At 73.1% G+C, this 57097-nt stretch carries 56 protein-coding genes and 1 riboswitch (2 of these 57 cut by a window edge); of the genes, 14 read left to right on the top strand and 42 right to left on the bottom strand.

The genetic code is table 11. The features are described from left to right. The 4 genes from HHX40_RS00995 to mraZ all read right to left on the bottom strand — a co-directional run. Positions 1-1030, bottom strand: partial view of a penicillin-binding protein 2 gene (locus tag HHX40_RS00995; RefSeq protein ID WP_310737888.1) — the 5' portion only. The gene continues 701 nt to the left of window position 1, outside the view; only the first 1030 of its 1731 coding nucleotides appear in the window; the start codon lies at positions 1028-1030; its stop codon lies off the left edge, out of view. A 1094-nt stretch (positions 1031-2124) separates the two neighbouring features. Next, positions 2125-3063 (bottom strand): hypothetical protein, encoded by a 939-nt coding sequence (locus tag HHX40_RS01000; protein WP_182879072.1) that lies wholly within the window; start codon positions 3061-3063, stop codon positions 2125-2127. Beyond that, on the bottom strand, positions 3060-3983 hold the full coding sequence (gene rsmH, locus HHX40_RS01005) for a 16S rRNA (cytosine(1402)-N(4))-methyltransferase RsmH (protein ID WP_182879073.1): 924 nt from the start codon (positions 3981-3983) through the stop codon (positions 3060-3062). Before rsmH ends, HHX40_RS01000 begins: the two co-directional genes overlap by 4 nt. Before the next feature lie 289 nt (positions 3984-4272). After that, on the bottom strand, positions 4273-4704 hold the full coding sequence (mraZ, locus tag HHX40_RS01010; protein ID WP_117409747.1) for a division/cell wall cluster transcriptional repressor MraZ: 432 nt from the start codon (positions 4702-4704) through the stop codon (positions 4273-4275). Between the two features lie 484 nt (positions 4705-5188). Here mraZ and HHX40_RS01015 point away from each other — a divergent pair, with 484 nt between their 5' ends. The 3 genes from HHX40_RS01015 to HHX40_RS01025 are packed head-to-tail and all read left to right on the top strand — an operon-like array spanning position 5189 to position 9941. Next, entirely contained in the window at positions 5189-6169 is a 981-nt protein-coding gene (locus HHX40_RS01015; protein WP_182879074.1) for an AAA family ATPase, read from the top strand. A 21-nt stretch (positions 6170-6190) separates the two neighbouring features. Then, positions 6191-7417 (top strand): DUF58 domain-containing protein, encoded by a 1227-nt coding sequence (locus tag HHX40_RS01020; protein ID WP_182879075.1) that lies wholly within the window; start codon positions 6191-6193, stop codon positions 7415-7417. A 34-nt stretch (positions 7418-7451) separates the two neighbouring features. Next, positions 7452-9941: a DUF3488 and transglutaminase-like domain-containing protein gene (locus HHX40_RS01025; RefSeq protein WP_182879076.1), complete on the top strand. Its 2490-nt coding sequence runs from the start codon at positions 7452-7454 to the stop codon at positions 9939-9941. Between the two features lie 133 nt (positions 9942-10074). On the opposite strand, the gene HHX40_RS01030 is transcribed toward HHX40_RS01025, so the two are convergent. From HHX40_RS01030 to HHX40_RS01085, 12 genes are all read right to left on the bottom strand, one after another. After that, positions 10075-10452 carry a DUF3040 domain-containing protein gene (locus tag HHX40_RS01030; protein ID WP_117409750.1) on the bottom strand — a complete coding sequence of 126 codons (378 nt, stop codon included), beginning with the start codon at positions 10450-10452 and terminating at the stop codon, positions 10075-10077. A 147-nt stretch (positions 10453-10599) separates the two neighbouring features. Next, complete coding sequence (locus HHX40_RS01035; RefSeq protein WP_117409751.1) at positions 10600-11844, bottom strand: DNA polymerase IV; 1245 nt, start codon at positions 11842-11844, stop codon at positions 10600-10602. A 111-nt stretch (positions 11845-11955) separates the two neighbouring features. After that, on the bottom strand, positions 11956-12678 hold the full coding sequence (locus tag HHX40_RS01040; protein ID WP_182875714.1) for a methyltransferase domain-containing protein: 723 nt from the start codon (positions 12676-12678) through the stop codon (positions 11956-11958). Positions 12679-12696: 18 nt separating this feature from the next. Next, positions 12697-13107, bottom strand: a complete 411-nt coding sequence (nusB, locus tag HHX40_RS01045; RefSeq protein WP_117409753.1) for a transcription antitermination factor NusB — start codon at positions 13105-13107, stop codon at positions 12697-12699. A gap of 1 nt (position 13108) precedes the next feature. Further along, the gene (gene efp / locus HHX40_RS01050) at positions 13109-13669 is read right to left on the bottom strand and encodes an elongation factor P (protein ID WP_117409754.1); all 561 of its coding nucleotides are present in this window, start codon (positions 13667-13669) and stop codon (positions 13109-13111) included. Between the two features lie 24 nt (positions 13670-13693). After that, complete coding sequence (locus tag HHX40_RS01055; protein ID WP_182879077.1) at positions 13694-14842, bottom strand: M24 family metallopeptidase; 1149 nt, start codon at positions 14840-14842, stop codon at positions 13694-13696. Between the two features lie 78 nt (positions 14843-14920). Beyond that, positions 14921-15955, bottom strand: coding sequence for an LLM class F420-dependent oxidoreductase (locus HHX40_RS01060; protein WP_182879078.1), 1035 nt, complete (start codon positions 15953-15955; stop codon positions 14921-14923). 162 nt (positions 15956-16117) lie between these two features. After that, positions 16118-16951, bottom strand: a complete 834-nt coding sequence (locus HHX40_RS01065) for an SAM-dependent methyltransferase (RefSeq protein WP_259402620.1) — start codon at positions 16949-16951, stop codon at positions 16118-16120. Positions 16952-17047: 96 nt separating this feature from the next. Further along, positions 17048-17692 carry a nucleotidyltransferase family protein gene (locus HHX40_RS01070; RefSeq protein WP_182879079.1) on the bottom strand — a complete coding sequence of 215 codons (645 nt, stop codon included), beginning with the start codon at positions 17690-17692 and terminating at the stop codon, positions 17048-17050. Between the two features lies 1 nt (position 17693). Further along, positions 17694-18791, bottom strand: a complete 1098-nt coding sequence (locus HHX40_RS01075) for an XdhC family protein (RefSeq protein WP_182879080.1) — start codon at positions 18789-18791, stop codon at positions 17694-17696. Then, complete coding sequence (locus HHX40_RS01080; protein WP_310737889.1) at positions 18784-20028, bottom strand: vWA domain-containing protein; 1245 nt, start codon at positions 20026-20028, stop codon at positions 18784-18786. The genes HHX40_RS01075 and HHX40_RS01080 overlap by 8 nt, the downstream gene beginning before the upstream one ends. Continuing rightward, positions 20021-20923: an AAA family ATPase gene (locus tag HHX40_RS01085; RefSeq protein ID WP_117409759.1), complete on the bottom strand. Its 903-nt coding sequence runs from the start codon at positions 20921-20923 to the stop codon at positions 20021-20023. The genes HHX40_RS01080 and HHX40_RS01085 overlap by 8 nt, the downstream gene beginning before the upstream one ends. Positions 20924-21161: 238 nt before the next feature. Between HHX40_RS01085 and HHX40_RS01090 the strand changes: the two genes are divergently transcribed. Further along, complete coding sequence (locus HHX40_RS01090; protein WP_182879081.1) at positions 21162-21797, top strand: metal-dependent phosphohydrolase; 636 nt, start codon at positions 21162-21164, stop codon at positions 21795-21797. Here HHX40_RS01090 and HHX40_RS01095 read toward each other — a convergent pair. Together HHX40_RS01095 and HHX40_RS01100 are read right to left on the bottom strand one after the other, a co-directional pair. Continuing rightward, a complete protein-coding gene (locus HHX40_RS01095; protein WP_182879082.1) occupies positions 21787-22065 on the bottom strand; it encodes a DUF4031 domain-containing protein in 279 nt (92 codons plus the stop codon). The two genes, HHX40_RS01090 and HHX40_RS01095, sit on opposite strands and share 11 nt — an antisense overlap. Positions 22066-22288: 223 nt before the next feature. Next, entirely contained in the window at positions 22289-22528 is a 240-nt protein-coding gene (locus tag HHX40_RS01100; RefSeq protein ID WP_182875723.1) for a hypothetical protein, read from the bottom strand. 397 nt (positions 22529-22925) lie between these two features. Between HHX40_RS01100 and HHX40_RS01105 the strand changes: the two genes are divergently transcribed. The 5 genes from HHX40_RS01105 (at position 22926) to HHX40_RS01125 (ending at position 27348) form a co-directional block, all read left to right on the top strand. Continuing rightward, positions 22926-23516: a hypothetical protein gene (locus HHX40_RS01105; protein WP_182879083.1), complete on the top strand. Its 591-nt coding sequence runs from the start codon at positions 22926-22928 to the stop codon at positions 23514-23516. A 112-nt stretch (positions 23517-23628) separates the two neighbouring features. Next, a complete protein-coding gene (locus HHX40_RS01110; RefSeq protein ID WP_138462807.1) occupies positions 23629-24480 on the top strand; it encodes an ABC transporter permease in 852 nt (283 codons plus the stop codon). Then, a complete protein-coding gene (locus tag HHX40_RS01115) occupies positions 24453-25226 on the top strand; it encodes an ABC transporter ATP-binding protein (RefSeq protein WP_182879084.1) in 774 nt (257 codons plus the stop codon). The genes HHX40_RS01110 and HHX40_RS01115 overlap by 28 nt, the downstream gene beginning before the upstream one ends. Next, a complete protein-coding gene (locus HHX40_RS01120; protein ID WP_182879085.1) occupies positions 25223-26218 on the top strand; it encodes an ABC transporter substrate-binding protein in 996 nt (331 codons plus the stop codon). Before HHX40_RS01115 ends, HHX40_RS01120 begins: the two co-directional genes overlap by 4 nt. Further along, entirely contained in the window at positions 26215-27348 is a 1134-nt protein-coding gene (locus HHX40_RS01125; protein ID WP_182879086.1) for an LLM class flavin-dependent oxidoreductase, read from the top strand. Before HHX40_RS01120 ends, HHX40_RS01125 begins: the two co-directional genes overlap by 4 nt. A gap of 132 nt (positions 27349-27480) precedes the next feature. Here HHX40_RS01125 and HHX40_RS01130 read toward each other — a convergent pair whose 3' ends face one another. The 8 genes from HHX40_RS01130 to ribD form a co-directional block, all read right to left on the bottom strand. After that, entirely contained in the window at positions 27481-27981 is a 501-nt protein-coding gene (locus HHX40_RS01130) for a hypothetical protein (RefSeq protein WP_182879087.1), read from the bottom strand. A gap of 72 nt (positions 27982-28053) precedes the next feature. After that, the gene (locus HHX40_RS01135) at positions 28054-29316 is read right to left on the bottom strand and encodes a helix-turn-helix domain-containing protein (RefSeq protein WP_182879088.1); all 1263 of its coding nucleotides are present in this window, start codon (positions 29314-29316) and stop codon (positions 28054-28056) included. A gap of 113 nt (positions 29317-29429) precedes the next feature. Further along, positions 29430-29879, bottom strand: coding sequence for a PH domain-containing protein (locus HHX40_RS01140; protein ID WP_138462811.1), 450 nt, complete (start codon positions 29877-29879; stop codon positions 29430-29432). 108 nt (positions 29880-29987) lie between these two features. Continuing rightward, positions 29988-30458, bottom strand: coding sequence for a 6,7-dimethyl-8-ribityllumazine synthase (ribH, locus tag HHX40_RS01145; protein ID WP_182879089.1), 471 nt, complete (start codon positions 30456-30458; stop codon positions 29988-29990). Positions 30459-30534: 76 nt separating this feature from the next. Further along, positions 30535-31794, bottom strand: a complete 1260-nt coding sequence (locus HHX40_RS01150) for a bifunctional 3,4-dihydroxy-2-butanone-4-phosphate synthase/GTP cyclohydrolase II (RefSeq protein WP_138462813.1) — start codon at positions 31792-31794, stop codon at positions 30535-30537. After that, positions 31791-32423, bottom strand: coding sequence for a nicotinamide mononucleotide transporter family protein (locus tag HHX40_RS01155; protein WP_117409773.1), 633 nt, complete (start codon positions 32421-32423; stop codon positions 31791-31793). The genes HHX40_RS01150 and HHX40_RS01155 overlap by 4 nt, the downstream gene beginning before the upstream one ends. Continuing rightward, a complete protein-coding gene (locus tag HHX40_RS01160; protein ID WP_182879090.1) occupies positions 32420-33028 on the bottom strand; it encodes a riboflavin synthase in 609 nt (202 codons plus the stop codon). Before HHX40_RS01160 ends, HHX40_RS01155 begins: the two co-directional genes overlap by 4 nt. A 1-nt stretch (position 33029) precedes the next feature. Next, positions 33030-34214: a bifunctional diaminohydroxyphosphoribosylaminopyrimidine deaminase/5-amino-6-(5-phosphoribosylamino)uracil reductase RibD gene (ribD, locus tag HHX40_RS01165; RefSeq protein ID WP_310737890.1), complete on the bottom strand. Its 1185-nt coding sequence runs from the start codon at positions 34212-34214 to the stop codon at positions 33030-33032. A 132-nt stretch (positions 34215-34346) separates the two neighbouring features. Further along, positions 34347-34497, bottom strand: a riboswitch (FMN riboswitch). 350 nt (positions 34498-34847) lie between these two features. Between ribD and HHX40_RS01170 the strand changes: the two genes are divergently transcribed. From HHX40_RS01170 to HHX40_RS01190, 5 genes are all read left to right on the top strand, one after another. Beyond that, a complete protein-coding gene (locus tag HHX40_RS01170) occupies positions 34848-35867 on the top strand; it encodes an ABC transporter permease (RefSeq protein ID WP_182879091.1) in 1020 nt (339 codons plus the stop codon). Positions 35868-35901: 34 nt separating this feature from the next. Beyond that, positions 35902-37695 carry an ABC transporter substrate-binding protein gene (locus tag HHX40_RS01175; RefSeq protein WP_182879092.1) on the top strand — a complete coding sequence of 598 codons (1794 nt, stop codon included), beginning with the start codon at positions 35902-35904 and terminating at the stop codon, positions 37693-37695. Positions 37696-37778: 83 nt separating this feature from the next. Then, positions 37779-38759 carry an ABC transporter permease gene (locus HHX40_RS01180; protein WP_111700282.1) on the top strand — a complete coding sequence of 327 codons (981 nt, stop codon included), beginning with the start codon at positions 37779-37781 and terminating at the stop codon, positions 38757-38759. Positions 38760-38804: 45 nt separating this feature from the next. Further along, on the top strand, positions 38805-39905 hold the full coding sequence (locus HHX40_RS01185) for an ABC transporter ATP-binding protein (RefSeq protein ID WP_310737891.1): 1101 nt from the start codon (positions 38805-38807) through the stop codon (positions 39903-39905). Next, on the top strand, positions 39902-40933 hold the full coding sequence (locus HHX40_RS01190) for an ABC transporter ATP-binding protein (RefSeq protein ID WP_182879093.1): 1032 nt from the start codon (positions 39902-39904) through the stop codon (positions 40931-40933). The genes HHX40_RS01185 and HHX40_RS01190 overlap by 4 nt, the downstream gene beginning before the upstream one ends. A gap of 97 nt (positions 40934-41030) precedes the next feature. Here the strand turns inward: HHX40_RS01190 and rpe are convergent, their stop codons facing one another. The 16 genes from rpe to HHX40_RS01270 all read right to left on the bottom strand — a co-directional run. Next, on the bottom strand, positions 41031-41702 hold the full coding sequence (rpe, locus tag HHX40_RS01195; protein ID WP_111700279.1) for a ribulose-phosphate 3-epimerase: 672 nt from the start codon (positions 41700-41702) through the stop codon (positions 41031-41033). 115 nt (positions 41703-41817) lie between these two features. Beyond that, a complete protein-coding gene (locus HHX40_RS01200) occupies positions 41818-43377 on the bottom strand; it encodes an RsmB/NOP family class I SAM-dependent RNA methyltransferase (RefSeq protein WP_182879094.1) in 1560 nt (519 codons plus the stop codon). 183 nt (positions 43378-43560) lie between these two features. After that, a complete protein-coding gene (fmt, locus tag HHX40_RS01205; RefSeq protein ID WP_182875738.1) occupies positions 43561-44490 on the bottom strand; it encodes a methionyl-tRNA formyltransferase in 930 nt (309 codons plus the stop codon). Then, on the bottom strand, positions 44490-45038 hold the full coding sequence (gene def, locus HHX40_RS01210; protein WP_117408579.1) for a peptide deformylase: 549 nt from the start codon (positions 45036-45038) through the stop codon (positions 44490-44492). Before def ends, fmt begins: the two co-directional genes overlap by 1 nt. 46 nt (positions 45039-45084) lie before the next feature. Beyond that, on the bottom strand, positions 45085-46326 hold the full coding sequence (locus HHX40_RS01215; protein WP_182875739.1) for a hypothetical protein: 1242 nt from the start codon (positions 46324-46326) through the stop codon (positions 45085-45087). Positions 46327-46349: 23 nt separating this feature from the next. Then, on the bottom strand, positions 46350-48014 hold the full coding sequence (locus tag HHX40_RS01220; protein ID WP_182879095.1) for a hypothetical protein: 1665 nt from the start codon (positions 48012-48014) through the stop codon (positions 46350-46352). 40 nt (positions 48015-48054) lie between these two features. Next, complete coding sequence (locus tag HHX40_RS01225; RefSeq protein WP_182879096.1) at positions 48055-50247, bottom strand: primosomal protein N'; 2193 nt, start codon at positions 50245-50247, stop codon at positions 48055-48057. A gap of 133 nt (positions 50248-50380) precedes the next feature. Then, on the bottom strand, positions 50381-51568 hold the full coding sequence (gene metK, locus HHX40_RS01230) for a methionine adenosyltransferase (RefSeq protein ID WP_117408575.1): 1188 nt from the start codon (positions 51566-51568) through the stop codon (positions 50381-50383). Between the two features lie 193 nt (positions 51569-51761). Continuing rightward, positions 51762-52130: a hypothetical protein gene (locus tag HHX40_RS01235; RefSeq protein ID WP_117408574.1), complete on the bottom strand. Its 369-nt coding sequence runs from the start codon at positions 52128-52130 to the stop codon at positions 51762-51764. A gap of 93 nt (positions 52131-52223) precedes the next feature. Continuing rightward, positions 52224-53435 (bottom strand): bifunctional phosphopantothenoylcysteine decarboxylase/phosphopantothenate--cysteine ligase CoaBC, encoded by a 1212-nt coding sequence (gene coaBC / locus HHX40_RS01240; protein WP_182879097.1) that lies wholly within the window; start codon positions 53433-53435, stop codon positions 52224-52226. 243 nt (positions 53436-53678) lie between these two features. Beyond that, positions 53679-53942: a DNA-directed RNA polymerase subunit omega gene (rpoZ, locus tag HHX40_RS01245; RefSeq protein ID WP_117408572.1), complete on the bottom strand. Its 264-nt coding sequence runs from the start codon at positions 53940-53942 to the stop codon at positions 53679-53681. Between the two features lie 13 nt (positions 53943-53955). Continuing rightward, positions 53956-54501, bottom strand: a complete 546-nt coding sequence (gmk, locus tag HHX40_RS01250; protein WP_244361583.1) for a guanylate kinase — start codon at positions 54499-54501, stop codon at positions 53956-53958. A gap of 136 nt (positions 54502-54637) precedes the next feature. Beyond that, complete coding sequence (mihF, locus tag HHX40_RS01255; protein WP_030450375.1) at positions 54638-54961, bottom strand: integration host factor, actinobacterial type; 324 nt, start codon at positions 54959-54961, stop codon at positions 54638-54640. A 229-nt stretch (positions 54962-55190) separates the two neighbouring features. After that, on the bottom strand, positions 55191-55901 hold the full coding sequence (gene pyrF, locus HHX40_RS01260) for an orotidine-5'-phosphate decarboxylase (RefSeq protein ID WP_117408570.1): 711 nt from the start codon (positions 55899-55901) through the stop codon (positions 55191-55193). Beyond that, entirely contained in the window at positions 55898-56872 is a 975-nt protein-coding gene (locus HHX40_RS01265; RefSeq protein ID WP_117408569.1) for a dihydroorotate dehydrogenase, read from the bottom strand. The genes pyrF and HHX40_RS01265 overlap by 4 nt, the downstream gene beginning before the upstream one ends. Positions 56873-56893: 21 nt before the next feature. Then, a protein-coding gene (locus tag HHX40_RS01270; RefSeq protein WP_182879099.1) for a dihydroorotate dehydrogenase electron transfer subunit crosses the window boundary here: on the bottom strand, positions 56894-57097 show its end. Its footprint extends 654 nt past the window's final position; 204 of the gene's 858 nt are visible here — the last part of the coding sequence; the start codon falls outside the window, past its right edge — the gene reads right to left on this strand; the stop codon is at positions 56894-56896.

Below are 57097 nucleotides of genomic sequence, written 5' to 3' on the forward strand. Positions count from 1 at the left end.
GGACCCCGGTGAACGTCATCGACTCGGGCCCGTGCGGGTGGGCGTCCTTGAGCTGCTGGTCGGCGCACTGAATGTGGTCGGGCACCCGGAAGACGGTGTCGGGCGTGACCACCCCCGCCTCCATCGCCGCGGCGGCCGTGATGACCTTGTTGGTGCTGCCCGGCTCGAAGATCTCCGACACCGCGCGGTTGGCGCGGTCCTCCGCCGGGGCGGACTGCCAGTCGTTGAGGTCGGCCTGGGGCGCGTTGGCCATGGCGAGGATCCGGCCGGTGGCCACGTCCATCACGATCACGCTGCCGCTGCGCGCCCCGGTGTCGTGCACCCGCCGGGCCAGCGTCTGCTCGGCGGCCCACTGCAGGTCCCGGTCGATGGTCAGCCGGACGTCCCGTCCGGGCACCGGCGCCTCGCGCTGGCTGCGTGTCATCGGGATGCGCTGGCGGTTCGCGCCGAGCTCGATGCTCTGCTTGCCGTCCCGGCCCGCGAGGACGTCGTTGTACGCGCTCTCCAGGCCCTCCAGGCCCCGGCCGTCCACTCCGGTGAAGCCGAGCAGGCCGCCGGCGAGCGACTTGCCGGGGTAGAGACGGCGGTAGGTCTCCTTGGTGCCCACGCCCCTGAGCTTGAAGCCCATGATGCGCTTGGCCCGCAGCGGCTCGACGTCGCGCGCCAGCGGGATGTAACGCTGGGTGGTCTTGGCCAGCGCGGCGTCGATGTCCTGCCTGGGCTTGTTCAGCTCGCGCGCCAGCGTGGTGGCGACCAGGTCGCGCTTGGCCGGGTCGACGTCCTTGGGGTCGACGTAGACCTCTCTTGCCTCGACCGTCACCGCGAGCTCGTGGCCCTCCGCGTCGGTGATCGCGCCGCGCCGCGCCGGCAGGATCTCGGGCTGCACCCGCTGCTGCACGGCCTTCGCCTGGAGCACCTTGGAGTCGAGCCCCTGCAGCTGCACCAGCCGTCCGGCGAACAGCGACAGCACGATCGCCATCACCAGCATCGCCGCCCGCAGCCGCCGTACGGGGTTGCCCAGCCGCAGCACGGCCGGCGGGCGCGGGGGTGGCGGCGGCCCGCCCGGCGCCCGGAGCGGACGCGGCGGGGTGCGCCCTGATGTGCGCGGCGGTGCGCCTGCTGGTGTACGCGGTGGAGTGCCTGTCGGGGTGCGCGGCGGAGTGCCTGTTGGGTTGCGCGGCGGGGTCCGCGGTGGAGTGCCGGCCGTCCGGGCACGGCCCTGGCCCGCGCCGCCCGGCGCTCTTCCGCCCGGGGCTTCCGCGGCCGATCCGCCCCTGGGCGAGGGTCCGGCTCCCGGCGCGCCCTTGCCGGAGGCACCGGCGCCCGTGGCGCTCCTGGGCGAGGCCCCACCGCCCGGCGCGCCCCCGGAGGACGCTCCCCTGGCCGAGGCCGCTCCGGCGGGCGGGCGGGCCCCACCGGCGCCGCGGGACGGGACGTCGCCCCCGGCGCCCGCGCGGGACCGGGCCGGCGTCTGAGCGCCGCTCCCCGCGCCACGTGGCCGCCCCGCGGCTCCGCCTCGGCCCCGATCCGAGCCGCCGCTCCCGGCCCGGGACGCACCGTCGCCCGGCACGCTCTGATCGGCCGCGCGCTCGCCTCCCGCACGGTTGCCCGCACGGTTGCCGGGACGGCCACTCGCCGCGCGGCCGCCCGGCACACGCTGGTCCGCCGCGCGCTCGCCACCCGCGCGGCTACCCGCAGGGCCACTCGCCGCGCGGCTGCCCGAGACGCGGTCCGCTGCCACGCGCTCGCCTCCCGCGCGGTCACGCGCCGCGCGGCCGCCCGGCACGCGGTCGCCGTCCGTACGATCACGGGCCGCACGGGTGTCGCGGGCGGGGCGGTCGGGGGCTGCGGCGTCACGGTCCGCGGGGCCTCTCGTGCGGCCGGCGTCGCCGCCGCGCCCGGCTCCGCCGCCGGCGCCCGGGCGTGCCGGGCGTGCGGGGCGGCCGGACGCCTCGCCGGACCCGGGATCGGACGGGCGGCCGGGACGGCCGGGTTTCTGCGGTCCGTCCTGACGGGAGGGCCGCCCCGGGGACCCCGGGTCGCGCCTGCCGCCGCCCGGGCCCTGGCCGCCGCCACGCCCGGTGGGACCCCCGCGGCCGGGACCCGGGTTCCGGCCGCTGTCTCTCACCGGTCCGTGCCCTCCTCCGTGCCCTCCTCCTGGCCCTGCTGCCCGGCCGTGCCCTCGCCCGTCGTGATGAACCGAGGGGCGGAGCGGTCCTGCTCCAGGCCCTGCCCACGACCCGCCTCGTCCACCGCGCCGGGCTGGCTCCACGTGCGGAGCAGGTTCTCCTGCTCGGCGGCCTGCCGGTGCAGGTCGTCGATGCTCGACCGCAGGTCGGTCAGCTTGAACGAGTCCTGCGCGAGGACCGTGTTGAGCAGCAGGAGGGTCACCAGACCCCCGCACATGAGACCCACGACGAGCAGCACGAACGGCGCACGCGGAGGCCGCCGGAACGCTCGCCGCGCCATTCTGGCACGTGGGGACGTCGCCGGGGAGGCAGCGGCGCCCGCGCCACGCCGGGCGCGTCCCGGCGCGGGCGCGGCCTCGGCGGTGTCCCGGCGCTCCCGCTCCGGGCTCTCCCGGCGCGGCGTCTCACGCTCCGGCGTCTCCCGGAGCGGCCTCTCACGGAGCGGCCTCTCACTGGGCGGCGCGACACGGCCGGCTGCGGCCGCCCGTACGGCGTCGCGCTTGGGGGCCGCGGCGGATCCGGCGGCGGTCTTCGCCGGGGCCCTGCCCTTCCGGGGAGCCGCGGGGGCCTCCTGCCGGGCCCTCGCCTCGGCGCGGGCGGGCGTGGCGGCGGGGGCCGCCGCGCGGCCGCGTCCGGTCGCGCCGCCGCGGGGAGCCGGGACGGCCTCGCGCGGGAGTGCGTCGTTCACGGCGGCGGGCCGGGCCCGGCGCGGCTGGTCGTCCTCACGCCGGCGGCGCGCGCCGCCGAGGGGCCTGTCGGGAGTCGCGACGGTCTCGCCCGCCGATCCGGCGGCCTGGCCCGGCACCCGGCCGGGCACGCGGGACGGCGCGGCCACGCGTCCGGCCGCCCTCCTGCTCTCCTGCTCTGTCCTCATCCCTCGCGGATCCTCTCTGCCGCCCGCAAGCGGGCCGAGGCCGCCCGCGGGTTGCGGGCCACCTCTTCGTCGTCCGGGAGCTCCGCTCCCCTCGTCAGAAGGCGGAACCGAGGCTGGTGCGCCTCCAACGGGACCGGCAGCCCCGGAGGGCTGGTGTCCTTGGTTCGCGCCGCGAGGACCCGCTTGGTGAGCCGGTCCTCCAGGGAGTGGTAGGCGAGCACGACAACGCGCCCGCCCAGTGCGAGCGCGCCGAGCGCGGCCGGGAGCGCGCGCTCCAGCGCGGTCAGCTCTCCGTTCACCTCGATGCGCAGCGCCTGGAACGTTCTCTTGGCCGGGTTGCCCCCGGTCCGCCTCGTCGCGGCGGGTATCGCCGCGCGTACGAGGTCGGCGAGCCGTTTCGTGCTGGTGATGGGGTCCTTGGCACGCTCCTTGACGAGGAGGTTCGCCACGCGTGCCGCGAAGCGCTCCTCGCCGTAGTCGCGCAGGATGCGGATCAGGTCCGCGACCGGGTAGGTGTTCACCACGTGCTCGGCGGTGAGCTCCTGGTCGCGGTCCATCCGCATGTCGAGGGGGGCGTCGTAGGAGTAGGCGAAACCGCGCTCGGCCTCGTCGAGCTGAGGGGAGGACACGCCGAGGTCGAACAGCGCGGCGTCGATGCGGGGCCGTCCGGCGTCATGGAGCACGTCGGCCAGTTCGTCGGAGACGGCGCGCACCAGGGTGATCCGGTCCGCGTACGGCGCGAGCCGTGCGGTGGAGCGCGCGATGGCGGTGGGGTCGCGGTCGATTCCGACGAGGTGGAGGGAGGGGTGGGCGGCGAGAAGCGCCTCGGCATGCCCGCCGAGACCGAGGTTGGCGTCCACGGCCACCGGCTCCGGTCCGGTGAGCGCCGGAGCGAGCAACTCCAGCACGCGATCGAGCATGACCGGAACGTGACCACCCGGCTGACCGGGCTCGTACGACAACGCTTCCAACCCCCATTACGCCGCTGTACTCGCGGATTCGCGGCTGTGCCGCCGGTGACTACCCAACGGATCCCCACCCATGCCGGTTCCTTCAGGGGAACCGACCCGCCCGGCCAGGTCCCCATCCGCGTCGCCTGCCGTGGCGTCTGACACCGGGGAAGGTGCATCAGCTGCCATCTGGGAGCGGGTGGAGACCTCGCCGAACGTCACCGACGGGTCTTCTGATCGAACGAGAAAGGGAATCGAGCTACAGGATCCCGGGCAGCACCTCCTCCGACAGATCGGAGAATGCCTGCTCCTGGGCATCCAGGTAGGTGTCCCACGCCTGGGCGTCCCAGATCTCCAGACGCGTGTTGGCGCCGATGACGACGCAGTCGCGTTCCAGCCCGGCGTACCGCCTGAGCGTCTGGGGAATCGTGATGCGCCCCTGCTTGTCCGGCATCTCGTCGGACGCGCTGGCGAAGAAGACACGGCTGTAGTCGCGGACCGCCTTGGCCGTCACCGGTGCGGTGCGCAGGGCCTCGGTGATGCGCTGGAACTCCTCTACGGGGAAGACGTAGAGGCAGCGCTCCTGGCCTTTGGTGATCACCAGACCCTCCGCCAGCTCCTCGCGATACTTCGCCGGCAGGAACAGCCGTCCTTTGTCGTCGAGGCGCGGGTGGTGGGTGCCGAGAAACACCGGACCCACCTCCTGTGCCTTGCGGAGCGCTCAGCTCTGTAGCCTCTGCCCTCCACTGCGCACCACCATACTCCACTTCTCCCCACCGTCAACTGATTCCGGCCGTGTCCGCATTCGAAATCGGCGGCGTTTTCGCAGGTGAAATGGGGTGGGTCGGAGTGGGGCGCCGCGCCGCCCCCCGCCCGCGTGCGGGCGTGTCGGCCCACGGCGCGACCCTTGACGCGCAGGGGGTTCCGGCCGGGCGCCCGGCCCGGTGGGGGAAGGGGCGGGAAAGCGGGTGGGGGGAAGTGGAGCGGCCCGGGTCGCGTCCCGGGATTCGACCGGTCGCGGTACGTGACCGCGAAAGGTCAGGACTCTACGCGCACTTCACCCTGATTTCTGGACAAAGTCGCCCGCGAACCACAGGGGACATAAGGTCGGTACACAGAATGGAAAAGGAACGTTTAACGCCCCATTCTCGGGGACGCACCCTCATGGAGGCCTGGTGGCTGTAACACCCGACGTCACCGACGCGACAGCCCCGCTTGAGGATCTGGTGGACACCGCCCATCGGATCCGCAACGCGATCGAATCCGTGATCGAGGGCAAGAGCGACGTCGTCCGCCTGACTCTCACCGTGCTCCTGGCGGAGGGCCACCTGCTGATCGAGGACGTGCCCGGCGTCGGCAAGACCATGCTCGCCAAGGCTCTGGCCCGCTCCATCGACTGCCCGGTCAAGCGCGTGCAGTTCACGCCCGACCTGCTGCCGAGCGACATCACCGGGGTCAGCGCGTACAACCAGCAGACGCGGGAGTTCGAGTTCAAGCCGGGCCCGGTGTTCGCGAACATCGTCGTCGGCGACGAGATCAACCGCGCCTCCCCCAAGACGCAGTCGGCGCTGCTGGAGTGCATGGAGGAGCACCAGGTGACGGTCGACGGCGTCACCTACACGCTGGAGTCGCCGTTCATGGTCATCGCGACGCAGAACCCCATCGAGATGGAGGGCACCTATCCCCTCCCCGAGGCGCAGCGCGACCGGTTCACCGCCAAGATCGCCATGGGCTACCCCGAGCCGGCGGCCGAGCTGGAGATGCTCGACGTGCACGGCGCCTCCCAGCCGCTCGACAAGATGGAGCCGGTGGCGACCACGGCCGAGGTGGCCGCGCTGATCCGGGCCGTCCGCGCCGTCTACGTCTCCCAGCCGGTCAAGCGCTACGCCGTCGACATGGTCGCGGCCACCCGGAGCTCCGCCGACCTGCGGCTGGGCGCGTCCCCGCGCGCCACCCTCCATCTGGTGCGCAGCGCGCGGGCCCACGCGGCGCTGTCCGGCCGCGACTACGTGATTCCCGACGACCTTCAGGATCTGGCCGTTCCCGTGCTGGCGCACCGCCTCCTGCCCAGCCTCGAGGCGCAGGGGCAGCGCCGCCGGCCGGAGCAGTTCGTCGACGAGCTGCTGCGGCGCGTCCCCGTCCCGGACGCGCACTGACGAGAAAGTGACGGAGGGCTGATGCCCGGCCTGAAGGCTCTGACATCGCGGGGACGGTCGTTCCTCGCCTCCGGCGTGGCGGCCCTGGTGTGCGCCCTCGTCCTGGGCGAGCAGGACCTGCTGCGCGTGGCCGTACTGATCATCGCGATGCCGTTGATCGCGTCGCTGGTCGTGACACGCACCCGCTACCGCCTGTCCTGCACCCGCCGGCTCGGCCCGGCGCGGGTGCAGGCCGGCGAGGAGAGCACGGTCACCCTGCGGCTGGAGAACGTCACGCGGTTGCCCACCGGGCTGCTGCTGGTGGAGGACACCGTGCAGTACGCGCTGGGCACCCGGCCGAGGTTCGTCCTGGACCGGATGGAGCCGCGCGGCGTCCGGGAGATCGACTACAAGGTCGGCTCGGACCTGCGCGGGCGTTTCCCGATCGGGCCGCTGTCCGTGCGGATCGCCGACCCGTTCGGGCTGGTGGAGCTGACCCGCTCGTTCACCGTCACCGACACGCTCGTGGTCACCCCCGAGGTGGTGCCGCTGCCGCAGGTACGCCTGTCGGGCGACCACACCGGCGGGGGCGACAGCCGTACGCGGTCGGTCGCGGCGGCGGGCGACGACGACGTGGCGCCACGTGAGTATCGCCAGGGGGACGACCTGCGCCGGGTCCACTGGCGGTCGACGGCGCGGCGCGGCGAGCTGATGGTCAGGCGCGAGGAGCAGGAGTGGCAGAGCCGCGGCGCGCTGCTGCTCGACACCCGCAGGTACGCCCACCGGGGCGAGGGGCCGCGCTCGTCGTTCGAGGTGGCGGTCTCCGCCGCCGCGTCCATCGGGGTCCACCTGTCCGCCGAGGGACTCGCCCTGCGCCTGGTCACCGACCAGGGCGCGCGGCAGACGGTGGACACCGGCCAGTCGTGGTCGCTGCTCGACACGCTCGCGGTCGTCCGGCAGAGCTCGGCGCGGTCCCTGGAGCACGGCGTCGGCGCGCTGCGCCAGGGCGGCGGGGAAGGCCTGATCATCGCGGTCCTCGGCGCGCTCGACCCCGAGGAGGCCCACGCCCTCGCGCGGCTCCGGCACCCGGGCGTGACCGCCGTGGCGGTGCTGCTCGATCTGGCCGGCTGGGACGGTTCCGGCGGCGAGCACGCGCAGGCCGCCCGGTCGGTGCTGACCGGGGTCGGCTGGCGGGTGCTCGACCTGCCCGCCGGCGCCTCGCTCGCGACCGTGTGGCCCGAGGCCGGAAACAGCAGGAGCGCGGCCTGAGCCGGCCGGGCTGCCCGGAGAAGAGGTGGAACCCTTGAAACTGCCGATCACGGCGGGGCTCGCCACGGCGGCGGTCACGATCACGCTCTATCCGCTCTTCGAGGGCGGCGCGTGGTTCTGGTCCTGCATGGGGGTCATCCTGGTCGTCGCCGCCACCGGGACGGTGGCCTCGCGCCTGGGCGCCCGTCCCTGGGTGGCGCCCGCGGTGGCGCCCGTCGCGGTGCTCGTCTACCTGACGGCCGCCTTCACCGCGCAGGAGGCGTTCCTCCGGGTGATCCCCACCCGCGACTCGCTCGCCGGGCTCGTCGCGCTCCTCGGGGAGGGTTTCGACGACATCCAGCGCTACGCCGCCCCGGTACCCGCCAACCCCGGCATCACCCTGCTCACCACGTCGGGCGTGGCGCTGATCGCCCTGGTGGTGGACGTGTTCGCGGTGCGGCTGCGCCGGGCCGCGCTGGCCGGGCTGCCGATGCTCGCCCTGTTCACCGTGCCGGCCGCCGTGCTCCCCGAGCCGATCGGGTGGCCGGCGTTCGTCGTCGCGGCGTTCGGATACGTCGGCCTGCTCGTCGCCGACGGCCGGGAGCGGCTGAAGGGCTGGGGCCGGGCCGTGGTGGTCCGCCGCTCCGGCCCCGCGTCCGGGGTCGCTCCGGACACCGAGCGGCTGGCCCTGTCGGGCAAGCGCATCGGCGTGACGGCCATCGTGTTCGCGGTGCTGGTGCCCGCGATCCTGCCGGCGCTGTCCCCCGACCCGCTGTTCGGTTTCGGCGTGGGCAACGGCCTGGGCGGGAGCGGCGGCAACATCGGCATTCCCGACGCCATCGCCAAGCTCGGCGGCCAGCTCAGGCAGGACCGCAACGCCACCGTCCTCAGCTACACCAGCAGCGACGACAAGCCGCACTATCTGCGGATCTACGCGCTCGACGTCTTCGACGGCGCCAAGTGGACCTTCAGCCCGCTGCGGGGACGCCCGGAGGACCGGGTGTCGGAGGGGCCGCTGCCGCCCGTGCCCGGCCTCGGCCCCGGGGTGCCGGTGAAGCGGGCCACGATGCGGGTCACGATCAGCGAGGACCTCGACCGGCTCCACTTCCTGCCCCTGCCGTACCCGGCCCGGCAGGTCGACGCCGACGGCGACTGGCGGGCCGACCGCGGGTCGCTCATGGTCTTCTCCACCCGCGACGAGGTGGCGGGGCTGGACTACCAGGTCGTCGCCGACGAGCCCGACCCCGGTGCCGGGGCGCTGAGGTCGGCGGTGACGCCGCCGGAGAGCGAGCCCTTCCTGCGGCTGCCGGAAGGGCTCGACCCGCGGGTGAACGCCCTCGCCCGCCGGGTCACCGCCGGGGCCGCCACGCCGTACGAGAAGGCGGTCAGGCTCCAGGAGTGGTTCACCCGGAAGGGCGGCTTCACCTACAGCCTCCGCGCGTCGGGGTCGGGGGCCGAGGCGCTGTCGCGCTTCGTGCTGCGCGACCGCACGGGCTACTGCGAGCAGTTCGCCGGGGCGATGGCCGCGATGGCCCGGATGGCCGGAATCCCGGCCCGGGTGTCGATCGGCTACACGGGCGGCAGCAAGATCGACGGTAAGTGGACGGTCCGCACGCACGACGCCCACGCCTGGCCGGAGCTGTACTTCGACGGCGTCGGCTGGCTGCGGTTCGAGCCCACCCCGGCCGGCGTCGGCGGGCAGGGCACCGCCGAGGTGCCGGAGTACACCCGCCCTGTCACACCGGAGGCCGAGCCCTCGGCCGGTCCCTCGGCGGGACAGTCGGACGACGACGAGGACACGACCGGCGTCGGCGGCCCGTCCCGGCCGAACCCCCGCCAGCTCGACCGCGAGCCGCAGGGCGCGGCCGTCGCCGCCGACCCGGGCACGCCCACGAGCGTCAAGGTCGGCCTCGGGGCCGCGGGCGCCCTGGTGCTGCTGTTGCTGCCCGCCGCGGCGCGCCTGCTGGTGCGGCGCGGCCGGAACCGCCGGCTGGCCCGTCCGTCCGGCGGGCCGCACGCGGCGTGGGCGGAGCTGCGCGACACGCTGATCGACTTTGGCATGGCCGGGGAGCCGGGCGAGACGCCGCGCGCGCTCGGCCGCCGGATCGGTGAGAGGTACGCGCTGGACCGGCGGGCCGCCGAGTCGCTCGCCCGCGTCGTCACGGCCGAGGAGCGGCTGCGGTACGCGCCGGCGCCCCCGGCGTCCGGACCGGTCCCCGCGGACCTGCACCGGATCAGGCGCGGGCTGGCCGCGCACCTGTCGCGGTGGCGGAGGCTGGGGGCCGCGCTGGCTCCGATGTCCACGCTGCTGCGGGTGCGGGCGTTCGGCGAGGGCGCGCTCGACGTGTTCGACCGGATGGAGAACCTGGCGCCCAGATTGAACAGGACACGGTTGAGCAGGACGCGCCTGACCGGGGCACGGCAGGACGGGGCACGGCAGGACGGGACGCGTTCGGGCGGCCCGGACGGGCCGTTCCGCCGACCGGCCACCGGGGACGACGGCGAGCCCGCGCGGGAGCCGACCCTCACCGGCACCCGCCGCTGAGCGGCGAGGCCGATCCGAGGGCGATTCGAGGCCGGAAGAAGAGGCCGGGCACAAGCGGCCGGGCACAAGAGACGGTGGGCCCGCTGTGCGGGCCCACCGGGGGTGGTTCAGATCGTGTGCGCGAGCACGGGGATCAGTGCTCGTCGTGACGGCGGCGCCAGCGCTCCTCCATGCGCTCCATGAAGCTGCGGCGCTGGGGGCGGCGGCCTCGGGTGCGGGACGACGGGGAGTCACCGAACCCGTTCATGCGTTTCCAGCTCGACAGGCCCCAAAGACAGGTGGCCAGCATGACCACGAAGCCGGCGGCACCGAGCCAGATCAATGCCGCGACGACGCCGACCATCAGCAGGACCACGCCGAGTGCGAAGCCTATGGAGGCCTTCACCAGGCGGCGCTTGTAGTGGCTGCGCGGATCACTGATCCGTACGGTGTTCGCCCACTTCGGGTCCTCGGCGTAGAGGGCCTGCTCGATCTGGTCGAGCAAGCGCTGCTCGTGCTCAGACAGCGGCACGGCGCCTCCCAAGGACGGCCCCATTCAGGGGAAGACGGCAACGGACGACGCGGGGTGTCCGAACCTCGCGGTCGGTTATCCCCAGAATACGAGGCCTCAGACGTAGGCGAAAGAAAACGACCAACGCGGTCCAAACCGGAGGCGACGTCATGGACCTATTGGACCAAACGGACGACGAACAAGCGACGCCGGCTTCACCGCGTCCGGGCCGAAGCGGCGGGCGGCCCGGTCCATGGCCTGCTCCGCCTCCCGCCAGCCCGTCTCCCGTTCGCCCAGGCCGAGCTGGCGGGTCGCCGCAGCGGCCGGGCCGAGGTTCTCCACGCGCACCCCGACCAGCCGCAGTCGCACCCGTTCCAGTCCTGCCGCCTCGTAGAGCTCGCATGATGTGTCGTAGATCTCCTTCGCGACGTCCGTGGCCTCGCGCAGCGTACGCGACCGGGTGATGGTGGTGAAGTCCGAGCGGCGGAGTTTGACGCTGACGGTGCGGCCGACGTGCCCGGCGGCGCGCAGCCGCGCGGCGACCCGCTCCGACAGCCGGAGCAGCTCACGCCTGATCGTCTCGGGGTCGTCGACGTCGTGCGGGAACGTCTCCTCGTTGCCGATGCTCTTGTCGGGCGCGTGCGGCACCACCCGGCGTTCGTCGCGCCCCCAGGCGAGGGCCGCCAGGTGCGTGCCGGCGACGCCGAGCTCACGCCGGAGCGTCGCCACCGGCACCTGGGCCAGGTCGCCCACGGTCCGGATGCCGAGCCGTACGAGGGCCTGCTCGGTGCGCTCGCCCACCCCCCACAGGGCGGCGACCGGCAGCGGGTGCAGGAACTCCACCACCTTGCCGGCCGGGACCACGAGCAGGCCGTCCGGCTTGCACTGCCGTGAGGCGAGCTTGGCCACGAACTTCGTGCTCGCCACGCCCACTGAGCAGGTGATGCCGTACTGCTCGGCGACCTGGGTGCGGATCATCCGGGCGATCGCGGCGGGACTGCCGAGCCTGCGCCTCGCCCCGCCCACGTCGAGGAACGCCTCGTCGGAGGCGATCGGCTCGACCTCGGGTGTGATCGCCTTGAAGATCTCCATGACGCCGCGGGACACCTCGGAGTACTTGCCGTGGCTGGGCGGGATCACGGTCGCCTGCGGGCAGACGCGCCGGGCGCGGGTCATCGGCATCGCGGAGTGAACGCCGAACCGGCGGGCCTCGTAGGTCGCGCTCAGGACGACCCCGCGCGCGCCCGCCGCGCCCACGATGACCGGGGTGCCCCGGAGCTCCGGGTGGTCGAGCAGCTCGACGCTCGCGAAGAAGGCGTCCATGTCCACGTGCAGGATCGGGCAGCCGCTGTCGTCGACGGGCCCCTCCGGCGGCGGCGACGGATCCCGGGGCAGCAGCTGGTTCCGGGACATGACGTCACCTTACCCGACCGCTCCCCCACCAACCCCACCCCACCCGAACGTCTTTTCTATTCGCGTCCGACCGCGGCCGCCCGCGTCTGTTCGCGGGGTCTGTTCGCGCGTCTACTCGCGGTACGCGATGGCGTGGATCTGGGTGGCGATGTCCCGCAGCACGGGGTGGGTGGCCGCCGCCCGCTCCAGCGCGACCAGGCCGTCGGGGTCGCTCTCGGCCAGCATGCCCGGCACGAGGTCGGCGAAGATCCGCACGCCGTGCACCTCGCCGACGGCGAACCCCGCCGTGCCCAGCAGCGCGGCCAGCGTCTCCCGGGAGAAGCGGCGCGGCGTCGGGTCGCGGTCGCCCCAGCGGCCCCCCGGGTCCGACAGCACCTGGCGGGCCTCGTCGAAGTGCCCGGCCAGGGAGCGGTGGACGGCCGCGGCGACCGAGTTGGCGGCGAGCACGCTCACCACGCCGCCCGGCCGCAGGATGCCGGCGACGGCGCGCAGGGCGCCCGCCGGGTCCTCGACGTACTCCAGCACGCTGTGGCACAGGACCAGGTCGGCGCTGCCGGGCTCCAGCAGGTCGCCGAGGTCGGCGGCGTCGCCCTGCAGGCCCTTGACCCCGACGCCCGTCTCGGCGGCGCGGCGCTCCAGGGCGGCCAGCGAGTCGGGGGTCGGGTCGACCACGGTCACGACGTGGCCGAGCGTGGCCAGCGGCACGGCGAAGCCGCCGGTGCCGCCGCCCGCGTCCACGATGTCGAGGGTCTCGCGCCCGAGGGCGGCCGTCCGCTCGGCGAGGACCGCGCGCAGCGCCTCCCAGACGACGGCGCGGCGTGTGGCGTCACGCACTTGCGGCCTCCTCCCGGCTCAGAGCGACAGCGAGGGCTTGAGCTGCTTGAAGCGGGCCAGCAGGCCGTTGACGAACTGCGGCGACTCGTCGGTCGACAGCTCCGCCACCAGATGCACCCACTCGCTGATCACCACACCCTCGGGGACCTCCTCCGACCACAGCATCTCGTACGTGCCGCCGCGCAGGACGTTGCGGTCCACGGCGGGCATGCGCTCCAGGGTCCAGCCCTCGGCGTACGTCGAGATCAGCTCGTCGATGCGGTCCAGGTGCCGGACCACGCCCTCGACGAGGAAGGAGGTGTACTCGTTGACCGGCGGGTCCGCCCGCTCCACCCGCTCGGCGAGCACGTCGAGCGGGCTCACCTGCCGGGCCTCGGCTTCGAAGAGGACGTCCAGCGCGCGACGGCGGGCCTTCCCCCGAGCCGACACGTCAGGCCCGACCGAGGTACTCGCCGGTGCGAGTGTCGACCTTGACCTTCTCGCCGGTGGTGATGAAGAGGGGGACCTTGATCTCGGCGCCGGTCTCCAGCGTGGCGGGCTTGGTGCCACCGGTCGAGCGGTCGCCCTGCAGGCCGGGATCGGTGTGGGCGATCGTCAGCTCGGCGGCCGCCGGGAGGTCGACGTACAGCGGGTTGCCCTCGTTGAAGGCGATGGTCGCGGTGGTGTTCTCCAGCATGTAGTTGGCGGCGGTACCCACCACGGACCGCGCGACGTTGACCATGTCGTAGGTCTCGGTGTCCATGAACACGAAGTCGTCGCCGTCGAGGTAGGAGTACTGCATCTCCCGCTTGTCGACGTTCGCCACGTCGACCTTCACGCCGGCGTTGAAGGTCTTGTCGACGACCTTCCCGGACATGACGTTCTTCAGCTTGGTACGGACGAACGCGCCGCCCTTACCCGGCTTGACGTGCTGGAACTCGACAACGGCCCACAACTCTCCGCCGTCGAGCTTGAGCACGAGTCCGTTCTTCAGGTCGTTCGTCGTCGCCACGTGCGTCTCCCGCGTGCGGCTGCCCTAGAGGACGAGCAGCTCCTTGGTCGTCAGTGTGAGAAGCTCCGGCCCGTCAGCACGCGTGACCAGCGTGTCCTCGATGCGCACACCGCCCGCGCCCGGAAGATAGACCCCCGGCTCGACGGTGATCGGAACTCGATCCTCTAGTCTACCGGTCCTGCCAGGGCCCAGGAACGGCAGCTCGTGGATCTCCAGGCCGACCCCGTGCCCCAGCCCGTGGCCGAACCGCTCGGCGTGGCCCGCTCCGGCGATCACCTCGCGCGCCGCCGCGTCCACCTCGCCGGCCGTCGCCCCCGGCCGTACGGCGTGGCGGCCCGCGCGCTGCGCCCGCCGTACGAGGTCGTACAGGTCGCGCTGCCAGGCGGCGGGCGGGCCCACCGCGACCGTGCGGGTCATGTCGGCGTGGTAGCCGCCGTACCGCGCGCCGAAGTCCATCGTCACGAGGTCGCCGCGCTCGACGCGCCGCTCCGAGGGCGAGTGGTGCGGGATCGAGCCGTTCGGGCCGCTCGCCACGATGGAGTCGAAGGCGGGCCGGTCCGCGCCGAGTTCGACCATGGCGACCTCCAGCCACCGGGCGATCTCCCGCTCCGTGACGCCGGGGGCGACGCGCTCCACGACGAGGGAGAACGCCTCGTCGGTGAGCGCGCACGCGCGGCGCAGCGCCTCGATCTCCGCCTCGTCCTTGACGGCGCGCAGGGTCTCCACCAGGCCGCCGGCCGGGGTGAGGGCGGGGCGGCGTCCGGGGTGACGGCCGGACGGCCGCTCGGAGAGCCGCTGGAACAGCCCCACCGGCATGTGGTCGCCCTCCACCAGGACCCGCTCAGCGTCCGCGCAGCGGTCGAGCAGCGCCCCCGCCACGTCGCGGTCCTCGACGACCTCGACTCCCGCGCACACCGCCTCGGCCGTCTCCCGGTAGCGCGAGTCGGTGGCGAGCGCGGCCTCCCCCGCCGCGGTGACGAGCACGGCGGCGTTGGAGCTGGTCAGCCCGGTCAGGTAACGCACGTTGACCGGCCAGGTGACGAGGACCGCCCCGGCCCCGTGCTCCCCCAGCGCCTCGGCCAGCCGCGCGCGCCGCCTGGCGTGGGTCTCCTCGGCGGTCCTGTCGGAAGTCTTGTCGGCGGTCCTGTCGGCGGTCCTGTGGACATCGGTCACGAACGGACTTTACCGCCGTCCTCCGGGCATCCCCGCAGACCGCGCGTACCCTGCCTGGGACCGGCGACCGGCCGCGGGTCAGGACGCCAGGTCCCTGATCTTCTCGATGAGCCCGACGCGCTCCTCGTGGGTGTGCGCGAACGGGGCGACGTTGAGCGTGGTGACCCCGGCCTCGCGCAGCGCCGCGATCCGCTCCCTGACGTGACCCTCCGAGCCGACCAGGGAGACGTGTTCCAGCAGTTCTCTCGGCACCAGCGCCTCCGCCTCCTTCTTCCTGCCCTCCAGGTAGAGGTTCTGGATCTGCTCGGCCTCCTTCTCGTAGCCGTAGCGGCGGGCGAGGTCGTTGTAGAAGTTCCTGCCCTTGGCGCCCATGCCGCCGATGTAGAGGGCGGCCATCGAGCGGCCCAGGTCCAGCACGTCCTCGACGTCGTCGCCGATCGCCAGCACGGCCTGCGCGATCACGTCCAGTTCGCCGAGCGCGGGGTCCCGGCGCTCCCGCCCGGCGGCCAGCGACGCGCCCCACACCTCTCCGGCCTTCTCGGGCATGAAGAAGATCGGCTCCCAGCCCTCGGCGACCTCGGCGGCCAGCTCGACGTTCTTCGGCCCGATCGCCGCGACGACGATCGGGATGCGCTCGCGCACCGGGTGGTTGATCAGCTTGAGCGGCTTGCCGAGGCCGGTGCCGCCCTCCAGCGGAAGGGTGTAGTGCCGTCCCTCGTACTCCAGCCGCTCGCGCCGCCAGACCTTGCGGCAGATCTCGATGATCTCGCGGGTGCGGCCGAGCGGCGCGTCGTACGGCACGCCGTGGAAGCCCTCGATCACCTGCGGGCCCGAGGCGCCGAGGCCGAGGGTGAAACGCCCGTCGGAGACGTAGTCGAGGCCCGCGGCCGTCATCGCCAGCAGGGCCGGCGTTCTGGAGTAGATCGGCAGGATGCCCGAGGCGATCCGCAGCCGCTCGGTCCGCGCCGCGATGTAGCCGAGCTGGCTGACCGCGTCGAAGCTGTACGCCTCGGCGACGAACACGATGTCCAGCCCGGCCCTCTCGTAGTCGGCCAGCTCCGCGACCGTCTCCTTGAAGTCCCCTGAGTAGTTGAGGGCCATCCCGATCCGCATCCGCCTCGTCCTTCCGCGCGTAAACCGGTGAGTAACCGAATGATGTTCCGTCGGCGTGACCAAGGCTAACGACCCGGACCGGCCGCGGCCACCTCGCTCAGGGGCGGCACAGGAGGGTCCGGTGGCGGCTCAGGGGCGACTCAGGGGTGACTCGGCGGCGGCTCAGGGGCGGAGGGCGACCCCGCCGAGCACCGGCAGGGCCACCCCGCGCAAGGGCAGCGCGTCGGGCTCGGGCCGCCACCGGTTCAACTCGACGACCCCGGGTTCCACCAGGTCGAACCCGTCGAAGAACCTGGCGATCTGCGTGGCGGGCCGGGCCTCGAACGGCGCGTTGGCCCTGCTGTACACACTGCCCATCGCGGCCATCTCATCCGGAAGGGGATCGGAGCTGACATGCGAGATCACGACGTGGCTGCCCGAGGGGAGCAACTCGCGGTAGGCGGCCATGAGCCCCTCCGGGTCCTCCTCGTCGCGCACGAAGTGGAGGCACGACACCAGCAGCAGCGCCACGGGCCGGTCGAGGGCGAAGCCGTTCGCCTGCGCCGCGGCGACGACCTCCTCCGGCCGCCGCAGGTCGGCCAGCGCGAAGCGCACCCGGGGATCGCCTTCGAGCAGCGCCCGCGCGTGCGCCGCCACCACCGGGTCGTTGTCCACGTACGTCACCCGCACGTCGGGCGAGACGTCGAGGGCGATCTCGTGGACGTTGCCCTGGGTCGGCAGCCCCGCGCCGAGGTCGAGGAACGCGCGGATGCCACGCTCGCGGGCCAGGAAGCGCACGGCCCGGCCGAGGAAGGCGCGGTTCTCCTGTACGGCCTCCCGCACGTGGCCCTGCGACAGTTCGATGATCCGCTCGGCCGCCGCCCGGTCGGCGGGCAGGTGGTTCTTGCCGCCCAGGTAGTAGTCGTACATCCGGGCGACGTTGGGCCGCGTGACGTCGAACCCACCGGGCGCCTGCTCCGTCATGACACGCTCCCGCTCGGCCGGATGATTCCTCATGATCATAATGGTCGGCCCGGCAAACGGCGCCGATTCGGGCAAATCGTCCGGCCGAGGGTCTCGACTGCGGTCTCCCCCGTGGCCTTACCGGTGGTCTCACCGGCGATCTCCCCCGTTGGCTCCCCGGAGTCGCCGCAGGTCGTCCGGGGTGTCCACGTCCGCCGGGTCGCCCGCGTCGTCGCAGGCCACGGCCGTGACGAGTCCGGGATGGGCGCGCAGGAAGGGACGGGCGCCCACGTCGCCCACGGCGAGCGCCTCGACCTCCGCGAAGTGCTCGCGGGCGATCAGTACGGGGTTGCGCGGCACGCCTCCGTACGCGGCGACGGCGACCCGGGCGCCGTCCCGGAACGCCGCGACCAGCCGGCGCACCGCCTCGGGCCGTACGAGGGGCTGGTCGGCGAGGGCGATCACCACCGCGGCGGCGGACGGCGGAAGCGCGCGCAGCCCGGCCCGCAGCGACGAGCCCATGCCCGTCTCCCACAGGGGGTTCCGCACGACGACCGCGCCGACCTCCGCATCCTCGGTCGCGCCCTTGGCCATGCCCTTGAGTTCGGCCTCGACTGCGGCCTCGGCGGCACCGACCACGACCAGGACGGGCCGGCACCCGCCCTCCGCGAGCAGCCGGACGCCTCGCCCGGCGAGGCGCTCCCCCTCGAACTCCACCAGGGCCTTGGGCCCGCCGAACCTGCTGCCGCCCCCGGCCGCCAGCAGCAGCCCGGCGACGACCTCCTCGTCCGTCACGTCACCGCTCGCCGTGGATGCGACCGGAGGTCTCGGTGAGCGGCCTGCCGCTGCCGCCCCAGCGGAGCCGGATCAGCTCCGCCGCGATCGACACGGCGGTCTCCTCGGGCGTGCGCGCCCCGAGATCGAGCCCGATGGGCGAGCGCAGCCGGGACAGTTCCTCCTCCGACAGCCCGGCCTCGCGCAGCCGCGCCAGCCGGTCCTCGTGGGTGCGCCGCGACCCCATCGCCCCCACGTACGCCGCCGGGGTGCGCAGCGCCGCCTCCAGCAGCGGCACGTCGAACTTAGGGTCGTGGGTGAGCACGCAGATCACGGTGCGCCCGTCGACCTCGGTGGTGGTCAGGTAGTCGTGCGGCCAGGCCACCACGACCTCGTCGGCCTCGGGGAACCGCTTGGCGGTCGCGAAGACCGGCCGCGCGTCGCACACCACCACGTGGTAGCCGAGGAAGCGGCCGATCCGCGCGACGGCCGCGGCGAAGTCGATGGCGCCGAAGACCAGCATGCGCGGCGGCGGCGCGAAGGAGAGCACGAACACCGGCAGGTCGTCCAGCCGCCGCTCGCCGTCCGGGCCGTACCGCCGCACGCCCGTCAGGCCCTGCGCCAGCATGCCGCGCGCGTCGTCGTCCACCGCGTCGTCGAGCCGGGCGGAGCCGAGCGAGCCCGTCGCCCGGTCCGGCCACACCACGCGGCGGGCGCCCACCCGGCCGGGACCGCCGATGATCGTGGCCACCGCGACCGGCCGCCGCGTCGCGACGGCCGCGGCGATCTCCCCCAGCTCCGGGTAGTCGCGCCGCGACACCGGCTCCACGAACACGTCGATGATCCCGCCGCAGGTCAGCCCGACCGCGAACGCGTCGTCGTCGCTCACGCCGTACCGCTCAAGCACCGGCGTCCCGTCCTCGGCGACCCGGGTGGCGAGCTCGTACACCGCCCCCTCGACGCAGCCGCCCGACACGCTGCCGACCGCCTCGCAGTCGAGCACGGCCATCGCCGCCCCCGGCGGGCGCGGCGCGCTGCGGAACGTGCCGACGACGGTGGCGAGCCCGAACCGCCGCCCCGACTCCCACCACTCCAGCACCTGGTCGAGCAGATCACGCATCGGCCCCTCCCCTCCCTACGGCCTCGCGCGGATCCGCGCGCCGGCCGGCCAGCAGCGCGGCCAGGTCCTCGAACGCGGCCAGGCTGTGCCCGGCCAGGAAGTCCGTGACGTACGGCAGCGCCGCGCGGATGCCCGCGGTCAGCGGACGGTAGGCGGGGTCGCCCTTGTGCGGGTTGACCCACACCACCCGGCGGGCGAGCCGCGAAAGCCGGGCCATCTGCGCGCCGAGGAGGTCGGCCGGTCCGCGTTCCCAGCCGTCGGAGGCGATCACGACGATCGCCCCCCGGGGGTCGGGCAGCCGCAGCAGGGCCCGCACCTCCTCGCCCAGCCTGGTGCCGCCGCTCCAGTCCGGGATGGCGGCCGAGCACTCGTCCATGGCGAGGCCGGGATCGTGGTGGCGCAGCGCGCCGGTGATCCTCGTCAGGCGCGTCCCCGCGCTGAACACCTCGGTCGCCCGGGGCTCCGCCCGCACCATCGCGTGCGCGAACCGCAGCAGGGTGTCGGCGTAGGCGGCCATCGAACCGCTGACGTCGACGACCAGGACGACCCGGTGCGGCCGACGCCGGCGGGCGCGGCGGCGCGGCCTGGCCGGCTCCCCGCCGTCGCGCAGGATCTCCCTGATCGTGCGCCGTCTGTCGTACGCCGGACCGTTGGACGACGGACGGTACCGCCGCGACCTGCGCGTCTGTCTCGTGCCGCGCAGCAGCGCGAGCAGGCGGTGGACCTCCCGCCGCTCCGCCTCGCTCATCCGCGCCACGTCCCGGTGCCGCAGCACCTCGATCTCACTCGCCGTGGCCGGCGGCGCCCCCGGCTCGCCGGTGGTCCGCGGGTCGCCGGTGCCGTACGGCGCCGCCACCGGCCGGGTCACGGAGACGGCCGTTCCGCGGACGCGGCGGGCCGGCCGGAGGGAGGCGGAGAAGTAGGCGGCGAAGCAGCGGTCGTACCGGGGCAGGTCGTCGGGGCCCGCGCACAGGGTGAGGCGGCCCGCCCAGTAGACGTCCCGTGCCACGGCGGCGTCGAGGTGGGCGAGGGCCGCCAGGAAGTTCTGCGTGCGCTGGGGGTCGGCCGGCACTCCGGCCGCCCGCAGCGTACGGGCGAATCCGACCAGCCCGCCCGTGATCCGCTCGGCGTCACCCGCCCGCCGTGGTCCGGCCCCCCGCGATTCGGAAGTCCGCGCTTCGGAACTCCGCGGTCCGGGCGTGCGCTCGGCGGGGCGGCGGGCGCCGGGGTCAGTCACGTCCGCCGTCCGCGTGGAGCAGCCCTCCCGCGCGCACCGTCTCCTGGTCCTCACGGTGCTTGAGCAGGGCGCCGAGCGTGGCGGCGGCCAGGGCCGGGTCGAGCTCCGCCGCGCCGAGCGTGAGCAGGGCCTCCGCCCAGTCGAGCGTCTCCGCGACGCCGGGCGGCTTGAGCAGGCCGGCCGCGCGCATCCGCCCGGCGGCCCGCGCCACGTCCGCCGCGAGCCGTTCGGCGCAGCCGGGCAGGCGGCGCCGAACGATGGCCACCTCCCGGTCGAAACCCGGGTGCTCAAGCCAGTGGTAGAGGCAGCGCCGTTTGAGCGCGTCGTGCACCTCGCGGGTCCGGTTCGAGGTCAGGACGACGACGGGCGGGGTCGGTGCGCTGATCGTCCCGATCTCCGGCACCGAGATCGTGAAGTCCGACAGCACCTCCAGCAGGAACGCCTCGAACTCGTCGTCCGCCCGGTCGATCTCGTCCACCAGCAGCACGCTGGGCTGCGTCTCCAGGGCCCGCAGCAGCGGCCGGGCGATCAGGAACCGCCGGTCGTAGATCTCGCCCTCCAGCGCGGCCACGTCGGCGCTCCCCGCCGCCTCGGCCGCCTTGAGGTGGAGAAGCTGGCGGGGGAAGTCCCAGTCGTACATGGCCTGGGCCGCGTCCAGGCCCTCGTGGCACTGCAGCCTGATGAGCGGCGCGCCGAGGATCGCCGCCAGCGTCTTGGCCAGCTCGGTCTTGCCGACGCCCGCCTCGCCCTCCAGGAACAGCGGCCGCCCCATCTTGAGCGCGAGATAGGCCGCCGTCGTGAGCCCTTCGTCGGGCAGGTAGTCGTGGTGGTCGAGCAGCTCCGCCAGCCCCGCCGGCGAGTCGATGTCGGAGATGGTGGTGGTCCGCCGCAGCACACGGACAGGCTACGCGCAGGCCGTTCCGCCCCGCTCTGGCCGAATCCGCCAAAGCCGGGCGACCCGGAGACGCCACCTTGGCACAATCCCACAGCGCTCCCCCACGCGGTCACCGGACCGGCGGGCGAGGCAGGCGCCCGGGTCTCCTGCCGGTCCCCCTCAGGCCGGTCGGCGTCCGGTGGCCGATCGGCGACGAGTCCAGGCTGTCGCGTCGCCCGACACTCCTTAGGGTCGGAGCATGACCGACGACCCGAGCCTGCCCCGGCCCGCCTGCCTCGCCGGCTCCCCCGCCGGGCGGGCGCTCGCCGCCGAACTCGCCGCCCGATGGGCGGAGCCACACCGCCGCTACCACACGACGGCTCACCTGCGGGCGGTCCTGGCCGCGGTCGAGCCGCTGGCCCCCCAGGCCGCGGACGCCGACGCCGTACGGCTGGCCGCGTGGTTCCACGACGCCGTCTACGACGGGCGGCCCGGCCGGGACGAGGAGCGCAGCGCCCAGCTCGCCCAGTCCCGGCTGCCCGCCTGCGGTCTGCCCCCGGCGCGGGTCGCCGAGGTCGCCCGGCTGGTGCGGCTCACGGCGGGCCACACGTACGAGCCCGGGGACGCGAACGCGGCCGTCCTGTGCGACGCCGACCTCGCGATCCTCGGAGCGCCGCCCGAGACGTACGAGGCGTACACGAGGGCCGTGCGCGAGGAGTACCGGCACGTGCCCGGCGACGCCTTCCGGGCCGGCCGCGCCGCGGTGCTGCGGGCGCTGCTCGGCAAGCCCCGCCTGTTCGGCACTCCCGTCGGCCGGGACCTGTGGGAGGACCGCGCCCGCGAGAACATGACCCGTGAACTCGCCGATCTGGAAGAGCGCGCCTTTACAAAGTAGATCTGTTTCGCGTCTTCGGGAGGCGCAGGCCGGACGCGCGCAACCGCCGCACCAGCTCCTGGCTCCCGACCGGCTCGGCGCCCAGGAGGACGGCCCGGTCGTAGACCGTCTCCGGCACGTCGTAGTGGTCCCGGTCGAAGGCGCGTTCCGGCATATCGAGCAGGCGGGCGAACTCGTGCAGTTCCCGCAGTGACGAGTCGCTGACCAGATGGGACCAGAGCAGCCCTCGGGGACCCGGCCAGTTCGGCCGGTCGATCAGCACCGCCATGCGCTCTCCCGTCGTCGCCGATCAGCATAGGCCGACGGCGCGGGCCGCCCACCGGCCGGGAGATCCGGTGCGCCGGCTCGACCAGCCGCGGCACAGCACGTGGTTCGCGCCGCCGCCTCCTGACGGCGGCGCCCCTCTCGACGAGTCCTCGCCGCGGTGGCGGCCGGCGATCGGCGCACCCGGCACACCACCCTGGCGGCCCCGCGACTCGGCTTATCGGCGGCTAGCACTTGCCCTTCACGCGCTTGCATTTCGGACAGCACTTGTACTTGCGATGGTTCGTGCAGCGATAAGAGCACTTGGGCGGCTTCGGTTTCGCGACGGACGCGCCGGGAGCCGCCTGCGAGACGGCGACGCCGCCGGAGATCGTGGACGCCCGCACCGGGGATCCCGCCGCCGGCCAGAGCGCGACCGTCGTGAGCAGCGCCGAGCCGATGGTCATGCCGAGTCGCCTTCCTCGCATGGCCGTTCTCCTCTCCGATCACGTCACACGTGGGTTCGGGTGTTCCTCTTCCATAGTCCGGACCGGTTCCGGAATGCGTCCAGACCATCGGCCGACAGGCGACATGATCCGGGATGAATCAATTGCGATTCCCTATCTCCCAATCGACGTGGAGCGGCCGGAGGCCGTTTGGATCGATCCTCGATGGGCGTTTTCCGGCATTCTCCGGGCACGGGATCTACGTTCTCCCGGAACGGCGACCGCCAAATGCGTGGACGACCATCGTGATGGAATTCTCCGGATACGGCAAAAGCCTGAATAGTCGGCATCTGGGCGGCAACCTCGTCCAGAACGTGCCCGCGGCGGGCCCGGATCCGAAGCCACAGCCGCGGAACCACAGGGTCACCAGGGGGAAACGATGGCCGCACGACATGCCCGATCCCTTGCCGCGCTCACCGCCGCGGTCACACTGACGCTGGCGCTGCTCACCGGCTGCGGAGGCACGACCACCAGGGCGGTGTCCGAAGAGGCGGCCGTCGCCGGTCCGGCGGTGGCCGCCACGCCGACCGCGACGGAGAGCGAGTACAACTCGCCGTGCCCGTCGGGCGGCAACGCCAGGCGGTTCGCCAAGACGCGCTTCGCGCTGCACGCGGGCCTCGCCCTCGGCGCCTTCCACCGCTACATCTACAAACCGCTGCGCAGCGGCGGCTTCCAGCAGGGAGCGGAGAAGCGCAAGCGGACGTTCGCGAAGGCGGCGGTGGCGGGACTGTTCGCCCTGCACGAACTGAAGGTCGCCAAGGGGTTCGCCGTGGCCAACCCGACGCTCTGCAAGGCCGTCGAGGGCGTCGGCACCAAGGTCAGGGCCCTGACCGACAGACTCAAGAGCGGCACCGCGACGGAGGCCGACCTGAACGCCGGCCAGGCCTCGCTGAGCGGCCTGCAGAGCGACGCCGCGAGGACCGGTTTCCCGTTCAAGGAGCGGAAGGTCACCGTCCCCGGAGCCTCGTGACCGGGTGCCCGGGTCCCGTCGGCCGTCGGCGGAGAGACATAACCTATTGACTTGGTAGGAAATATGGACAACCCTTGTGGGGAATCTTCCGTCGTCCCTGCGAGGTGTGTCCATGTCCGTCGCCGGAATCGAAACCGGCACCGCCCCACACGCCGGCGGCGCCCCTGCCGTCCGCGCCGCCGCCGTAGGCGCCGCGGTCCGGTCCGCCGGGAGGCGGTCGTACCGGTGGGTGAGCCCCGTGGCCGTCGTGCTGGTGTGGCAGGCCGCGAGCGGCAGCGGGCTGCTGCCCGCCCGATTACTCGCCGCGCCGTCGCAGATCGCGGCGACCGCGCTCGACCTGGTGCGGTCCGGCACGCTGCCCACGGCGATCGCGGTGTCGCTCGAACGCGTCCTGCTCGGCTTCGCGGCGGGAGCGGCGGCCGGCATCGTCCTGGCGCTGGTGGCCGGGCTGAGCCGGGCCGGTGAGAACGCGGTCGACCCGATCATGCAGATGCTCCGGGCGCTGCCGTTCTTCGGGCTGATCCCGCTGTTCATCCTCTGGTTCGGCATCGGTGAGACGCCCAAGGTGCTGCTGGTCGCGCTCGCCGTCTCCTTCCCCCTCTACCTCAACACGTTCTCCGGCATCAGGGGCGTGGACGGCAAGCTCGCCGAACTCGCCCGTACGCTCCGGCTCGGCAGGGCCGCACTGGTGCGGCACATCGTGCTCCCCGGCGCGCTGCCCCAGACCCTCGTCGGGCTGCGCCAGAGCCTCGGCGTGGCCTGGCTGGCGCTGATCGTGGCCGAGCAGATCAACGCGGACGCCGGGCTCGGCTACATGATCAACGACGCGCGGGAGTTCCTCCGCACCGACGTGATCGTGGTCGGCCTGCTGGTCTACAGCGCGCTCGGGCTGCTCACCGACGCCCTGGTCCGGCTCCTCGAAAGGAGGGCGCTCGGATGGCGGCGCGAGTTCCTGTCCCGCTGAGTGACGTGGCCCCCGCCGGCGGTTCGGGCCGTCCCGGCGAGGCACCGGCGGCCTCGGTACGGCGCCTCACCCGGCGCTTCGGCGACCGCGCGGTGCTGGACGGCCTCGACCTGACGATCGCGCCCGGCGAGTTCGTCGCACTGCTCGGCCGCAGCGGCTCGGGCAAGTCCACCCTGCTGCGCGCGCTCGCCGGGCTGGACGACGAGGTCGAGGGTGACATCGAGGTCGACGGCTCGGTGGCCGTGGCCTTCCAGGAGCCCCGGCTGGTGCCGTGGAAGCGGGTGCGCGACAACCTCACGCTCGGCCTGGACGCGCCCGGCCCCGCCGCCAGGGCGGACGCCGCGCTCGCGGAGGTCGGCCTGACCGAGCGTGCCGGGGCGTGGCCGCTGACGCTCTCCGGCGGCGAGGCGCAGCGGGCGAGCCTCGCCCGGGCCCTCGTCCGCGAGCCCCGCCTCCTGCTGCTCGACGAGCCGTTCAGCGCGCTCGACGCGCTGACCCGGATCACCGTGCACCGCCTCGTGCTCGACCTGTGGGCGGCGCACGGCCCGGCCGTACTGCTGGTGACCCACGACGTGGACGAGGCCCTGGCGCTCGCCGACCGGGTCCTGGTGCTCGACGGCGGGCGGGTCGCCCACTCCTGGACCGTCACCGCGCCGCGCCCCCGGCACCGCGACCACCACGACCTCCTCGCCCTGCGCGCGGCCCTGCTGGCGGCCCTGGGCGTGCCCCCGGAAGGAACGGAATGACCAGGAGACTCCTCGCCGTACTGCTGATCGCCCTGACGGCCGGCACGGCGGCCTGCGCCCCGGCCGGGCAGGACGCCGCCGCCGGAAAGCCGGGCGAGGCCCAGGGACGCGTCACGCTGCGGGTCGGCGACCAGAAGGCCGGCTCCGAGGCCATCCTCAAGGCCGCCGGGCTGCTCGGCGGCACCTCCTACACGATCGCGTGGTCGCAGTTCACCTCCGGCCCACCGCTGCTGGAGGCCGTGAACGCCGGCGCGGTCGACATCGGCGGCGTGGGCAACACCCCGCCCGTCTTCGCCGCCGCCTCCGGATCGAAGATCAAGGTCGTCTCGGCCTACCGGCAGAGCGCCAAGGGGTCGGCGATCCTCGTCCCCGGCGGGTCCGCCATCACCTCGACGGCGCAGCTCAAGGGCAGGAAGATCGCGGTGGCCAAGGGCAGCTCGGCCCACTACCACCTGCTCGCCGTGCTGAAGAAGGCCGGGCTGTCCTTCAAGGACATCCAGCCGCAGTATCTCCAGCCGGCCGACGCCCTGGCGGCGTTCTCCTCCGGCACGGTCGACGCCTGGGCCATCTGGGACCCCTTCTCCTCCCAGGCGAAGATCCAGCACGGGGCGCGGCTGCTGGTCGACGGCGCGGGCATCGTGAACGGCCTGGGCTTCCAGGTCGCCGCCCCGGCCGCGATCGAGGACACGGGCAAGCGGGCCGCGATCGCCGACTTCCTCACCCGCCTGGCCAAGGCCCGGGTCTGGGCCGCCGCCCACCTGGACGAGTGGGCGAAGGTCTGGGCGCAGGAGACCGGCCTGCCCTCCGAGGTGGCGAACGCCGCCGTCGCCAACGCCGTGGCCACCCCGGTCGAGATCGACGACTCGGTCGTCTCCTCGGAGCAGGAGATCGCCGACGCCTTCGGCGCCGAGGGCCTGATCCCCGGCACGGTCACGTTCTCCCAGTTCGTTGACGACCGATTCAACGAGGTCGTCGGAAAGGCCGCGCGATGAGATTCCACTGGTTCCTGCCCACATCCGGCGACGGCCGGGCGATCGTCGGCGGCGGGCACGGCCTGACGCGCAGTCACGGCCTGTCCGCGGCGGCCGTCCGCCGCCCGCCCTCGATCGACTATCTCGCCCAGGTGGCCCGCGCGGCCGAGCAGGCGGGATTCGAGGCCGTGCTCACCCCGACCGGGACCTACTGCGAGGACGCGTGGCTGGTCACCGCCGCGCTGACCCAGGTCACGACGCGGCTGAAGTTCCTGGTCGCGTTCCGTCCCGGTGCGCTGTCGCCCACGCTGGCCGCCCAGATGGCCGCCACCTACCAGCGGATCTCCGGCGGGCGACTGCTGCTCAACGTGGTCACCGGAGGTGAGACCGCCGAGCAGCGGCGCTTCGGCGACCATCTGGCCAAGGACGAGCGGTACGCCCGGACCGCGGAGTTCCTGACGATCGTCCGCGGCGCCTGGGACGGGCCGTTCGACTTCACCGGCCACTACTACGACGTCGAGGGCGCGACGGTCGCCGAGCGGCCCGACCCCGTGCCCGAGCTGTACTTCGGCGGCTCGTCGGCCGCCGCCGGCCCGGTCGCGGCCCGGCACGTGGACGTCTACCTCACCTGGGGCGAGCCGCCGTCGCAGGTCGCGGCCAAGCTCGACCGGATGCGCGAACTGGCCGCCGCCGAGGGCCGTACGCTGCGCTTCGGCATCCGTCTGCACGTGATCGCGAGGGACACGTCCAAGGAGGCGTGGGCGGAGGCGAAGCGGCTGCTCGACCAGATCTCCCCCGAGGACATCGACGCGGCGCGCGCCGTCCTCGGCCGCAGCGAGTCGGTCGGGCAGCAGCGGATGCTCGCGCTCCACGAGGGCTTCCGGGGCGGCAGGGTCAGGGACCTGGAGATCCACCCCGGCCTGTGGGCGGGGGTCGGCCTGGTGCGCGGCGGCGCCGGCACGGCTCTCGTCGGCAGCCACGCGGAGGTCGCCGACCTCGTCGAGGAGTACGCCTCGCTCGGCGTGGAGGAGTTCGTCCTGTCCGGCTACCCGCACCTGGAGGAGGCCTACTGGTTCGGGGAGGGCGTGCTGCCCGAACTGCGCCGCCGCGGCCTGCACGACACCCCCACGCCCGTACGGCTGACCGCCTGAGGCCCGCCGGGGCACCGTCCTCACCCGGACGGCGGATGGCGCGTCGCCCGCTGTGGTGACGCGCCGCTCCGGCGCGTCCGCCTGGTTTCTCGTGGTGATCAACGGGTGGAACGAGGAAAGGGTGAGGCGGCACTAGGCCGGCGGAACGGCCTCCCCGCGCTTCACGGCCTTGAGCGTGCGCATCGCCAGGTCGATCCGCTCCAGCGCCGTGCCGAGGTGCGAGTCGGGCTGGAACGGCAGGTCGGCGGCGAGGGCGCACGCCTCCAGCACCCGCTCGACCGATTCGTCGTCGAGCAGGTCCTCGTACACGAGCACCAGTGAACGGGTCTCCCTCGCACCGGTCGCGAGGCCGGACAGGAGATCGCCGGCCGCCCCGGCGGTGTGCTCGTGCGCCGACGCCCGCTGCTCGGCCAGCGAGAAGGCCCGCGCGGACATGCTCGACAGCGCGAGCAGGATGGCGGTCGCCGCGCTCCGGATCTCGTCCTCCCTCCTGAGCCGGCGATCGAACTCGTGCTGGGCGACGACCTGCCGCATGACCGCTCCGTAGGTGGCGCGTGCCTGCACCAGCGAACCGGCCGTGCTGAACACCCCGCCGATGACCGCGCCGAGCAGCCCCAACCAGAATTCCGACATCGGCCACCCGTTATTGAGACGTCTGATTCGTGTGAGGAGTCGTACGGCTGTTCCGGCGGCCGCCTCGCCTCGTCAGATGGTAGGAGGAACGTTGTTCAGACTCCGGAAGAATTCGTCGATTGTTCGAGATTTCCGGCGATGAGCGCGGAGAACCGGAATGATCGGGGCCATCTCCCCCATCGCCCGGCCCGCTCCGGTCTCCTTCGCGATGCGAACGGCCCGCAGAGCCGCGCGGGCGGATTCCTCCATGTCGCCGGCAGCGGCATGGGCGACCGCCAGGCGGGCGGAGACCAGGCTTCCCTCGTGGTAGAAATCGCGCGGCCACTTCCGCATGCCCGCCTCAAGCACCTCGATGGCGGCTTGGGGACGCCCGGTGTCGGTCAGGACCTTTCCGCGTTGCAGGGCGAGATAGGCGTGCGTGACGTAATCCGCCTTGATCAGATTCCTCTCGCCCGAGTGATCCTGGGCACGCGGGCCGTCGACCAGTTCGTCGGCCTCGTCGAGCAGCCGCAGGCCGATCTTCCGCACTCCCATGCCGCTGTAGGCGTGCGCCCGCTGCTGCAGCAGGAACGCCTTCATCGTCGGCGGGAGCCCGTCCTCGATCGTCGTCCGCGCCAGCGACAGAGCGAAGGGCCGGTCGTCCGCGTCGACGGCGATCTGGGAACGCCGGCCGAGGAAGTAGGCCTCCAGCTGGGCGTTGCCGCCGACCCGCGCCCAGGTGACGGCCAGGTCCTCGTAGGACGCGGCGACGGCCGGAGCGCCGGCGCTCTGATGGAGCCAACCGGCGAAGTCGGCCCACTGGGCGCCGGTCCTGAGCAGCTCGCGGCTCATGGAGCCGTGCGCTCCCTCCCGCAGCAGGCGCCGTATCAGCGACAGGTAACCCGCGGCGGAGGCGATCAGCTCGGCCGGGCCGAAGGCGCGCTCGCGCGCCACCAGGGCGAGCCGGGCCGCGTCCAGATCGTCGATCATCTCCCGGCCGAGCCGCGGCCGCAGGGCCGCGCCGGCGATGTCCCCGCGGCTCGCCGCGTAGTAGATCATCGCGCTCAGCGAACCGGTGAAGGCCCTCCTGCTGATCAGCCCCTCGGGGCCGGGTCCGGGCGGGGTCTCGGGCGGTGGGTCGAGATGCAGATCCAGCACCGCCTCCACCCGGTCCGCCAGACCGCTCGCCGGCCGGACCGGGAGCATTTCCAGCCAGACGACGAACGCCGGATCGCACCCCGCCCGCTTGGCCAGTTCTTTCGTGGTGAGTTCGGCGGCCAGCCGCCGCGCCTGCAGCGTTTTACCCCATGGAAGGGCAGATCTCGCAACGTCGCTCGAATCGGGCTTATTGCCCACTTGCGACTCCCGCCTGGCGGCCACGTCCAGAGTCTAGGAGGCAGGCGCTATTCGAGCCATGTCGATTATTTCAGGGCTGCCGATATTTCCTGATTTCGGTGACCATTCAGGAGCTAGAGGTGGTCGGGGGCCTCGCCGCGTTCCCGGATGAGAGCGGTGAGCTGGGCGACCGCCCGGCGCGAGCGCTCCCGCTCGGTGCTCTGGATGCCCATCGCGCCCAGGCTGAGCCCGTTCGCGAGGTCGAGCTTGGGCCAGGGGTCGCCCTCCACCATCGTGACGTCGAGCACCTCCGCCCACTCGAAACGGTGGACCCGCAGCGGGTTCACCACCGTGATCCCCCGCTCGTCCGCCCGCACCCGCAGGCGGCCGAGCAGGTGCAGCACGAACGCCACGAGCAGCCCGAAGCCGACCATGCCCAGCCGGTCGGGCAGCTTGAACTGCTCCGGCAGGCCGACCGCCAGCACGATCGCACCGCCCACCATCACCCCCGCCAGGCCGTACGCGATGATCGTCGTGCTCCGGGGCCGCCAGGTGACCGGCAACGACGGCACGCCCTCAGGCATGACGATCCCCCTCGGGACTGCGTACGGCGTGCCCGGCGGACGGACGGAACGTGATCACCAGTGACATCTTCCCGGCTCGGCGCTGCGGATGCGAGGATCGCGCGGGTGTCAGCCGGCGAGGCCGCGCAGGAGGACCGCGGTCTCCAGGGCGGCGATCGTCGCCTCGTACCCCTTGTCCTCCTTGCTGCCCGGCACGCCGGACCGCTCGACCGCTTGATCAAGGGTGTCACAGGTCAGCACCCCGTTGCCCACGGGGGTGGACTCGTCGAGGCTGACCCTGGTCAGCCCCGCGGTGACCGAGTCGCAGACGTAGTCGAAGTGGGCCGTGTCGCCCCGGATCACCGCGCCGAGCGCGACGACGGCGTCGCAGCGCCGCGCCAGTGCCTGGGCGACCACCGGGATCTCCAGCGACCCGGCCACCCGGACCGTGACCACGGCCGCGCCGCTGTCCTCGGCCGCCCGCTCCGCCCGGGCCAGGAGCTGGTCGGTGATCTTCTCGTGCCACCGGGCCGCGACGATGCCGACGGTGAGCCCGCCCGCGTCCACCGCCGCCGCGTCCGGCCGTCCCGCACCGCTCATGCGCCCTCCTCGCCTGACGGCTCGGAGCCGCATGCGCGGACCACGCCGTGCCTGCTTGTTCGCTCGCTTCGCTCACTCATGAGGCCTCCCTGCCGAAGTGCTCGCCGTGGATGTCGCGGGGTATGCCGCCGGAGATCTCGTGGCCGAGCCGGTCCCGCTTGGCCGTCAGGTACCGCTCGTTGTAGGGGTTCATCGCCACCGGCATGGGTTCGCGGCCGAGGACCTTGACGCCGTACCCGTCCATGCCCCGCGTCTTGGCGGGGTTGTTGGTCAGCAGCCGCACCGACTTCACGCCGAGGTCGGCCAGCATCTGCCCCGCGTTGGAGAACTCCCTGGCGTCCACCGGCAGCCCCAGTTCGAGGTTGGCGTCGACGGTGTCGCTGCCGTTGTCCTGAAGGCCGTAGGCCCGCAGCTTGGCCAGCAGCCCGATGCCCCGCCCCTCGTGGCCGCGCAGGTACACGATCACGCCGCGGCCGCACTCGGCGATCATGCGCATCGCGGTGTCGAGCTGCACCCCGCAGTCGCAGCGCAGGGAGCCGAGCACGTCCCCGGTGAGGCACTCGGAGTGCGCCCGGACGAGCACGTTCTCACCGTCGCCGAGGTCGCCGTACACCAGCGCGAGATGCTCGCCGCCGTCGAGCGCGCTGGCGTAGCCGTACGCGCGCCACATGCCGTACCGGTTCGGGATGCCGGTCTCGGCGACCCGGGTGACCATCGGCTCCGACCGGCGGCGGTGCTCGACGAGCTGCTCGATCGACACGAGCGCGAGGTCGTGCTCGTCGGCGAACTCGCGCAGCCTCGGCAGGCGCGCCATCGTGCCGTCGTCGTTGACGATCTCGGCGAGCGCGCCGGCCGGGGACAGCCCGGCCAGCCGGGCGAGGTCCACCGACGCCTCGGTGTGGCCGGGACGCGCCAGCACGCCGCCCTCGCGGTAGCGCAGCGGGAAGATGTGCCCCGGCCGCACCAGCTCGTACGGCTCGGTCGCCGAGTCGCACAGGGTCCTGATGGTCCTGGCCCGGTCGGCGGCGGAGATGCCGGTCGTCACGCCGTCCCTGGCGTCCACGCTGATCGTGTACGCCGTGCGCAGGCGCTCGCGGTTGTCCTGCACCATCAGCGGCAGGCCGAGCCGGTCGAGCGTGGCGCCCTCCATGCCCACGCAGATCACACCACTGGTGTGCCGGATCGTGAAGGCGACCAGCTCGGGCGTCGCCTTGGACGCGGCGAAGATGAGGTCGCCCTCGTTCTCGCGGTTCTCGTCGTCGACCACGACCACGGGACGGCCGTCCCGGATGTCGGCGACGGCCCGCTCGATCGGGTCCAGCCTGATGTCACTCACGCGATCACCGCCCGCAGCGTGCGCGACTGGCGCAGCCAGTCACGGAAACCGATCATCACCATCACGAAGAACAGCCCGTAGACCACCCCGGAGACGACCAGCCCGGAGCTGAACGCCAGCGGCACCCCCACGAGGTCGACGGCCACCCAGATGATCCAGAAGTCGACCAGGGCCCTGCCCTGCGCCCACGTCGCCGCCGCGCTGCCCACGAAGATGTACGCGTCGGGCCAGGGGTTCCAGGAGATGTTCCAGCCCCGGGAGTTGAGGAAGGTGAAGGTGAGCGCGACCGCCACCGTCCCGGCGACCAGCAGGCCCACGAGCGCCGCCCGCTCCCCCGGCCGCGCCGACCGGATGGGCAGCTCCGCGCCGCCGCGGGTGCCGCGCGACCACTTCACCCAGCCGTAGACCGCGAGGACGCCGAACAGCGCCTGCTTGAGCGCGTTGCCCGTGATGTGCGCGCCGACCGACGCCACGAACAGCAGGACCGACCCGAGCAGCTGCACCGGCCAGGTCCAGATCGTCTTCTTGATCGCGAGCCAGACCGTGCCCAGCGCGCACACGTTGCCCACCAGGTCGGTCCACAGGACGTGCTGGCCGTACACGTCGAATCCCGCCTCGGTCCAGCTCACGCCGCGACCTCCTTGGCGGTCGCGGCGGTCAGCTTCTCGACGTACTTGGCGATGACGTCCACCTCCAGGTTGACCGGCTCGCCCGGCTGCTTGCGGCCGAGCGTGGTGAGCTCCAGGGTGGTGGGGATCAGGCTGACCGCGAAGGAGTCGTCGCTGACCGCGGCCACGGTCAGGCTGACCCCGTCCACGGCGATCGACCCCTTCTCCACGACGTAGCGGGCGAGACCGGCGGGCAGCGAGATCCGCACGACCTCCCAGTGCTCCCCGGGCTCGCGCGACAGCACCTCCCCGGTCCCGTCCACGTGGCCCTGCACGATGTGCCCGCCGAGCCGCTGGTCGGCCCGTACGGCGCGCTCCAGGTTGACCCGCGAGCCGGGGCGCAGGGCGCCGAGCGCGGACCTGGCGAGGGTCTCCTTCATCACGTCGGCGGCGAAGGAGTCGCCCTCCGCGCCGGCCACGGTGAGGCACACGCCGTCGACGGCGATCGAGTCGCCGTGCCGGGCGTCGCCGGTGACGACCGGGCCGCGCACCGTGAGGCGCGCGGAGTCGCCCAGGGACTCCAGAGCCACGACCTCGCCGAGCTCCTCGACGATTCCGGTGAACATCTCAGCTCTCCTTAGGGGACTGTACGACCTGGGGATCCGCACCCAGGGGATCGGTGTGCGGGAAGGACTGACGAGCGGGAATCTTGGGCCGCAGGACCACCTTGAGGTCCGGCCCGAGGGGGGTCACCGAGGCGAACTCCAGCCGGTGGATCTCCGTGATCGTCGAGACGCCCGCCGGGCCGAGCGCCGCCGCGCCCGCGCCCAGCAGCGCCGGGGCGAGGTAGCCGACGACCCGGTCGACGAGTCCCTCCCGCAGGAACGCGCCCGCGAGCGTGGGACCCCCCTCTACCAGCACGCTCACGATCTGCCTCCCGTGCAACTCAGCCAGGAGAGCGTGGAGGTCTATTCCCCCCTTGGCACGGGGGATTCGTACGACGTGGGTCAGGTGGGCGGGGACCGCGGCGTCCTCGGCCACCGCGACCAGCGTCGGGACCTCGCCGTCCAGCACGCGGGCGCCCGCGGGGGTGCGGGCGCCGGGGTCGGCGACGACGCGCAGCACGGGCGTGGCGCGCGGCGAGGCGGGGAGGGCCGCCGGCGACGCGATCGAATCGACGGACGGCCGGACGGTCAGCCGGGGGTCGTCGGCGAGCACGGTGCCGATTCCGGCGAGGACGGCGTCGCTCTCGGCCCGCAGGCGGTGCACGTCGGCCCGCGCCTCGGGCGAGGTGATCCACTGGCTGGTGCCGTCGGAGGCCGCCGAGCGGCCGTCGATCGTCGCGGCGAACTTCCAGGTCACATAGGGCCTGCGGGCCCGTACGAAGGTCAGCCAGGCGGCGTTGCCCTCCTCGGCCTCCGCCGTCAGCACGCCCTCGTCCACCAGCACGCCGTGCCGCCGCAGCACCTCCGCGCCGCCCGAGGCCACGGGGTTGGGGTCGGGGACGGCGACGACGACCCGCGCCACGCCGGCCTCCAGGAGGGCGGTGGCGCAGGGCCCGGTCCTGCCGGTGTGGGCGCACGGTTCCAGCGTCACGTAGGCCGTGCCGCCCCGGGCCCGTCCGCCCGCCTCGCGCAGCGCCACGACCTCGGCGTGCGGACCGCCGGCGTAGGCGTGGAAGCCCTCCCCGGCGATCTCACCCGACGCGTCGAGGACGACGCAGCCGACGACGGGATTGGGGCTGGTGCCGCCCAGTCCCCGGGCGGCGAGCGCGATCGCGCGCCGCATGTGAAGGATGTCCCGCGAGGTCACCCGGTCTTCCTCTCGCCGTTGTCGTAACGGCGGGCCCCGGGGAACGATCGGGATGCGGCCACGCACCACTGCTCGGGCGGCCCGCTGCCGGAGCGGCCCTGTGGGACCGCCCGGCGGCATACGACCGCCCGTTCGCGCGCTTCCTCCCATCCGGACTTTCACCGTCGGTCCTGGAGTCTCACCAGGTCCACCGGCCGATGGCTTCGGCCGGGTCGCGGACTTCACCCCTGGGGGCAGGGATGTCACCGCCGGTTCGGAATTACACCGACCCCGGAGCACGCTGCTCTGCTACCCACCAGTGTAGCCACGCCCGCTTCAACGACCTAGTGCGGGTTTGCGGGGATCGGATCGGTGATCAAACAAGGATCCTTATCCGTGCGCTTCTTCTCGGGTATGTGTGGGTTATGTCACAAAGTTGTGACATAAGTGCATTCATGTAATATTCAGTGTCCCGCGGCGCGTCCACCAAGGTCAACGCGGCCGCAGGACACAAGGTGATTTACATTGCACAACGAAGCAAGAACGCGGCGAACTACCCGCGCCAAGTGATTGACCCCTGCCAAATCAGTTGCCAGGGTTCCCTATAGTCGGATCTCTTCCGATCGTTAATGGTCCACCCGGGAGCACCGAACCATGACGTTCCCCCCCTCGACCGCGACCGACGCCGCCGCGGAGCCCGCGGACACCGCGGACCCGGCCGCGTCCGGTTCCGCCGTCGTCGGCCGCTCGCCCGGACGGCTCATGTGGCGCCGCTTCCGGCGCGACAGGACAGGCGTCGCCTCGGCGATCGTCGTGCTCGCCTTCTTCCTGATCGCGCTCCTGGCCCCCGTGATCGCCTCGTTGTACGGCAAGGACCCGTACACCACGTACGGGCAGAACCAGCCCGGCCTGCTCAATCAGTTCGGCTATCCCATCGCGCCGAACGGCGGTATGAGCGGGGACTTCTGGTTCGGGCTGGAGCCCGGCCTGGGCCGCGACGTCTTCACGCAACTCGTGTACGGCATCCGCACCTCGCTGAGCATCGCCGTCATCGTGACCGTCCTCACCACGGTCATCGGGGTCGTGATGGGCGTGACCTCGGGATACCTGGGCGGCCGCACCGACTACGTGATCGGGCGGGTCATCGACACGCTGCTCGCGTTCCCCTCGCAGCTGTTCCTGATCGTCTTCCTCCCGGTCGTCGAGGCGGCTCTCGTGCTCCCCGAGGAGGAGACGCCGGTCTGGCTGCGGTACGTGTCGATCTGCGTCGTCCTCACCGTCCTCGGCTGGGCCACCATCGCCCGCCTGCTGCGCGCCCAGGTGCTGTCGCTGCGGGCGCGCGAGTTCGTGGAGGCCGCCCGCGTCACCGGCGCGTCGCCGGCCCGGGTGATCTTCAAGGAACTGCTGCCCAACCTCTGGACCCCGATCATCATCCAGGCCACGCTCGCGCTCCCGCTCTACGTCGGCGCGGAGGCGGGACTCGGCTTCCTCGGCGTGGGCATGACCGAGCCCACCCCCGACTGGGGCCGCATGTTCCAGGTGGGCGTGAACGTCTACCACTCCGACGTCACCTACCTGCTGTTCCCCGGCGTCTCGATGCTGATCTTCGTGGTGGCCTTCAACCTGCTCGGGGACTCCATCCGCGACGCCTTCGACCCACGCACCAAGCGCTGACCCAGTGAGCGCGCACCTCCATAGGAAGGACCACATGAGATCGCACAGCAGGCGATTCGTCTCCATGACGGCCGTGCTCGCGGCGGGCGCGCTGGCACTGGCCGGCTGCGCCAAGGGCGGTGGCGGCGGGGCCCCCGAGGGCGCCGCGGGCAGCTCCCAGAAGCCGCTGGAGAACAAGGCCGTCAGCGCGATATCGGTCGGCACCGCCGACGACTCCACAGGACCGGCCCCCGAGGTCCCGGGCGCCAAGCCGGGCGGCACCGTCTACATGATCGACCGTGACGACTTCAGCCACCTCGACCCCGGCCGCGTCTACATCAACTACAACGCCTCGGTCTCGGCCCTGTTCACCCGGACGCTGACCAACTACAAGCAGGACGACGCGGGCAACATCAAGCTCGTCGGCGACCTCGCGACCGACACGGGCACCACCACCGACGGCGGCAAGACCTGGAAGTTCACCCTCAAGGACGGCCTCAAGTGGCAGGACGGCGCGCCGATCACCTCCGCTGACGTCAAGTACAGCTTCGAGCGCCTGTTCGCCGACTTCATCACCGAGGGCCCCGACTACGCCGAGTCCTGGCTGGTCCCCGACCCGAACAAGCCGTTCCGCGACCAGTACAAGGGCCCGTACGACGGCAAGGAACTCGACACGATCGAGACGCCGGACGACAAGACGGTGGTCTTCCACCTGAACGCGGCGCACCCCGACTTCAACTTCACCGTCGCCATGACCGGCTACGGCGCCGTGCCGAAGGCGCACGACACGAAGCAGAAGTACGACAAGCAGCCCTGGTCGTCCGGTCCGTACAAGATCGTCAGCCACGTGACGGACAAGTCGCTCGACCTGGAGCGCAACGAGCACTGGGACAAGAACACCGACCCGATCCGGCACGCGTACCCGGACAAGTTCCACATGGAGTTCGGCCTGCAGAGCCAGCAGACCACCGAGCGCTTCATGGCCGACACGGGCAACGACAAGCAGGCGTTCACCTTCCACAACCCGGTCGCCCCCGAGCGGGTCCAGGAGGTGTTGGGCAACGCCGACCTGATGAAGCGGTCGCTGCAGGGCCTGACCCCGTTCACGACCTTCTACAACATCAACACCAAGCGGGTCACGGACGTCAACGTCCGCAAGGCGATCCAGCTGGCGTGGCCGGCCAAGCAGATCCAGCAGCTCCAGGGCGGCGAGATCTCGGCCGGGAAGATCGCCACGACCGTGATGAGCCCGACCGTCCTCGGCTACGAGGCGTTCGACCTGTACGGCAAGCTGGCCAAGCCCGAGGGCGACCCCGAGGCCGCGAAGACGCTCCTGCAGAAGGCCGGGAACCCCACCCCGACCATCGTCTACGCCTACAACCAGACGCCGACGCAGGAGAAGGTCACCATCGCCATCAAGGAGGCGCTGGCCAAGGCCGGGATCAAGGTGGTCGGCAAGCCGCTGAACGCGGGCACCTACTACGACGCCATCGGCCCGGTGGACAACAAGTACGACGTCTACTGGGGCGGCTGGGCGGCCGACTGGCCGACCGGCTCCACCGCGATCCAGCCGCAGTTCGACGGCCGCCAGATCTCCGACAACGCGCCGAACTACAGCCACCTGAACGTGCCGGAGATCAACTCCGCCATCGACAAGGCCAACGCGGTGACCGACCCCACCGAGGCCGGCAAGGCGTGGGCCGCGATCGACCGGCAGATCATGGACCAGGCCGCGATCATCCCCGAGTTCTACCAGACCTACTTCGGCCTGTACGGCTCGGGCCTCGGCGGGGTGAGGTTCGACCCGATCCAGGGCGAGCAGTCCGCGCTGAACGTCTACGTGAAGTAGCACCACCGGGTCCGCCGCCTCCGCCCCCGCGGGCGGGGCGGCGGGCCCCCGCCCGTTCCGACCGCTGGAGCACGTACGAGACCATGACCAGCTTCCTGGTACGCCGGATCCTCGGCGCCCTCATGATCCTGCTGATCATCAGCGCGGTCACGTTCTACCTCTTCTACGCCGTCCCCCGCGACCCCGCCCGGGCGTTCTGCGGCAAGATCTGCCCGCCGGAGACGCTCCAGCTGGTCCGGCACAACCTGGGCATGGACGAGCCGCTGTTCGTGCAGTACTGGCACTGGCTCGTGGGCATCTTCGCCGGCCGGGAGCTCGTGCAGTTCGGCGACTGCCCCGCCCCCTGCCTGGGCTACTCCTTCGCCACCCAGGAGCCGGTGTTCGGCGCCATCGTGGACCGCTTCCCGGTGACGCTGTCCCTGACGTTCGGGGCGTCGATCGTCATCCTCGCGTTCGGCATCATCACCGGCATGATCGCGGCCTGGAAGGTCGGGCAGCCACTCGACAAGATCGCCAGCGCCTCCTCCGTCATCGGGGCCTCGCTGCAGATCTACTTCGTCGGCCCGCTGCTGGCCTTCTACCTCGTCGACACCATGCAGCTGATCCCGCGCCCGTCCTACGTGCCGGTCACCGAGGACCCGGTGGGCTGGTTCACCCACCTGCTCCTCCCGTGGGTGGTGCTGTCGATCATCTTCACCGCGAACTACACCAGGATGACCCGCTCCCAGATGGTGGAGCAGCTCGCCGAGGACTACGTCCGCACGGCGCGGGCCAAGGGCATGTCGAACCGCGCGGTGTTCTTCCGGTTCGCCTGGCGCGGCGCGATGATCCCCATCGTCACGATCTTCGGCGTCGACCTCGCCACCCTGCTGGGCGGCGCCATCATCACCGAGCAGACGTTCACCCTCCACGGCATCGGCGAGCTCGCCGTACGGGCGGTGCAGAACAACGACCTCCCGATGCTGCTCGGCGTGACCATCGTGGGCGCCGCGATGATCGTCATCCTCAACATCGTCGTGGACGTGCTCTACGCGTTCATCGACCCGCGGGTCCGCCTGACCTGAGCCGCGCCCGAGCCGAACGCCCGAAACCTGGAACTGGAGCAGCAAGTGACCACCGTGTCGTGGAGCGGCGAGCCGGGGACCTCTCGCGGCCCCGGGCCGTTCCTGTCCGTCCGTGACCTGAGCGTCGAGTTCAGCACCGAGGACGGCGTCGTCCACGCCGTCGACGGCCTGTCCTTCGATCTGGAGAAGGGCACCACGCTCGGCATCGTCGGCGAGTCGGGGTCGGGCAAGTCCGTCACCAACCTCGCCATCCTGGGCCTGCACGACCCCGCGCACACGCGGATCGGCGGCGAGATCTGGCTGGAGGACCGGGAGCTCATCACCGCCGACCGCGCGACGATGGAGAAGCTCCGCGGCGACCGGGTCGCGATGATCTTCCAGGACCCGCTGACCGCCCTGTCGCCGTTCCACACGATCGGCCGGCAGATCGGCGAGGTCTACCGCAAGCACCGGGGCGCGAGCAAGAAGGAGGCCCGGGACCGGGCCGTCGAGATGCTCCGGCGGGTGGGCATCCCGCAGCCGGAGGTGCGGGTGGACCACTACCCCCACGAGTTCTCCGGCGGCATGCGGCAGCGCGCGATGATCGCCATGGCGCTGGTCTGCGACCCCGACCTGCTGATCGCCGACGAGCCGACCACCGCGCTGGACGTGACCGTCCAGGCGCAGATCCTCGACCTGCTCAAGGACCTGCAGCAGCAGTTCGGCACCTCGATCATCCTGATCACGCACGACCTCGGCGTCGTGGCCAACACCGCCGACGACGTCCTGGTCATGTATGCCGGGCGGGCGGCCGAGCGCGGCACCGTCCGCGAGGTGCTGCGCGAGCCGCGCCACCCCTACACGTGGGGCCTGCTGTCGTCGATGCCGCGGCTGAACTCCAGCGTGGACGTCCCGCTGAAGCCGGTGCGCGGCACTCCCCCGAGCCTGCTCAACCCGCCCTCCGGCTGCCCGTTCCATCCGCGCTGCGACTATCCGCGGCTCGCCGGGCCCGAACTGTGCTTCCGGCAGCGGCCGGACGTCTCCCCCGAGACGGGTCACGGGGACGCCTGTTATCTCACCCTCGAACAGAAGAGGGAACTTCGCACCACCCAGGCCTCGGACCAGACCGAGGCCCAGATCGACGCTCGGACCGAGGACGGCGCATGAACGAGACGCTGCTGGAGCTCAAGGGGCTGGTCAAGCACTTCCCCGTACGGGGTGGCACGCTGATCAAGCGCCAGGTCGGGGCGGTCCACGCGGTGGACGGCATCGACCTCGCCGTCGGCGAGGGCGAGACCGTCGGCCTGGTGGGCGAGTCGGGCTGCGGCAAGTCCACCACCGGCCGCCTGGCGGCCCGCCTGCTCGAACCCACCTCGGGCGAGATCCTCTATCGCGGGCGGAACATCGCCCACAGCTCGCGCCGGGAGCTCAAGCCGATCAGGCCCGAGATCCAGATGATCTTCCAGGACCCGTACAGCTCGCTCAACCCGCGCCAGACCGTCGGCACGATCATCCGCGGGCCGATGGAGGTCAACGACATCGACCCGCCCGGCGGGCGCAGGCGGCGGGTGCAGGAACTACTGGAGATCGTCGGCCTCAACCCCGAGCACTACAACCGCTTCCCGCACGAGTTCTCCGGCGGCCAGCGGCAGCGCATCGGGATCGCCCGCGCCCTGGCGCTCGACCCCAAGCTGATCATCGCCGACGAGCCGGTGTCGGCGCTGGACGTCTCCATCCAGGCCCAGGTGGTCAACCTGCTGCAGGAACTGCAGCGCGACCTCGGCATCGCGTTCCTGTTCATCGCGCACGACCTCGCGGTCGTACGGCACTTCTCCCAGCGCGTCGCGGTCATGTACCTCGGGAAGATCGTCGAGATCGGCGACCGCGCGTCGATCTACGAGCGGCCCCGGCATCCGTACACGCACGCCCTGCTGTCGGCGGTGCCGGAGCCCGACATGTCGAGCGAGCCGCGTGAGCGCATCCGCCTGGCGGGCGACGTGCCCTCTCCGATCAACCCGCCGTCCGGCTGCCGGTTCCGCACACGCTGCTGGAAGGCCCAGGACAAGTGCGCCGAGGAGGTGCCGCCCCTGGTCCGGCTCAGCGGCAACCGCGAGGGCCACCTGACCGCCTGCCACTTCCCCGAGGCGCCCACCACCCAGGGCGAGGACGTGGTCCTCGACCCCGCCCTGGCCTGACCCCGGCCCGTCCAGAGGCCGGCCGCGCGGGTCCGCGGCGTGACCGGGCGCAGCCCGGCCGGCAAGCCCGACCGAGAAGCCCGTTCGGATGGGCCGGTCAGGAGGGCGGGGTGGCCCGCTCGGCGAGGTTCCTGAGCTCCGTGACGGCACGGGCGGGGTCGTCGGCGCCGTAGACGGCGTTGCCGGCCACGAAGACGTCGGCCCCGGCCTCGGCGCAGCGCTCGATGGTCTCCGTGGACACGCCGCCGTCGACCTGGAGCCACACCTCGCCGCCGTACTTGTCGATCAGGGTGCGGGCCCGCGACACCTTCGGCAGCACGATGTCGAGGAAGCGCTGCCCGCCGAAGCCCGGCTCGACGGTCATGACGAGCAGCATGTCGATCTCGGGCAGCAGGTCCTCGTACCCCTCCACGGCGGTCGCCGGGTTCAGCGCGAGACCGGCCCTCGCCCCGGCCGCGCGGATCGCCCGCAGCGTTCGCACGGCCGCCTTGGCGGCCTCGGCGTGGATCGTGACGCTGCCCGCGCCCGCCTCGGCGTAGTCGGGCGCCCACCGGTCCGGCTCCTCGATCATGAGGTGGCAGTCGACCGGCGTAGAGGTCGTCTTCAGCAGGGACTCGACGACCGGCAGGCCGAGCGTGAGGTTGGGCACGAAGCGGTAGTCCATCACGTCGACGTGGAGCCAGTCGGCGACGTTCTCGACCCGCGCGGCCTCGTCGGCGAGGCGGGCGAAGTCGGCGGACAGGATGCTGGGCGAGATCTGAACGGCCATAGTCCCTGCAGTCTATTCAGCCCTGGCGCCAGGTCCCCGCCCCCGCCCTGTGCCGCCTCGTGCCGTCCCGGGGCCGGTCCGGGGCCGGTCCGGGAGCCCGCGGCGAGGACCCTCTTCAGGGACGGCGCAGCAGCGCCAGGAACATCGCGTCGGTGCCGTGCCGATGCGGCCAGAACTGCGCGTACGGCCCGTCGCCGAGCCCTGGGACCTCGGGCAGGAACGCGCGCGCGTCCAGCACCTCGGCCCGGTCGCGCACGTCCTCCACCACCGCGCGGGTCTCGGCCAGGTGCGGCGAGCAGGTCACGTACGCCACGACGCCGCCCGGCCTGACGGCCTCCAGTGCCGAGTCGAGCAGCCGCCGCTGCAACGCGGTGAGCTCGGGGATGCTCCGGGGGTCGCGCCGCCACCGGGCCTCCGGCCGTCTGCGCAGCGCGCCGAGCCCCGTGCAGGGGGCGTCGAGCATCACCCGGTCGAACGCGCCGGGCCGCCAGGCGGGCCGGGTGCCGTCCGCCGTGATCACCTTCGCCTCGCGGGTGGTGCCCCAGACCAGACGGGCGCGGTGATACTGCAGGTCGGCGCCGAGCAGCCGGGCGCCCCGCTCCGTGGCCACCGCGTCGAGCAGCCCGGCCTTCCCGCCGGGGCCCGCGCACATGTCCAGCCAGGTCGTGTCGTGGTCGAGCGGCACGCGGGTCAGCGCGAGCGCGACAAGCTGGCTGGCCTCGTCCTGGACCGCCGCCCGCGCCTCCCCCACCGCCGCGAGGGAGCCGGGGTCGCCCTCCGGCAGATACGCGGCGTACGGCGAGTAGGCGCCGGGCTCCGCCCCGGCGGCGAACAGCTCCTCCACCGTGGCCCGCCCGGGCCGCGCCACCAGCGCCACCCGGGGCCGCTCGTTGTCGGCCTCCAGCAGCGCGGCCGTCTCGTCCAGGTCGCCGCCGACCGCGTCGCGCAACGCGGTGACGATCCAGCGCGGATGGCTGTAGCTGACGGCGAGGTGGCCGGCCGGGTCCTCCTCGCGGGGCGGCGCCACGATCTCCAGCCACTGCTCCAGCGTCCGGCCCGCGACCTTCCGCAGCACGGCGTTGGCGTACTTGGACGGGCCCGGCCCGACGCGCAGCCGCACGAGGTCGATGGTGGCGCTGACCGCGGCGTGGGGCGGGATCCGGGTGCGCAGAAGCTGGTGCACGCCGAGACGCACCGCGTCGAGCAGCGGCGGGTCGACCTTCTCCGGCGGGCGGTCGCTGCACGCGGCGATCACCTCGTCGTAGGTGCCGAGGCCGCGCAGCGTCCCGTAGGCCAGCTCGGTGGCGAGGGCCGCGTCCCGGCCGCTGATCCGCCGCTGCCGCAGCAGCGTGGGCATGAGCAGGTTGGCGTACGCGTCACGCTCGTCGACGGCCCGCATCAGGTCGTAGGCGGCGTTACGCGCCTCGTCGCGCGGCGGGCGGCCACGGCCCTGCCTCCGCTGCCCGCTCCTCGCCTCGGGGGCGGCCTGCCCGGCGTGCCCCGTCTGCGCGCCGCGGCCCGGCCGGGCCCGGCCGGCACCGCCGCGCGGTCCGCCACCCTGTCCGCCGGCCTGGCCACCGTTCTGTCCGCCGCCCCGGCCCTCTGCCTGGCCGCTCCGCCGGCCGCGCGGCGCGCCGCCCCCGGCGTCGCCACCCTGGCCCCTGCCCTGCTTCACCCTGCCACCCTCGACCCTGCCACCCTCGACCCTGTCATCCGTGAACCAGCGGGCAACCCTAGCGCCTTCCTCCGACACCCCGCCGCCCGGCGCACGATCCGCCCGCGCCGTGCACCGCCCGGAACGCGTCCGCCTCGACGCGGCGCCGCCCGGTCACGTCGGTGGTGGTGGCCACCAGGTCCCTCAGACCAGCGTCTCACCGTCGGCGAAGCGAACGCCGCGGCCCCACTCGGCGGCGGTCATCTGCCGCTTGCCCTGCGGCTGCACCTCGCCGAGCTCGACGGGGTGGCTGGCGGTGCCGACGAGCACGGTCTTCCTGGTGGCCGCGATCTCGCCCGGGGCGAGCTTGTCCGCGTCGGGGGCGAGCCGCACCGGGCCGATCTTGACCCGCTGGCCGCGGAACTCCGTCCAGGCGCCGGGAGCCGGGGTGCAGGCGCGCACGAGCCGGTCCACCCGCATCGCGGGCGCGGCCCAGTCGACGCGCGCGTCGTCGACCTCGATCTTCGGGGCGAGGCTGACGCCGTCCGCGGGCTGCGGGCGCGCCTCCAGGGCGCCGTCCTCGACGCCGTCCAGCGTGGCCAGCAGCAGGCCCGCGCCGGCCTCGCCGAGCCGGGCCAGCAGCGTGCCGCTGGTGTCGTCGTCGCGGATCGGCTCGGTCAGCACGCCGAAGACCGGCCCGGCGTCCAGCTCCTTCACGATGCGGAAGGTCGAGGCGCCGGTGACGTCGTCACCGTGCAGTACGGCGTGCTGGACGGGGGCCGCGCCCCGCCACGCCGGCAGCACGGAGAAGTGCAGGTTGATCCAGCCGTGGGGCGGGATGTCGAGGGCCGTCTGCGGAAGCAGCGCGCCGTAGGCGACCACCGGGCAGCAGTCCGGGCCGATCGCCCGCAGCCGGTCGAGGAAGTCCGGGTCGCCGGCCTTCGCCGGTCTGAGCACCTCGATGCCCGACTCCTCCGCGAGCTGGGCCACCGGGCTGGGGTGCACCTTCCGCCCCCGGCCCGACTGCGCGTCCGGCCGGGTGACGACGGCGGCCACCTCGTGCCGGGGCGAGTCCAGCAGGGCGCGCAGCGACGGCAGCGCGGTGTCGGGGGTGCCGGCGAAGACCAGGCGCACTACAGGGCCCGTCCCTGCGTGGCGTGCGGCGAGATCTTCACCACCGGGGCCGACAGGCCGCTCCACTCGGCCTCGCGGATCGCCTTCATGGCGAGCTTGCGCTGCTTCGTGTCCATCCTGTCGATGAACAGCACGCCGTCCAGGTGGTCGGTCTCGTGCTGGAAGCAGCGCGCCATGATGTCGGTGCCCTCGATCGTCACCGGCTCGCCGTGCATGTTGAAGCCCTTGGCGACCGCCCGGATCGCCCGCGGCGTGGGGAAGGACAGGCCGGGGAAGGACAGGCAGCCCTCCTCGCCCTCCTCGTCCAGCTCGTCGCCGAGGTCGAGATCGGGGTTGATCACGTGGCCGAGCTGCTCGTCCACGTAGTAGGTGAACACGCGCAGCCCGACGCCGATCTGCGGCGCGGCGAGCCCGGCGCCCGGCGCGTCCATCATCGTGTCGGTCAGGTCCTTCACGAGCCTGCGCAGCTCCTTGTCGAAGTCGACCACCGGCTCGGCCGGCGTGCGCAGCACGGGGTCGCCGAACAGGCGGATCGGCTGAATGGCCAAGGGTCGGCTCCGTTCACGTCACATACACGAGGAGGATCACCACAGTCTATGTGCGCGACCGCACCTTCATCGCCGTCTTCCTGGCCGTCTTCGCGATCAGCGGATCGGGGTGGTGCCGGCCGAGCATCTCCAGCACGGCGAGGGCGTCGGGGTGGTCGGCCCGGCCCATCTCGGGCACCAGCGCGAGCAGGTCCTCGCCGAGCAGGTCGAAGTGGGCCACGGAGTCGACCGGGGCGCCGATGTAGAGCAGGGCGGCGAGGGTGTCCACCGCCACCCAGGCGCCGTCGCCCTCGCCGAGGGCGGGCGCCTCCAGGTCCCGCACGCCCAGCCAGGCCGCGGCGTAGCGCCACATCATCGGCTCGTCCAGGGCCTCCCGTACGGCCTGCGCGGCCTCGGGGCCGAGCTCCTCCAGCACGGTCCCCGCAGTGCCGCGCTGGGCCGCGTCGCCCGACGCGGCGATCTTGATCAGCTCCCGCGCGGCGTCCTCCGGGACCCGGCGCTCCAGCCAGAGGGTGGCGGCGCTGGCGGACGCCCGGCCGTGCAGCATCGCGTCGATGAGGTCGGCGGCCCCCAGCTCGGCCAGCGCGGCCACCTCGCCCAGGGACGGCGCGTCGTGGCCCTCCCGCAGCAGGTCGCGGCGCACCGCCCACACGCCCGGCTGGCTGAGGCGGACCAGCTCGCCGGTCAGCTCGATCAGCCCGCAGTACTCCAGCAGCGCCATCGCCGCCGACAGCTCGCCCGGCAGGGTCATCCGCAGCCGCCGCAGGTCGGCCGGCCGCGCCTCGCATCCCACCTCGTGCGCCTGCAGGATGCCGCCGGCGAGCGCCGCGAGCGGCATGCCCTCGCGCACCGAGTAGATCGTGGCGAGGATCTCGGTGAGGTGCTCGTCGACCACGGCCGAGCCGGTGAGGCCCTCCTCGGTCCGGTCGAGCACGTCCATGACCACGCCGTCCCAGAACTCCATGGGGTCGGGCACCCCCGGCCCGGGGCGGGCGCCCTGGCGGGTGACCTCCACGAGACGGCCGTTCACCGCGACCACCCACAGCAGCCGGAGCCGGGCGGCCGCCAGGTCCAGCGCGGCGACGACCGCCTCCGCCTCGGCCGGGTGCGGCAGCCCCTCCTCGGTCACCTCGCAGACGCCCTGGGGGGAGGCCGCGCAGCGGCCCCCGACCCACTCGGCGAGGCGGCGGGCGTCGCGTACGAGGGGGACCTCCCGGACCGCGTGGACGAGCTCCTCGTCGGGGGCGATGTCGACCGGCGGGAAGGTGAGCACGTCGCTGTCGGCCATTCCAGCAACTTACTGCACAGCAGTCACCTGATGCCCCGCGAACGTGCCTTGAAGGCCGCTTTCCGGGCGGCCTTCGCGGCGGCCTGGTCCCGCAGCGTGTTGCCGAGCAGCTCCAGGACCTCGACGACGTCGGGGTGCTCCACCCGCCACATGTCCTCGATCAGATGCGGGGGCGGGCCGGAGGCCGCGATGTTCTCCGCGAAGCCCTCGGGGTCGGCCTCGGCGGCGGGCAGCGCCAGCGCCAGCATGTCGACGCTCATCCACAGCACCTCCTCCGGCGTGAGCGCGGGGGCCTCCAGGCCGCGTGAGGAAAGCCAGTGGATGGCGTGCGGGCGAAGCTCGGTGTCGTCCAGGTAGGACCGCACGACGGGAGCCGCCTCCCGGCCCAGCCGGTCGACGATCGTCACCGCGACCCCGCGCACCTCCGCCGGGGCGCCCGCGACGGCGGCCAGCAGCTCCGCCGCGGCCTGCTCGGGCGTACGGCGGGACAGCCACTCGGCGATGTCCCGTTCGGCCGCCTCGTCCGCCGGGCCGTCGCCGATGAGGCCCGCGATGAGGCCGCTCGCGTCGCCTTCGGCCAGGTCGGGGGCGAGCGGCGCGTCCATGCCCATGCCCGCGTACACCTCGCGCAGGCCCCACAGGGCGTGCGTGGTGAGGGCCAGGCCGTCCTCCGTACGCTGGACCGTTCCCGCGTACGCCAGGCCGGTCAGCGCCTCGTCCAGCCGCCCCACCGGCCGCCCGTCGGCCAGTTCACGCAGGTAGTCGGCGAGCGCGTCCACCGGGACGGGCGACTGCAGCCGGTAGAGCAGGTCGTGGATCTGGGCCATCCCGTCGTCGACCACCCGCTCGCCGGTCAGCGGCACCAGGCCCTCGATCAGCAGCTCCAGCGCCCCCGTCCACAGGTCGAGCACCTCCTCGTCGCCGCGCTCCGCCAGGTCGCGGAAGCCCTCGGCCGCCTCGACGGCCGGAGGGCCGGAGTGCGCCAGCCCCAGTTCGAGCGCCAGGCGCCAGGCGGCCTCGGGGCGTCGTACGCCGAGGCCGTCCCTGATCGCGCGGGCGTCCGCGGCGCGCAGCGAGCGGCGCAGGGTGAGGGTGCGGCGGCCCTCCGCCAGCCACGTCACCACGCGGTGGGCGTCGACCAGCAGCGGCACCTCGCGCGCCGCCCGCGCCACCTCCTCGGCCGGGGCGAGCCGTACGGGCGGCAGCGGCGCGCAGCCGGGGCAGTCGCAGTCGGGGCCGTCCGTCTCCCCCTCTGCCCGGCCGCCCGCGGCGTCGAGCTCCAGCGAGTCGGGGCCGATGGCGCTGAACAGGCTCTTGGCCATGCCGAACTTGGACGTGTCGGCGAGCGCCCGGGGCATCTCGGGCTCGATCTCGTCGATCGTCGCCCGCATCCGGGCGGCGGTCTTGCCGCCGATCTCGCCCGTGTCCAGGAGGAACTCGACCAGCGTGCGCGCCGCGGCCACGGTCTCCGGCGCGCTCTCGGGCGGCGCGATGACCTTGCGCGGGTAGATCTCCAGCAGGAGCTCCTCGAAGGTCCCCGGCCGGAAATCGCCCAGCTCGTTGACCTCCAGATAGTCGCTGGCGTAGTCGCACAGCAGCCGTACCTCGTCGACGTCGACCTCGACGTTCCTCTCCCGCCCCCAGGCGCGGAGGCCGTCGACGGCCCGGTTCACCCATTCGATCGACACACACGCACGCTAACGGCTCGCTTTGTGCGAGGCGAATCGGTCAGATGAGATCGAGCGGATCAATGTTCACTCGGACCACCTCCGGTGCCTTGCGTGCCGAGCGCACCCCGGAGGCGCCCTTGAGCGCGCGGGCGAGCGCGGAGCCGAGGTGACGCGGCACCCGGACCATGGCGCGCTCCTGCCCGCCGTCCACCGGAACCGGCCCCAGCACCTGCGCCCCTGCGGGCAGATCGGCGCCCGCCAGCGTCTCCCTGACGGCCGCCGCCGGGCCGGTCAGCGTGGCCAGCCGCACGGCGGGCGGGAAGCCCAGCTCGGTCCGGTCGTCGAGCTCCCGCTCGGCGAAGGTGACGGTGTCCCACCGCAGCAGGGCCTGTACGGCCGGGACCGCCGCGTCGGCCATGACGACCAGCTCGCCCGCCGGCCGCAGCAGCGCGGCGGCGTTCGCCCAGCGCCGCAGGGTCTCCTCGGCCGCGCGCAGGTCGGGACGGCCGAGCAGGGCCCATCCGTCAAGTAGCACGCCGGCCGCGTAGCCGCCGTCGGGCACCGGTTCGGCCCCGGGGGTGGCCACGACCAGTGCCGGAGCGCCGCTGACCCTCGCCAGGACCCCGTCGCGTCCGCTCGTGCGCACGGCGACGGACGGGAAGGCCCGGCCCAGCTCCTCCGCCGTCCGCCGGGCACCCACGATGACGGCCCGCACGCCGGTCCCCCCGCAGGAGGGGCAGCGCCAGTCGCCCGCGATCCGGCCGCACCAGCGGCAGTACGGCATGGCGTGCCCGCCCCGCAGGGCCAGCGGTCCCGAGCAGACCGGCCCCGAATACGACGGCTCCGAGTGCGGCTGCTCCGCGTGCGACGGCTCCGTGGCGAGGCGGACCGGCGGCGCGCCCGAGCAGCGTGCGGGGGCGCGGCAGTGGCGGCACGCGAGCGCGGGCAGGTAGCCCCTGCGCGGGACCTGCACGAGGACGGGCCCGTGCTCCAGGCCCTCGCGCAGCGCCCGCCAGGCGACGCTGGGCAGGCGGGCGGCCCTGGCCGCCTGGTCACGGGCCAGTTCGGCGTCGTCGCCCGCGGGGCGCACTCTGGGGGCCCGCGCCCGCACCACCGCGCGGTCGGGCACGAGGGGGCCCGCCCAGCCCGTGTCGACGAGCGCCGTCGCCTCGGCGGTGCGGGCGTAGCCCCCGACGAGCAGGCCCGCTCCCGCCTGGTGGGCGCGCAGGCCGAGGACCTCCCGCGCGTGGGGATAGGGGGCGTGGCGCTCGGCGTGCAGGTCGTCGCCGTCGTCCCAGATGACCGCGAGGCCCAGCCGGGCCACCGGGGCGAAGGCCGCCGGGCGGTTGCCCACCGCGATGCCGGCCTCCCCGCGCAGCGCCTTGAGCCAGCGCCGGTATCGCTCGGCGGGCCCGAGGTCCGCGGTGATCGCGACGTGCGGGGTGTCGCCCAGAGCCTCGGCCACCAGGGCCACGTCCTTGCCGTCGGGAACCACCACGACGACGCCCCGGCCGCCGTCCAGCGTCGCCCGCGCGGCGGCCGCGATCGCGTGGGGCCACGTCGGCCCGTCGGCGTCCGTGCCGGGCAGGGCGGTCCACACCGCCCGCGGCGCCCTGCCCTCGGCCAGCGCCTCCAGGAACGAGGCCCCCGCCGGATAGGCCTCCCACGGACCCGCGTACGCATCCTTCCCCGCCGGGGCGGCGGCGCCGGCAGGAGCGGGGAGATCGGTGCGGCGGACGGGGGTGCGCGCCTCGGCCTCGACCCGGGCGTGCCGCGGCGGCACCGCCAGCCGCAGGACGTCCGGCAGGGTCCCGGCGTAGCGGTCGGCCACCGCACGGGCCAGGCGGGCGATCTCGGGGGTGAGAACGGGCTCCGGGGAGATCACCCGCTCCAGGAAGGACAGCCGTCCGCCGTGTTCGCTTTCCGCCAGCCGTTCGAGCAGGTAACCGTCGGCGAGCTGACCGGCGAACCGGACCCGCACCCGGCAGCCGGGCACGGCCTCGGCGTCCATCTCGGCGGGGACGAGGTAGTCGAACGGCCGGTCCAGGTGCGGCAACGGCGTGTCCACCACGATCCTGGCGACCGGAAGGCTCGCCGCCGCCTCACGCGCCCCCTTGCGCGCGCCCGCCCGCGTCCGCTCCGTGCCCGCCGCACGAGTCCGCCCGGCGGGCTGGATGAACCGCTTCCCGGCGGCGGGAGGCGCCGGTAGGAGCGCCTCCTGCGGATGAGGGGCACGGGTCGGCTCGGTCACGTGTACGTCCTACCAGACCCGGCGGGCCGCAATCGCCCACAGGCCCGCGGGCTGTGCGCGAAGCCGGTCGAGGGTCCGGGCCGGCGTGGCCGGGCGTGCCTGTCCGGCGCCGCCGGGGTCCGTCAGGGACGGGTCACAGGCCCGCGGCGGTGCGCAGGGCGTCGGCCCGGTCGGTGGACTCCCAGGAGACGCCCTCACGGCCGAAGTGGCCGTACGCGGCGGTCTCGGAGTAGATCGGGCGCAGCAGGTCGAGGTCGCGGATGATCGCGGCCGGGCGCAGGTCGAACACCTGGAGCACCGCGTCCTGGATCACGTTGACCGGCGCCTTCTCTGTGCCGAACGTCTCGACGAACAGGCCGACCGGCTGCGCCTTGCCGATCGCGTACGCCACCTGGACCTCGCAGCGGTCGGCCAGACCGGCCGCGACGACGTTCTTGGCGACCCAGCGCATCGCGTAGGCGGCCGAACGGTCCACCTTGGACGGGTCCTTGCCGGAGAAGGCGCCGCCGCCGTGGCGGGCCATACCGCCGTACGTGTCGATGATGATCTTGCGGCCGGTGAGCCCGGCGTCGCCCATCGGGCCGCCGATCTCGAAGCGGCCGGTCGGGTTCACCAGCAGGCGGTAGCCCTCGGTCTCGATCTCCAGGTCGGCCAGCACCGGCTCCACGACGTGGTCGCGGATGTCGGGGGCCAGCATCTCCCGCAGGTCGATCTCCGGGGCGTGCTGGGTGGAGACCACCACGGTGTCGAGGCGGACCGGCCGGTCGCCGTCGTACTCGATCGTGACCTGGGTCTTGCCGTCCGGGCGCAGGTAGGGAACGGTCCCGTTCTTGCGGACCTCCGACAGGCGGCGGGCCATCCGGTGCGCGAGCGTGATCGGCAGCGGCATCAGCTCGGGGGTCTCGCGGCAGGCGTAGCCGAACATCAGGCCCTGGTCGCCCGCGCCCTGGCGGTCGAAGTCGTCGGCGCCCTCGCCCTCGCGGTGCTCGTAGGCGTCGTCGACGCCCTGGGCGATGTCCGGCGACTGGGCGCCGATGGACACCGACACGCCGCAGGAGGCGCCGTCGAAGCCCTTGTGGGAGGCGTCGTACCCGATCTCGAGGATCTTCTCCCGGATCAGGGCGGGGATGTCGACGTAGGTCTCCGTCGTCACCTCGCCGGCGACGTGGACCTGGCCAGTGGTGATCAGCGTCTCGACGGCGACCCGGCTCTTCGGGTCGTCCTTGAGCATCGCGTCGAGAATCGCGTCACTGATCTGGTCAGCGATCTTGTCCGGGTGGCCCTCGGTGACCGACTCGGAGGTGAACAGGCGACGGGACAACTCTGGGCTCCTCATGCAGCGGCTGCTGACGTCTGTGAAGGACCGCCGGTAGGGCCTACCGGCGGCCATTCGATGCTCACGCGAGTCTAGCCTCAGGCGATGCGGCGCGGCACAGCCATCCCGGTTCCGGCCACGTCACCGGTTCCCCGACAGGCGGCGGGCAGGACGCGCCCGCCGGGTCCCCGGACGCCCCTCAGAGGTCGGGGAGGGGATCTCTGGGCAGGTCACCCGGGGAGAAGGCCTCGGCGTCCGCCGCCGCGACCACCGCCGCGTACTCGTCGTCGACCTCCAGGGTCATGCCGTCGATCTCGATCCTCGGGCCCGACCCGAACTCGACCGGCCCGAGGCGCGTGCGGCGGGGGTAGCGGGCCCACACCCGCGACGGCTCGTCCCGCGTGAGCATCTTGGTGGACAGCAGCGTGACCGAGCGGTTCGTCACGACGACGAGAAAGCTGATCATGGCAGGAGGAGGCAGGGCCACCGCGGGAAAGACATAGCGGATGTCCTCGCCGGGGCCGAGCATGGCCCGGCAGCGCTCTCTGATCGTGGCGGACACCGGCATGCGATCGCTCCCTCGACGCACCCTGCGGAGGCGGGCACGGACGCCCGCACCGGCACCACGCGAGGTCCGCGAGGGGTCGAGGTCCACGAGGGGTCAGGGGAGACGCCGTACCACCAGGTTCCACACTACGTCGGCGAGATCCTCTTTGGGACCCCTCGGAATCTCCACCGACTCGCCCTCCGCGGTGAGGACGACGGCGGCGTTGTCGGGCGTGCCGAAGGCGAGGTTCTCCCCCACCTGGTTGACCACGAGCAGGTCGCAGCCCTTGCGTTCCAGCTTGGCGCGCCCGTTGGCGAGGACGTCGTCCGTCTCCGCCGCGAAACCCGCGATCACCCGGGGGTACGTCCCGCCTCCGGCCCGGCGGGTCTCCCCCAGCTCAGCCAGGATGTCCGGATTTTTCGTGAGATGAATTGGATCGGGCTCGGCGGCCGACTTCTTGATCTTCGTGCCGCTCTGCCGTACGGGCCGGAAGTCCGCGACGGCGGCGGCCATGACGACGGCGTCGGCGTGCTCCGCCGCGGCCAGGACCGCCTCGCGGAGCTGCGTCGCCGACTCCACCCGCACCACCTTCGCGCCCGCCGGGTCGGGCAGCGCCACGTTCGCCGACACCAGCGTGACCTCCGCGCCCCTGGCGACGGCCGTACGGGCGAGGGCGTATCCCTGCAGCCCCGAGGAGCGGTTGCCGATGAAGCGGACGGGGTCGATCGCCTCACGGGTGCCGCCGGCGGAGACGACGACGTGCCGCCCCGCCAGATCGCCGCTGCGGCCCGCGAGCACGCGCCGGCAGACCTCGAAGATCTCGGCGGGGTCCGGCAGCCGCCCGGGGCCCGTGTCGGCGCCGGTGAGCCTGCCGCTCGCGGGTTCGATCACCACCGCGCCCCGCTCCCGCAGCGTCGCCACGTTGGCGCGCGTGGCGGGGTGCTCCCACATCTCGGTGTGCATCGCGGGCGCGAACACCACCGGGCAGCGCGCCGTGAGCAGTGTGTTCGTGAGGAGGTCGTTCGCCATGCCGTGCGCGGCCCGGGCCAGCACGTCCGCCGTCGCCGGGGCGACGACCACCAGGTCCGCGGACTGCCCGATGCGCACGTGTGGCACCTCGTGCACCGACTCCCACACCTCTGTGGTCACCGGGTTGCCCGACAGCGCGGCCCAGGTCGGCTCGCCGACGAAACGCAGGGCGTCCCTGGTCGGCACGACGCGCACGTCGTGTCCCGACTCCGTGAAGAGGCGCAGCAGCTCGCAGGACTTGTAGACCGCGATGCCCGCGCTGACGCCCAGCACGACTGTGTTTCCCGCTTCACTCATCGGGGCGCTCATACCCGGCGTCTTCCCTCGTCGCTCGTCCCTCGCTCCTCAGTCCAGACCGCCGGCGCGCCCCTCCGGCTCGCTCGGGGGTTTTCCGCGTCGCCCATCGGGGCGCTCATACCCGGCTGGTCGTGCCGGAGGCACGCGAGGAATACAGCCCTCGTCGCTCGTCCCTCGCTCCTCAGTCCAGACCGCCGGCGCGCCCCTCCGGCTCGCTCGGGGTTTCCCGTGGCGGGGCGGGGGTCAGCCCTCGATGGGCTCGGAGGTCAGCAGGCCCTCGGCGACCTCGCGCAGGGCGATGGACAGCGGTTTCTCCTGGGCGTGGGTCTCCACGAGGGGCCCGACGTACTCCAGCAGGCCCTCGCCGAGCTGGGAGTAGTAGGCGTTGATCTGGCGCGCCCGCTTCGCACCCATGATCACAAGGCTGTACTTGCTGTCGACGATGTCGAGGAGCGAGTCGATCGACGGGTTGGTGATGCCTTCCGCGTAGGCGGCGCTGCTTGCCACGTCAGTGATTCCCCTAGCTAGGTGAGTGTCCCAGCAAGGTTATCAGCCGGTGGCACACGTCATCGACGGACGTGTTGACGAGGGTGAGGTCGAACTCCTTCTCCGCCGCCAGCTCGACGCGTCCCGCCTCCAGGCGGCGAGCGATCACGTCGGGAGGCTCGGTGCCGCGGCCGCGCAGCCGCCGCTCCAGCTCCTCCCAGCTCGGCGGGGCCAGGAACACCAGCAGGGCCTCGGGCATGGTCCTGCGCACCTGCCTGGCGCCCTGCAGGTCGATCTCCAGCAGAGTGGGGACGCCCGCCGCCAGCCTCTCCAGCACCGGACGCCTTGGCGTGCCGTACCGGTTGCCGGCGAACTCGGCCCACTCGAGAAGCTCGCCGGAGGCGACGAGCCGGTCGAACTCGTCGTTGCCGGCGAAGAAGTACTCCACGCCGTGCGTCTCCCCCGGACGGGGCTTCCGGGTTGTCACCGAGACCGACAGCCACACCTCCGGGTGGGACCGCCGGAGCTCGGCGACGACCGTGGACTTGCCCACACCCGACGGACCGGACAGGACCGTCAGGCGCGGGCGGGGTGTGAAGTCACCTCCGCGTGCCCGGGACCCGCTGTCGGTCGCCGCCTCATGGGCCCGATCTCCAGCGGACCAGGACGTTTCGGTCACTCCGTACCCCCGTGAACTCGTTCGTACGCCGCCGAGATCAGCTCTCGGCGCCGCCGAACTCGCGCTCAAGGGAGGCGCGCTGGTTGGCGCCGAGACCCCGCACACGGCGGGATTCGGCGATACCAAGGCGCTCCATGAGCTGCTTGGCGCGGACCTTGCCGACGCCAGGGAGCGACTCCAGCAGAGCCGAGACCTTCATCTTGCCGATGACGTCGTCGGTCTGCCCATCCTTCAGCACCTCAGCCAGAGAAACCGCGCCGTGCTTGAGCCGGTTCTTGACCTCGGCACGCTCCTTGCGTGCCTTGGCGGCCTTCTCAAGAGCTGCGGCGCGCTGCTCGGGGGTCAGGGGAGGAAGAGCCACGCCGGGTCACCTCGAATTTCTTGTCGATGTACTCGGACGGGAGGGGAAACTAGCTGGTCTTGGCCGTATCGGCAACGTCAAGAGAGGTTTCTCGGACCATAAAATTGATTTTACTACTTCCGGTATTGGAAAAGTTACTCTGGGTAGATCAAAACCGCCTCAGCAGGCCCGGAACGGATGACGCTTCGTTACGGGCCCGATGAGACGTTCAGGGACTTTCAGGGGGTGCTCACGGGGTGCTCACAGGGCGCACGCGGCGCAGCGCGGCGGCGATCGCGGCGGCGGCGGCGCCGGGGTCGGGCGCCCCGGTGATGGGCCGCCCGATCACGAGGAGGTCGGCCCCCTGGGCGACGGCGTCCTCGGGGGTGGCCACCCTCGCCTGGTCCTGGGTGCCGGCGCCCGCGGGCCGTACGCCGGGGGTGATGAGCGTGATCTCCGGACCGACCTCGGCCCGCACGGCGGCGACCTCCCGGGGCGAGCAGACGAGGGCCTGCGCGCCCGCTCCGACGGCCACGGCGGCCATACGGCGCGCGGCGTCGTCCGGGGGTCCCTGGATGCCCACCTCGCGGAGATCGGCCTCAGAGAGCGACGTCAGGAGCGTCACGGCCGCGATCCGCGTGCCGGGGGACGCCTCGACGGCCGCTCTGACCATGGCGGGACCCCCCGCGGCGTGCACGGTCAGGTAGGTGGGCTTGAGCCGGGCGACGGCCCTGGCGGCCGCGCCCACGGTGTTCGGGATGTCGTGCAGCTTCAGGTCCAGGAAGACCTGCACGCCGCTCGCGCCGCGCACCGAGGCGATCACATCGGGCCCGTACCGCAGGTAAAGTTCCAGTCCCACCTTGACCGTGGAGACGTGCGGGGTGACCAGACCGGCCCAGCGGGCCGCGGTCTCCAGGTCGGGCGCGTCCAGGGCGACGGCGATGGGGGCGGGCGTGGTCAAAGCGAACTCTCCTCCAGATCGGTGCGTGTGCGTGGTTGCGCGCCCGCCGGGCGGTGGGCCAGGCCCACGACGTCGGCGAGGCGGTCGAACCCGCGCGCCTGCAGAAGCTCCTCCAGCTCCCTCAGGACGCGCGGGCAGGCGTAGGGGTCGTGGAACAGGGCCGTGCCCACCGCGACGGCGCAGGCGCCCGCCAGGACGAGCTCAAGGGCGTCCCTGCCGGTCGTGACGCCGCCCATGCCCACGATCGGCACCCCGGGCAGCGCCGCGTGCACCTGCCACACGCAGCGCACCGCCAGGGGCCGTACGGCGGGGCCGGACAGGCCGCCGGTGCCGGCGGCGAGCGCGGGGCGCATCGAGTCCACGTCGATGCTCATCCCGACCGGCGTGTTGATCATCGCGAGGGCGTCGGCGCCGCCGTCCACGCACGCGCGCGCGACCGCGACGACGTCCGCCACGTCCGGCGACAGCTTGGCGATCACGGGCACGTCGTACGGCGTCGCCGCGCGCACCGAGGCCACGACCTCCGCGGCGGCCGAGCCGTCGCGGGCGAACACCCTGCCGCGGTCCTCGACGTTCGGGCAGGACAGGTTGACCTCCACGGCGGTGACGCCGGAGACCCCGGCCAGGCGCCGCGCCAGCGCGGTGTACTCGGTCACGGTGCCGCCGCCGATCGACACGACCGTACGGGCGCCCCGCTCGGCCAGCCAGGGCAGCTCGCGCTCCAGGAACGCCTCGACGCCCGGGCCCTGGAGGCCCACGGCGTTCAGCAGCCCGGAGGGGGTCTCGGCCATCCGCGGCGTCGGCCGCCCCGCGCGCGGGGCCATGGTGATCGACCGGGTGACGAACGCGCCCAGCCGGTGGACGTCGGAGAACTGGGCCAGCTCGCGGCCGGTCCCACCGCAGCCGGAGGCGGTCAGGATCGGGTTGGGCAGTTCCACGTGCGCCAGATAGGTCCGGAGGTCGGCCGTCACCGCCGGCGCCCCCGCCTCGGCTCAGGCATGCCGTCCGCCTGGCGCGCCGAGCGCGTCGAACGGGATCGTTCCGACGTCGTCGAACCGCACGCGCTCGCCCCGGAACACCGGCCCGTCGGCGCAGGCGCGGACCATCCGGGTCACCCCGTCGTCGCCGATGACCGGCACCACGCACGTCATGCAGACGCCGATGCCGCACGCCATCCGCTCCTCCACGGCGACCTG

This window comes from Microbispora sp. H10949 (assembly GCF_014161435.1).
GTDB lineage: Bacteria > Actinomycetota > Actinomycetes > Streptosporangiales > Streptosporangiaceae > Microbispora > Microbispora triticiradicis.

Excerpts from the sequence above, each read along its gene's own strand:
- HHX40_RS01105 (WP_182879083.1), top strand. The coding sequence starts at position 22,926 with ATGGCCGCACGACATGCCCGATCCCTTGCCGCGCTCACCGCCGCGGTC.
- HHX40_RS01235 (WP_117408574.1), bottom strand. The coding sequence starts at position 52,130 with ATGCCGGTGTCCGCCACGATCAGAGAGCGCTGCCGGGCCATGCTCGGC.
- HHX40_RS01125 (WP_182879086.1), top strand. The coding sequence starts at position 26,215 with ATGAGATTCCACTGGTTCCTGCCCACATCCGGCGACGGCCGGGCGATC.
- HHX40_RS01170 (WP_182879091.1), top strand. The coding sequence starts at position 34,848 with ATGACGTTCCCCCCCTCGACCGCGACCGACGCCGCCGCGGAGCCCGCG.
- rpe (WP_111700279.1), bottom strand. The coding sequence starts at position 41,702 with ATGGCCGTTCAGATCTCGCCCAGCATCCTGTCCGCCGACTTCGCCCGC.
- HHX40_RS01190 (WP_182879093.1), top strand. The coding sequence starts at position 39,902 with ATGAACGAGACGCTGCTGGAGCTCAAGGGGCTGGTCAAGCACTTCCCC.
- HHX40_RS01060 (WP_182879078.1), bottom strand. The coding sequence starts at position 15,955 with ATGCGGATCGGGATGGCCCTCAACTACTCAGGGGACTTCAAGGAGACG.
- HHX40_RS01175 (WP_182879092.1), top strand. The coding sequence starts at position 35,902 with ATGAGATCGCACAGCAGGCGATTCGTCTCCATGACGGCCGTGCTCGCG.
- HHX40_RS01090 (WP_182879081.1), top strand. The coding sequence starts at position 21,162 with ATGACCGACGACCCGAGCCTGCCCCGGCCCGCCTGCCTCGCCGGCTCC.
- HHX40_RS01065 (WP_259402620.1), bottom strand. The coding sequence starts at position 16,951 with ATGAGGAATCATCCGGCCGAGCGGGAGCGTGTCATGACGGAGCAGGCG.
- HHX40_RS01000 (WP_182879072.1), bottom strand. The coding sequence starts at position 3,063 with ATGAGGACAGAGCAGGAGAGCAGGAGGGCGGCCGGACGCGTGGCCGCG.
- HHX40_RS01095 (WP_182879082.1), bottom strand. The coding sequence starts at position 22,065 with ATGGCGGTGCTGATCGACCGGCCGAACTGGCCGGGTCCCCGAGGGCTG.
- HHX40_RS01120 (WP_182879085.1), top strand. The coding sequence starts at position 25,223 with ATGACCAGGAGACTCCTCGCCGTACTGCTGATCGCCCTGACGGCCGGC.
- HHX40_RS01075 (WP_182879080.1), bottom strand. The coding sequence starts at position 18,791 with ATGCGTGATCTGCTCGACCAGGTGCTGGAGTGGTGGGAGTCGGGGCGG.
- HHX40_RS01160 (WP_182879090.1), bottom strand. The coding sequence starts at position 33,028 with ATGTTCACCGGAATCGTCGAGGAGCTCGGCGAGGTCGTGGCTCTGGAG.
- HHX40_RS01215 (WP_182875739.1), bottom strand. The coding sequence starts at position 46,326 with ATGGCCGACAGCGACGTGCTCACCTTCCCGCCGGTCGACATCGCCCCC.
- coaBC (WP_182879097.1), bottom strand. The coding sequence starts at position 53,435 with ATGAGTGAAGCGGGAAACACAGTCGTGCTGGGCGTCAGCGCGGGCATC.
- ribH (WP_182879089.1), bottom strand. The coding sequence starts at position 30,458 with ATGAGCGGTGCGGGACGGCCGGACGCGGCGGCGGTGGACGCGGGCGGG.
- HHX40_RS01180 (WP_111700282.1), top strand. The coding sequence starts at position 37,779 with ATGACCAGCTTCCTGGTACGCCGGATCCTCGGCGCCCTCATGATCCTG.
- rsmH (WP_182879073.1), bottom strand. The coding sequence starts at position 3,983 with ATGCTCGATCGCGTGCTGGAGTTGCTCGCTCCGGCGCTCACCGGACCG.
- HHX40_RS01130 (WP_182879087.1), bottom strand. The coding sequence starts at position 27,981 with ATGTCGGAATTCTGGTTGGGGCTGCTCGGCGCGGTCATCGGCGGGGTG.
- HHX40_RS01100 (WP_182875723.1), bottom strand. The coding sequence starts at position 22,528 with ATGCGAGGAAGGCGACTCGGCATGACCATCGGCTCGGCGCTGCTCACG.
- HHX40_RS01110 (WP_138462807.1), top strand. The coding sequence starts at position 23,629 with ATGTCCGTCGCCGGAATCGAAACCGGCACCGCCCCACACGCCGGCGGC.
- HHX40_RS01140 (WP_138462811.1), bottom strand. The coding sequence starts at position 29,879 with ATGCCTGAGGGCGTGCCGTCGTTGCCGGTCACCTGGCGGCCCCGGAGC.
- HHX40_RS01115 (WP_182879084.1), top strand. The coding sequence starts at position 24,453 with ATGGCGGCGCGAGTTCCTGTCCCGCTGAGTGACGTGGCCCCCGCCGGC.
- HHX40_RS01035 (WP_117409751.1), bottom strand. The coding sequence starts at position 11,844 with ATGTCCCGGAACCAGCTGCTGCCCCGGGATCCGTCGCCGCCGCCGGAG.
- HHX40_RS01020 (WP_182879075.1), top strand. The coding sequence starts at position 6,191 with ATGCCCGGCCTGAAGGCTCTGACATCGCGGGGACGGTCGTTCCTCGCC.